The sequence below is a fragment of the Enterobacter sp. HNDS-6 genome, from assembly GCF_039850505.1.
Taxonomy (GTDB): Bacteria; Pseudomonadota; Gammaproteobacteria; order Enterobacterales; family Enterobacteriaceae; genus Enterobacter; species Enterobacter kobei.
Genome location: NZ_CP156673.1, coordinates 3745879 through 3803549 on the forward strand (window position 1 = coordinate 3745879; position 57671 = coordinate 3803549).

At 54.3% G+C, this 57671-nt stretch carries 56 protein-coding genes (2 of these 56 only partly in view); 31 read left to right on the top strand and 25 right to left on the bottom strand.

The window, feature by feature from the left end:
* Window positions 1-723: the 3' portion of a 23S rRNA pseudouridine(955/2504/2580) synthase RluC gene (gene rluC / locus ABFI50_RS17495; RefSeq protein ID WP_014883373.1), read on the top strand. Its footprint begins 225 nt before the window's first position; 723 of the gene's 948 nt are visible here — the last part of the coding sequence; the start codon falls outside the window, past its left edge; it ends in the stop codon at window positions 721-723.
* A gap of 79 nt (window positions 724-802) precedes the next feature.
* Here the strand turns inward: rluC and ABFI50_RS17500 are convergent, their stop codons facing one another.
* Window positions 803-1387: a nucleoside triphosphate pyrophosphatase gene (locus ABFI50_RS17500; RefSeq protein ID WP_023332694.1), complete on the bottom strand. Its 585-nt coding sequence runs from the start codon at window positions 1385-1387 to the stop codon at window positions 803-805.
* 140 nt (window positions 1388-1527) lie between these two features.
* On the opposite strand from ABFI50_RS17500, the gene yceD reads away from it, so the two are divergent.
* From yceD to fabF, 8 genes are all read left to right on the top strand, one after another.
* Window positions 1528-2049: a 23S rRNA accumulation protein YceD gene (gene yceD / locus ABFI50_RS17505; RefSeq protein WP_014883375.1), complete on the top strand. Its 522-nt coding sequence runs from the start codon at window positions 1528-1530 to the stop codon at window positions 2047-2049.
* Window positions 2050-2065: 16 nt separating this feature from the next.
* Window positions 2066-2239, top strand: a complete 174-nt coding sequence (rpmF, locus tag ABFI50_RS17510; protein WP_003857964.1) for a 50S ribosomal protein L32 — start codon at window positions 2066-2068, stop codon at window positions 2237-2239.
* An 80-nt stretch (window positions 2240-2319) separates the two neighbouring features.
* Window positions 2320-3354 (top strand): phosphate acyltransferase PlsX, encoded by a 1035-nt coding sequence (plsX, locus tag ABFI50_RS17515; RefSeq protein ID WP_014883376.1) that lies wholly within the window; start codon window positions 2320-2322, stop codon window positions 3352-3354.
* 6 nt (window positions 3355-3360) lie between these two features.
* On the top strand, window positions 3361-4314 hold the full coding sequence (locus ABFI50_RS17520; RefSeq protein ID WP_333109821.1) for a beta-ketoacyl-ACP synthase III: 954 nt from the start codon (window positions 3361-3363) through the stop codon (window positions 4312-4314).
* Window positions 4315-4330: 16 nt separating this feature from the next.
* On the top strand, window positions 4331-5260 hold the full coding sequence (fabD, locus tag ABFI50_RS17525) for an ACP S-malonyltransferase (RefSeq protein WP_014883378.1): 930 nt from the start codon (window positions 4331-4333) through the stop codon (window positions 5258-5260).
* Window positions 5261-5272: 12 nt separating this feature from the next.
* The gene (fabG, locus tag ABFI50_RS17530) at window positions 5273-6007 is read left to right on the top strand and encodes a 3-oxoacyl-ACP reductase FabG (protein WP_008500795.1); all 735 of its coding nucleotides are present in this window, start codon (window positions 5273-5275) and stop codon (window positions 6005-6007) included.
* 154 nt (window positions 6008-6161) lie between these two features.
* Window positions 6162-6398 (top strand): acyl carrier protein, encoded by a 237-nt coding sequence (gene acpP, locus ABFI50_RS17535; RefSeq protein ID WP_003857954.1) that lies wholly within the window; start codon window positions 6162-6164, stop codon window positions 6396-6398.
* Between the two features lie 91 nt (window positions 6399-6489).
* Entirely contained in the window at window positions 6490-7731 is a 1242-nt protein-coding gene (fabF, locus tag ABFI50_RS17540) for a beta-ketoacyl-ACP synthase II (RefSeq protein WP_023332697.1), read from the top strand.
* Window positions 7732-7793: 62 nt separating this feature from the next.
* Here the strand turns inward: fabF and ABFI50_RS17545 are convergent, their stop codons facing one another.
* The 6 genes from ABFI50_RS17545 to ABFI50_RS17570 form a co-directional block, all read right to left on the bottom strand.
* A complete protein-coding gene (locus ABFI50_RS17545; protein ID WP_032636988.1) occupies window positions 7794-8315 on the bottom strand; it encodes a fimbrial protein in 522 nt (173 codons plus the stop codon).
* A gap of 6 nt (window positions 8316-8321) precedes the next feature.
* Window positions 8322-8849: a fimbrial protein gene (locus ABFI50_RS17550; protein WP_347484659.1), complete on the bottom strand. Its 528-nt coding sequence runs from the start codon at window positions 8847-8849 to the stop codon at window positions 8322-8324.
* A gap of 16 nt (window positions 8850-8865) precedes the next feature.
* Entirely contained in the window at window positions 8866-9867 is a 1002-nt protein-coding gene (locus ABFI50_RS17555; protein WP_023338248.1) for a fimbrial protein, read from the bottom strand.
* Window positions 9858-12401, bottom strand: a complete 2544-nt coding sequence (locus ABFI50_RS17560; protein ID WP_347484661.1) for a fimbria/pilus outer membrane usher protein — start codon at window positions 12399-12401, stop codon at window positions 9858-9860. The genes ABFI50_RS17555 and ABFI50_RS17560 overlap by 10 nt, the downstream gene beginning before the upstream one ends.
* A gap of 38 nt (window positions 12402-12439) precedes the next feature.
* Window positions 12440-13111 carry a molecular chaperone gene (locus ABFI50_RS17565; protein ID WP_347484663.1) on the bottom strand — a complete coding sequence of 224 codons (672 nt, stop codon included), beginning with the start codon at window positions 13109-13111 and terminating at the stop codon, window positions 12440-12442.
* 78 nt (window positions 13112-13189) lie between these two features.
* Window positions 13190-13729 (bottom strand): fimbrial protein, encoded by a 540-nt coding sequence (locus tag ABFI50_RS17570; protein ID WP_014883385.1) that lies wholly within the window; start codon window positions 13727-13729, stop codon window positions 13190-13192.
* Between the two features lie 392 nt (window positions 13730-14121).
* Here ABFI50_RS17570 and pabC point away from each other — a divergent pair, with 392 nt between their 5' ends.
* From pabC to ptsG, 6 genes are all read left to right on the top strand, one after another.
* Window positions 14122-14931: an aminodeoxychorismate lyase gene (gene pabC, locus ABFI50_RS17575; RefSeq protein ID WP_023332703.1), complete on the top strand. Its 810-nt coding sequence runs from the start codon at window positions 14122-14124 to the stop codon at window positions 14929-14931.
* A 1-nt stretch (window position 14932) separates the two neighbouring features.
* On the top strand, window positions 14933-15955 hold the full coding sequence (yceG, locus tag ABFI50_RS17580; protein WP_023332704.1) for a cell division protein YceG: 1023 nt from the start codon (window positions 14933-14935) through the stop codon (window positions 15953-15955).
* Complete coding sequence (tmk, locus tag ABFI50_RS17585; RefSeq protein ID WP_045269414.1) at window positions 15945-16586, top strand: dTMP kinase; 642 nt, start codon at window positions 15945-15947, stop codon at window positions 16584-16586. The genes yceG and tmk overlap by 11 nt, the downstream gene beginning before the upstream one ends.
* Entirely contained in the window at window positions 16583-17587 is a 1005-nt protein-coding gene (gene holB / locus ABFI50_RS17590) for a DNA polymerase III subunit delta' (protein ID WP_347484666.1), read from the top strand. Before tmk ends, holB begins: the two co-directional genes overlap by 4 nt.
* A 10-nt stretch (window positions 17588-17597) precedes the next feature.
* A complete protein-coding gene (locus tag ABFI50_RS17595) occupies window positions 17598-18392 on the top strand; it encodes a metal-dependent hydrolase (protein ID WP_023332705.1) in 795 nt (264 codons plus the stop codon).
* A gap of 297 nt (window positions 18393-18689) precedes the next feature.
* Complete coding sequence (ptsG, locus tag ABFI50_RS17600) at window positions 18690-20123, top strand: PTS glucose transporter subunit IIBC (protein WP_014883391.1); 1434 nt, start codon at window positions 18690-18692, stop codon at window positions 20121-20123.
* 98 nt (window positions 20124-20221) lie between these two features.
* On the opposite strand, the gene fhuE is transcribed toward ptsG, so the two are convergent.
* Window positions 20222-22411 (bottom strand): ferric-rhodotorulic acid/ferric-coprogen receptor FhuE, encoded by a 2190-nt coding sequence (gene fhuE, locus ABFI50_RS17605; protein ID WP_058689753.1) that lies wholly within the window; start codon window positions 22409-22411, stop codon window positions 20222-20224.
* Between the two features lie 350 nt (window positions 22412-22761).
* On the opposite strand from fhuE, the gene hinT reads away from it, so the two are divergent.
* The 8 genes from hinT to ABFI50_RS17645 all read left to right on the top strand — a co-directional run bounded on the left by hinT (window position 22762) and on the right by ABFI50_RS17645 (window position 28849).
* Window positions 22762-23121: a purine nucleoside phosphoramidase gene (gene hinT, locus ABFI50_RS17610; protein ID WP_008500786.1), complete on the top strand. Its 360-nt coding sequence runs from the start codon at window positions 22762-22764 to the stop codon at window positions 23119-23121.
* Window position 23122: 1 nt separating this feature from the next.
* Window positions 23123-23497 (top strand): YcfL family protein, encoded by a 375-nt coding sequence (locus ABFI50_RS17615; RefSeq protein WP_023332707.1) that lies wholly within the window; start codon window positions 23123-23125, stop codon window positions 23495-23497.
* Window positions 23498-23507: 10 nt separating this feature from the next.
* Entirely contained in the window at window positions 23508-24155 is a 648-nt protein-coding gene (gene lpoB, locus ABFI50_RS17620) for a penicillin-binding protein activator LpoB (protein WP_014883395.1), read from the top strand.
* Window positions 24136-24960, top strand: coding sequence for a thiamine kinase (gene thiK / locus ABFI50_RS17625; RefSeq protein WP_045269417.1), 825 nt, complete (start codon window positions 24136-24138; stop codon window positions 24958-24960). Before lpoB ends, thiK begins: the two co-directional genes overlap by 20 nt.
* A gap of 11 nt (window positions 24961-24971) precedes the next feature.
* Window positions 24972-25997 carry a beta-N-acetylhexosaminidase gene (gene nagZ / locus ABFI50_RS17630; RefSeq protein ID WP_347486129.1) on the top strand — a complete coding sequence of 342 codons (1026 nt, stop codon included), beginning with the start codon at window positions 24972-24974 and terminating at the stop codon, window positions 25995-25997.
* A gap of 34 nt (window positions 25998-26031) precedes the next feature.
* Window positions 26032-26574 (top strand): alpha/beta hydrolase YcfP, encoded by a 543-nt coding sequence (gene ycfP, locus ABFI50_RS17635; RefSeq protein WP_014883398.1) that lies wholly within the window; start codon window positions 26032-26034, stop codon window positions 26572-26574.
* Between the two features lie 237 nt (window positions 26575-26811).
* On the top strand, window positions 26812-28116 hold the full coding sequence (locus ABFI50_RS17640; RefSeq protein WP_014883399.1) for an NAD(P)/FAD-dependent oxidoreductase: 1305 nt from the start codon (window positions 26812-26814) through the stop codon (window positions 28114-28116).
* 193 nt (window positions 28117-28309) lie between these two features.
* Window positions 28310-28849 carry a glycine zipper 2TM domain-containing protein gene (locus tag ABFI50_RS17645; RefSeq protein ID WP_008500779.1) on the top strand — a complete coding sequence of 180 codons (540 nt, stop codon included), beginning with the start codon at window positions 28310-28312 and terminating at the stop codon, window positions 28847-28849.
* A 59-nt stretch (window positions 28850-28908) separates the two neighbouring features.
* On the opposite strand, the gene comR is transcribed toward ABFI50_RS17645, so the two are convergent.
* Window positions 28909-29544 (bottom strand): TetR family copper-responsive transcriptional repressor ComR, encoded by a 636-nt coding sequence (gene comR, locus ABFI50_RS17650; RefSeq protein ID WP_047027478.1) that lies wholly within the window; start codon window positions 29542-29544, stop codon window positions 28909-28911.
* Window positions 29545-29788: 244 nt separating this feature from the next.
* Between comR and bhsA the strand changes: the two genes are divergently transcribed.
* Window positions 29789-30046, top strand: a complete 258-nt coding sequence (bhsA, locus tag ABFI50_RS17655; RefSeq protein ID WP_014883401.1) for a multiple stress resistance protein BhsA — start codon at window positions 29789-29791, stop codon at window positions 30044-30046.
* A gap of 73 nt (window positions 30047-30119) precedes the next feature.
* On the opposite strand, the gene ABFI50_RS17660 is transcribed toward bhsA, so the two are convergent.
* The 3 genes from ABFI50_RS17660 to ABFI50_RS17670 form a co-directional block, all read right to left on the bottom strand.
* Window positions 30120-31085 carry a L,D-transpeptidase family protein gene (locus ABFI50_RS17660; RefSeq protein WP_047027477.1) on the bottom strand — a complete coding sequence of 322 codons (966 nt, stop codon included), beginning with the start codon at window positions 31083-31085 and terminating at the stop codon, window positions 30120-30122.
* Between the two features lie 148 nt (window positions 31086-31233).
* The gene (gene mfd, locus ABFI50_RS17665) at window positions 31234-34680 is read right to left on the bottom strand and encodes a transcription-repair coupling factor (protein ID WP_347484674.1); all 3447 of its coding nucleotides are present in this window, start codon (window positions 34678-34680) and stop codon (window positions 31234-31236) included.
* 149 nt (window positions 34681-34829) lie between these two features.
* The gene (locus ABFI50_RS17670; protein WP_347484676.1) at window positions 34830-35903 is read right to left on the bottom strand and encodes an acyltransferase family protein; all 1074 of its coding nucleotides are present in this window, start codon (window positions 35901-35903) and stop codon (window positions 34830-34832) included.
* A 258-nt stretch (window positions 35904-36161) separates the two neighbouring features.
* Between ABFI50_RS17670 and lolC the strand changes: the two genes are divergently transcribed.
* From lolC to cobB, 5 genes are read left to right on the top strand one after another with little or no spacing between them, the layout of a single operon-like run.
* The gene (gene lolC / locus ABFI50_RS17675) at window positions 36162-37361 is read left to right on the top strand and encodes a lipoprotein-releasing ABC transporter permease subunit LolC (RefSeq protein ID WP_014883405.1); all 1200 of its coding nucleotides are present in this window, start codon (window positions 36162-36164) and stop codon (window positions 37359-37361) included.
* The gene (gene lolD, locus ABFI50_RS17680) at window positions 37354-38055 is read left to right on the top strand and encodes a lipoprotein-releasing ABC transporter ATP-binding protein LolD (RefSeq protein WP_023332716.1); all 702 of its coding nucleotides are present in this window, start codon (window positions 37354-37356) and stop codon (window positions 38053-38055) included. Before lolC ends, lolD begins: the two co-directional genes overlap by 8 nt.
* On the top strand, window positions 38055-39299 hold the full coding sequence (gene lolE / locus ABFI50_RS17685; protein ID WP_045135033.1) for a lipoprotein-releasing ABC transporter permease subunit LolE: 1245 nt from the start codon (window positions 38055-38057) through the stop codon (window positions 39297-39299). The genes lolD and lolE overlap by 1 nt, the downstream gene beginning before the upstream one ends.
* A 53-nt stretch (window positions 39300-39352) precedes the next feature.
* The gene (gene nagK / locus ABFI50_RS17690) at window positions 39353-40264 is read left to right on the top strand and encodes an N-acetylglucosamine kinase (protein ID WP_014883408.1); all 912 of its coding nucleotides are present in this window, start codon (window positions 39353-39355) and stop codon (window positions 40262-40264) included.
* 14 nt (window positions 40265-40278) lie between these two features.
* Complete coding sequence (cobB, locus tag ABFI50_RS17695; RefSeq protein WP_014883409.1) at window positions 40279-41100, top strand: Sir2 family NAD+-dependent deacetylase; 822 nt, start codon at window positions 40279-40281, stop codon at window positions 41098-41100.
* Between the two features lie 45 nt (window positions 41101-41145).
* On the opposite strand, the gene ABFI50_RS17700 is transcribed toward cobB, so the two are convergent.
* Window positions 41146-43077, bottom strand: a complete 1932-nt coding sequence (locus tag ABFI50_RS17700; protein ID WP_121527749.1) for a methyl-accepting chemotaxis protein — start codon at window positions 43075-43077, stop codon at window positions 41146-41148.
* 237 nt (window positions 43078-43314) lie between these two features.
* Here ABFI50_RS17700 and ABFI50_RS17705 point away from each other — a divergent pair, with 237 nt between their 5' ends.
* On the top strand, window positions 43315-44544 hold the full coding sequence (locus tag ABFI50_RS17705; RefSeq protein WP_176260517.1) for an HDOD domain-containing protein: 1230 nt from the start codon (window positions 43315-43317) through the stop codon (window positions 44542-44544).
* A gap of 47 nt (window positions 44545-44591) precedes the next feature.
* Here ABFI50_RS17705 and potD read toward each other — a convergent pair whose 3' ends face one another.
* From potD to potA, 4 genes are read right to left on the bottom strand one after another with little or no spacing between them, the layout of a single operon-like run.
* Window positions 44592-45626 (bottom strand): spermidine/putrescine ABC transporter substrate-binding protein PotD, encoded by a 1035-nt coding sequence (gene potD / locus ABFI50_RS17710; RefSeq protein ID WP_023332720.1) that lies wholly within the window; start codon window positions 45624-45626, stop codon window positions 44592-44594.
* Window positions 45623-46414, bottom strand: a complete 792-nt coding sequence (gene potC, locus ABFI50_RS17715; protein ID WP_014883413.1) for a spermidine/putrescine ABC transporter permease PotC — start codon at window positions 46412-46414, stop codon at window positions 45623-45625. The genes potD and potC overlap by 4 nt, the downstream gene beginning before the upstream one ends.
* Window positions 46411-47268 carry a spermidine/putrescine ABC transporter permease PotB gene (potB, locus tag ABFI50_RS17720; protein ID WP_014883414.1) on the bottom strand — a complete coding sequence of 286 codons (858 nt, stop codon included), beginning with the start codon at window positions 47266-47268 and terminating at the stop codon, window positions 46411-46413. Before potB ends, potC begins: the two co-directional genes overlap by 4 nt.
* On the bottom strand, window positions 47252-48379 hold the full coding sequence (gene potA, locus ABFI50_RS17725; protein WP_169805282.1) for a spermidine/putrescine ABC transporter ATP-binding protein PotA: 1128 nt from the start codon (window positions 48377-48379) through the stop codon (window positions 47252-47254). The genes potB and potA overlap by 17 nt, the downstream gene beginning before the upstream one ends.
* Window positions 48380-48637: 258 nt before the next feature.
* On the opposite strand from potA, the gene pepT reads away from it, so the two are divergent.
* The gene (gene pepT, locus ABFI50_RS17730; protein ID WP_180261848.1) at window positions 48638-49861 is read left to right on the top strand and encodes a peptidase T; all 1224 of its coding nucleotides are present in this window, start codon (window positions 48638-48640) and stop codon (window positions 49859-49861) included.
* A gap of 89 nt (window positions 49862-49950) precedes the next feature.
* Here the strand turns inward: pepT and ABFI50_RS17735 are convergent, their stop codons facing one another.
* The 8 genes from ABFI50_RS17735 to rluE form a co-directional block, all read right to left on the bottom strand.
* A complete protein-coding gene (locus ABFI50_RS17735; RefSeq protein ID WP_047625945.1) occupies window positions 49951-51072 on the bottom strand; it encodes a cupin domain-containing protein in 1122 nt (373 codons plus the stop codon).
* Window positions 51073-51163: 91 nt separating this feature from the next.
* Window positions 51164-52627 (bottom strand): two-component system sensor histidine kinase PhoQ, encoded by a 1464-nt coding sequence (gene phoQ / locus ABFI50_RS17740; RefSeq protein WP_014883419.1) that lies wholly within the window; start codon window positions 52625-52627, stop codon window positions 51164-51166.
* Window positions 52628-53299: a two-component system response regulator PhoP gene (gene phoP, locus ABFI50_RS17745; RefSeq protein ID WP_014883420.1), complete on the bottom strand. Its 672-nt coding sequence runs from the start codon at window positions 53297-53299 to the stop codon at window positions 52628-52630.
* Between the two features lie 123 nt (window positions 53300-53422).
* Entirely contained in the window at window positions 53423-54793 is a 1371-nt protein-coding gene (gene purB / locus ABFI50_RS17750) for an adenylosuccinate lyase (protein ID WP_014883421.1), read from the bottom strand.
* A gap of 19 nt (window positions 54794-54812) precedes the next feature.
* A complete protein-coding gene (hflD, locus tag ABFI50_RS17755; RefSeq protein ID WP_014883422.1) occupies window positions 54813-55442 on the bottom strand; it encodes a high frequency lysogenization protein HflD in 630 nt (209 codons plus the stop codon).
* A gap of 26 nt (window positions 55443-55468) precedes the next feature.
* Window positions 55469-56581 (bottom strand): tRNA 2-thiouridine(34) synthase MnmA, encoded by a 1113-nt coding sequence (gene mnmA, locus ABFI50_RS17760; RefSeq protein WP_025204436.1) that lies wholly within the window; start codon window positions 56579-56581, stop codon window positions 55469-55471.
* A gap of 40 nt (window positions 56582-56621) precedes the next feature.
* On the bottom strand, window positions 56622-57095 hold the full coding sequence (locus ABFI50_RS17765) for an NUDIX hydrolase (RefSeq protein WP_014883424.1): 474 nt from the start codon (window positions 57093-57095) through the stop codon (window positions 56622-56624).
* Between the two features lie 9 nt (window positions 57096-57104).
* On the bottom strand, window positions 57105-57671 hold the 3' portion of the coding sequence (rluE, locus tag ABFI50_RS17770; RefSeq protein ID WP_014883425.1) for a 23S rRNA pseudouridine(2457) synthase RluE. Its footprint extends 87 nt past the window's final position; 567 of the gene's 654 nt are visible here — the last part of the coding sequence; its start codon lies beyond the right edge, outside the window; its stop codon occupies window positions 57105-57107.

Genomic DNA, 57671 nt, shown 5'->3' on the forward strand with positions numbered 1-57671 from the left:
CGTGAAGAAGAGACCGTTTCACCTAAATTACAGAAAGTGGCGGCTCTGAGTGATGTGATCCTGTATGAAGACGACCACATTCTGGTGCTGAACAAGCCGTCAGGGACCGCAGTCCACGGCGGTAGCGGCCTGAGCTTCGGCGTGATTGAAGGGTTACGCGCGCTGCGTCCGGAAGCCCGTTTCCTCGAGCTGGTTCACCGTCTTGACCGTGATACCTCCGGCGTGCTGCTGGTGGCGAAAAAGCGTTCCGCGCTGCGTTCCCTGCATGAGCAACTGCGTGAGAAAGGCATGCAGAAAGATTATCTCGCGCTGGTGCGCGGTCAGTGGCAGTCCCATGTGAAAGTGGTGCAGGCGCCGTTGCTGAAGAACATTCTGCAAAGCGGTGAGCGCATCGTCCGCGTAAACCAGGAAGGGAAACCGTCTGAGACGCGCTTTAAAGTTGAAGAGCGCTATGAATTTGCCACGCTGGTACGCTGCAGCCCGGTGACGGGGCGTACCCATCAGATTCGCGTGCATACCCAGTTTGCGGGCCATCCGATTGCGTTTGATGACCGCTATGGCGATCGCGAATTTGATAAGCAGCTGGCGGGAACCGGCTTGTCTCGTCTGTTCCTGCATGCGGCTGCGCTGAAGTTTACCCATCCGAATACCGGGGAAGTCATTCGTATTGAAGCGCCGCTGGATGAGCAGTTGAAACGCTGCCTGAAGGTTTTGCGCGGCTGATTATGTGCCGGGTGGCGCTGCGCTTACCCGGCCTACGAAACCTGTAGGCCCATGCAAGCGAAGCGCCGCTGGGCAAACGTCACAGGGTCAGCGGATTACACGCTTCTCTGCGTAACATCTGGCACAGCGCTATCAACGGTAACCCCACCAGCGTATTCGGATCGCGTCCGTCCAGCTTGTCGAATAGCGCAATCCCCAATCCTTCACTTTTAAAACTTCCCGCACAGTTCAGCGGACGCTCCCGGCGTACATAATCCATGATCTCCTGCTCGCTGAGATGGCGGAAGTGCACGTCAAAAGGCTCACACTCCGTTTGCAGATGACCAGAGGCGGAGTTATAGAGCGCCAGACCCGTATAAAAGGTCACAATGTTGCCACGCGCCTGCATAAGCTGTTTGAACGCGTTCTCTTCAGTGTGCGGTTTACCTGTTATTTCTCCGTCCAGCACACAAACCTGATCGGAGCCTATAATCAAGTGTGAAGGATAGCGCGCTGCGAGCGACTGCGCCTTCTCCTTAGCGAGACGGCTCACCAGATGTCGTGGTGATTCACCAGGCTGTGGCGTTTCATCAACATCCGGTGCGGCACATTCAAACGGGATCCCTAGCTTTTCCAGCAACATTCGGCGGTAAGGAGAAGTGGAAGCAAGGACGAGATTTGGCATATTTTTATCACCAGATATAGCGTATCGATGCCAGCCATTTTAAACTACAGGCCGCAATGTGTGCGAATAATTGGCAAAAGGCAGCTCTGGTTGCCTTTTTCTTTGACTCTATGACGTTACAAAGTTAATATGCGCGCCCTATGCAAAAGGTAAAATTACCCCTGACTCTTGATCCGGTTCGTACGGCTCAAAAACGCCTCGATTACGAAGGTATTTATACTTCCGATCAGGCTGAGCGTATTGCCGAATCCGTAGTCAGTGTGGACAGTGATGTAGAATGCTCCATGTCGTTCGCTATCGACAACCAGCGTCTCGCCGTTTTAACCGGTGATGCAAAGGTGACGGTAACCCTCGAGTGTCAGCGTTGCGGGAAACCGTTTGTACAGCATGTTCACACAACGTATTGTTTTAGTCCGGTTCGTTCTGACGAACAGGCTGAAGCACTCCCGGAAGCGTATGAGCCGATTGAGGTAAACGAATTCGGTGAAATCGATCTTCTGGCTCTGGTTGAAGATGAAATCATCCTCACCTTGCCAGTGGTTCCGGTGCATGATTCTGAACACTGTGAAGTGTCCGAGGCGGACATGGTCTTTGGGGAATTGCCTGATGAAGCGCAAAAACCAAACCCATTTGCCGTATTAGCCAGCTTAAAGCGTAAGTAATTGAGGAGTAAGGTCCATGGCCGTACAACAGAATAAACCAACCCGTTCCAAACGTGGCATGCGTCGTTCCCATGACGCGCTGACTGCAGTTACCAGCCTGTCTGTAGACAAGACTTCTGGTGAGAAACACCTGCGTCACCACATCACCGCTGACGGTTTCTACCGCGGCCGCAAGGTTATCACTAAGTAATCACGCGTCAGCGTGATTAGGCTTAGTGAGGATTTCCCCGTGCAAACGGGGAAGTTACCGAACCAGGCTGCGACGATACCTTGACACGTCTAACCCTGGCGTTAGATGTCATGGGGGGAGATTTTGGCCCTTCCGTGACAGTGCCTGCAGCATTGCAGGCACTGAATTCTAATTCGCAACTCACACTTCTTTTAGTCGGCAATCCCGACACAATCACGCCATTACTTGCAAAAGCTGACTTTGAACAACGTTCACGTCTGCAGATTATTCCTGCGCAGTCAGTTATTGCCAGTGATGCCCGGCCTTCGCAGGCGATTCGCAACAGCCGTGGGAGCTCAATGCGGATCGCGCTGGAGCTGGTGAAAGAAGGGCGAGCGCAGGCTTGCGTCAGTGCGGGAAATACCGGCGCGCTGATGGGGCTGTCGAAATTATTGCTCAAGCCGATTGAGGGTATTGAGCGCCCGGCGCTGGTGACGGTATTACCGCATCAACAAAAGGGCAAAACGGTGGTACTGGATCTCGGTGCTAACGTGGATTGTGATAGTACCATGCTGGCTCAGTTCGCCGTGATGGGATCGGTGCTGGCAGAAGACGTGGTCGGGATTAAGAATCCCCGCGTGGCGTTATTAAATATTGGTGAAGAAGAGACCAAAGGCCTGGACAGCATTCGCGAAGCTGCTGAAATGCTCAAACAGGTTCCCTCCATCAACTATATTGGTTATCTCGAAGCCAATGAGTTGCTGACGGGGAAAACGGACGTTCTGGTGTGCGATGGCTTCACCGGGAACGTCACGTTGAAGACCATGGAAGGGGTCGTGCGCATGTTCCTTTCTCTGCTGAAATCTCAGGGAGAGGGCAAAAAAAGTGCCTGGTGGCTGATTTTATTGAAGCGTTGGTTACAAAAAAGCCTGACGCGGCGATTCAGTCACCTCAACCCCGACCAGTATAATGGCGCCTGTCTGTTAGGATTGCGCGGCATTGTGATTAAGAGTCACGGAGCCGCCAATCAGCGAGCATTTTCTGTCGCCATTGAACAGGCAGTGCAGGCGGTGCAGCGACAAGTCCCTCAGCGGATTGCCGCTCGCCTGGAATCTGTATTAGCTAAAAGTGACTGAGCGTACATGTATACGAAGATTTTAGGTACCGGCAGCTACCTGCCAAAACAAGTGCGTACCAACGCCGATCTGGAAAAAATGGTAGATACGTCTGACGAGTGGATTGTCACGCGCACAGGTATCCGTGAACGTCGTATCGCCGCGCCAGACGAAACCGTGTCCACCATGGGTTACGAAGCCGCACAGCGTGCTATCGAAATGGCGGGCATTGATAAAGAACAGATTGGCTTGATCGTGGTCGCTACGACGTCTGCCACGCATGCTTTCCCTAGCGCAGCGTGCCAGGTGCAAAACATGCTCGGTATTAAAGGCTGTCCGGCGTTTGACGTTGCCGCCGCGTGTGCAGGCTTTACCTATGCGCTGAGCATTGCCGATCAGTATGTTAAATCGGGTTCCGTCAAATATGCGCTGGTGATCGGTGCTGACGTACTGACGCGTACCTGCGATCCAACCGATCGCGGGACGATCATTATTTTTGGTGATGGTGCAGGCGCGGTGCTGCTGGGGCAGTCCGAAGAGCCGGGTATCATCTCTACGCATTTGCATGCCGATGGTCGCTACGGTGAACTGTTAACGCTGCCTAACGCCGATCGCGTTAATCCGGATAACGCTATTTACCTGACCATGGCGGGTAATGAGGTGTTCAAGGTGGCGGTGACTGAGCTTGCGCACATTGTCGATGAGACGCTGGAAGCGAACAACCTTGAACGTACCGCACTCGACTGGCTGGTACCGCATCAGGCGAACCTGCGTATCATCAGCGCTACCGCTAAAAAGCTGGGCATGTCGATGGATAACGTTGTGGTGACGCTGGACCGTCACGGCAACACCTCTGCGGCGTCAGTACCGTGCGCATTTGATGAAGCGGTACGCGACGGACGAATCAAACGGGGCCAGTTGGTCTTGCTTGAAGCCTTCGGTGGCGGGTTCACCTGGGGTTCCGCGCTGGTTCGTTTCTAGGATAAGGAATAAAAAAATGACGCAATTTGCTTTTGTGTTCCCGGGCCAGGGTTCTCAAACCGTTGGGATGTTGTCTGAAATGGCAGCAAACTACCCGGTCATTGAAGAGACTTTTCGTGAAGCTTCTGACGCGCTGGGTTATGATCTGTGGGCGCTGACTCAACAGGGTCCGGCCGAAGAGCTGAACAAAACCTGGCAGACCCAGCCAGCATTGCTGACCGCCTCCGTTGCACTGTGGCGCGTCTGGCAGCAGCAGGGTGGTAAAGCCCCCGCGCTGCTCGCGGGTCATAGCCTGGGAGAATACTCTGCGCTGGTCTGCGCCGGTGTGATCGCGTTTGCTGACGCGGTGCGTCTGGTGGAACTGCGCGGTAAATTCATGCAGGAAGCGGTGCCGGAAGGCACGGGTGGCATGTCTGCCATTATCGGCCTGGATGATGCCGCGATTGCAAAAGCGTGTGAAGAGTCTGCTGAAGGTCAGGTGGTTTCTCCGGTTAACTTCAACTCGCCAGGCCAGGTTGTTATCGCCGGTCATAAAGAAGCGGTTGAACGTGCCGGTGCTGCCTGTAAAGCTGCAGGCGCGAAACGTGCACTGCCGCTGCCGGTGAGCGTGCCGTCTCACTGTGCACTGATGAAGCCCGCTGCCGAGAAACTGGCGGTTGAGCTGGAAAAAATCACTTTTAACGCACCGACGATTTCCGTTGTGAACAACGTCGATGTGAAATGCGAAACCGCGCCGGAAGCCATCCGCGACGCGCTGGTTCGCCAGCTCTACAGCCCGGTACAGTGGACCAAAACCGTTGAGTTTATGGCCGCTCAGGGCGTTGAGCAACTGTATGAAGTCGGCCCAGGTAAGGTCCTCACCGGTCTGACAAAACGTATTGTTGACACCCTGACAGCGTCCGCGATTAACGAGCCGGAAGCGATGTCAGCGGCACTCTCGCAATAAAAGAGGAATACCATGAGTTTTGAAGGAAAAATTGCCCTGGTCACTGGCGCAAGCCGTGGTATCGGGCGCGCAATTGCTGAAACACTGGTTGCGCGCGGCGCGAAAGTGATTGGTACAGCAACCAGCGAGAATGGCGCTCAGGCCATCAGCGAATATCTGGGGGCAAACGGTAAAGGTCTGGTACTGAATGTGACCGAACCTGCATCTATCGAATCTGTTCTGGAAAATATTCGTGCAGAGTTTGGCGAAGTGGATATTCTGGTAAACAATGCCGGGATCACTCGCGACAACCTTCTGATGCGAATGAAAGATGATGAGTGGAACGATATTATCGAAACCAACCTGTCATCTGTATTCCGTCTGTCAAAAGCGGTAATGCGCGCTATGATGAAAAAGCGTCATGGTCGTATTATCACTGTTGGTTCTGTGGTTGGTACCATGGGAAATGCTGGTCAGGCTAACTACGCTGCGGCGAAAGCGGGTCTGATTGGTTTCAGTAAGTCGCTGGCGCGTGAAGTCGCGTCCCGCGGGATTACTGTAAACGTTGTTGCTCCGGGCTTTATTGAAACGGACATGACGCGTGCGCTGACCGATGAGCAGCGTGCGGGTACACTGGCGGCAGTTCCGGCGGGTCGTCTTGGCGACCCTAAAGAAATCGCCAGTGCGGTTGCATTTTTAGCCTCTGACGAAGCGGGTTACATCACTGGTGAAACCCTCCACGTCAACGGCGGGATGTACATGGTTTAATCACGATCGAAAATATTTGCGTTATTAGGGCAAATGGCCTCAAAATAACGTAAAATCGTGGTAAGACCTGCCGGGATTTAGTTGCAAATTTTTCAACATTTTATACACTACGAAAACCATCGCGAAAGCGAGTTTTGATAGGAAATTTAAGAGTATGAGCACTATCGAAGAACGCGTTAAGAAAATTATCGGCGAACAGCTGGGCGTTAAGCAGGAAGAAGTTGTGAACTCCGCTTCCTTCGTTGAAGACCTGGGCGCAGATTCTCTTGACACCGTTGAGCTGGTAATGGCTCTGGAAGAAGAGTTTGATACTGAGATTCCGGACGAAGAAGCTGAGAAGATCACCACCGTTCAGGCTGCCATTGATTACATCAACGGCCACCAGGCGTAAGTGAACATCTCCAGGCGGTCATTCGACCGCCTGAGTTTTATCTTTTTTAGTCCCACGAATCTCTTTTTTTATCCCTCCCTGGAGGACAAACGTGTCTAAGCGTCGTGTAGTTGTGACCGGACTTGGCATGTTGTCTCCTGTCGGCAATACCGTAGAGTCCACCTGGAAAGCTCTCCTTGCCGGTCAGAGCGGCATCAGCCTAATCGACCATTTCGATACTAGCGCCTATGCAACGAAATTTGCTGGCTTAGTAAAGGATTTTAACTGTGAAGAGATCATCTCGCGCAAAGAACAGCGCAAGATGGATGCCTTCATTCAATATGGAATTGTCGCTGGCGTTCAGGCCATGCAGGATTCTGGCCTTGAAATTACGGAAGAGAACGCAACCCGTATCGGTGCCGCTATCGGCTCCGGGATTGGCGGTCTTGGCCTGATCGAGGAAAACCATACATCCCTGATGAATGGCGGCCCGCGTAAAATCAGCCCGTTCTTCGTTCCGTCCACGATTGTTAATATGGTGGCGGGTCACCTGACCATCATGTTTGGCCTGCGTGGTCCAAGCATTTCAATCGCGACTGCTTGTACGTCTGGCGTACATAACATCGGCCAGGCCGCGCGCATGATTGCGTACGGCGATGCAGATGCTATGGTTGCGGGTGGTGCAGAAAAAGCCAGTACCCCTCTGGGTGTCGGTGGTTTTGGTGCAGCGCGTGCGCTCTCTACCCGTAACGATAATCCTCAGGCGGCAAGCCGTCCGTGGGATAAAGACCGTGACGGTTTCGTACTGGGTGACGGTGCGGGCATGCTCGTGCTGGAAGAGTACGAACACGCGAAAAAACGCGGCGCGAAAATGTATGCTGAAGTCGTTGGCTTTGGTATGAGTAGCGATGCTTATCACATGACGTCTCCTCCGGAGAATGGCGCAGGTGCTGCGCTGGCAATGGAAAACGCGATCCGTGATGCGGGCATTACGCCAGCTCAGATTGGCTACGTTAATGCGCACGGTACCTCTACACCTGCAGGCGACAAAGCGGAAGCTCAGGCTGTTAAGTCTATCTTCGGCGAGTCTGCCAGCCGCGTACTGGTCAGCTCCACAAAATCCATGACCGGTCACCTGTTGGGTGCGGCGGGTGCAGTAGAGTCAATCTACTCTATCCTTGCGCTGCGCGATCAGGCGGTTCCACCAACCATCAACCTGGATAACCCGGATGAAGGTTGCGATCTGGACTTCGTGCCTCACGAAGCGCGTCAGGTTAGCGGTATGGAGTACACCCTGTGTAACTCCTTCGGCTTCGGCGGTACCAATGGCTCGCTGATTTTCAAACGCGTGTAATGGTTTCTTGCCCATAAAAAACGGAGCGCATAGCGCTCCGTTTTTTTTAGTTCACATTTTCGTTACTGATAGGTGAAAGTGAACTGGACGGTGGTGTTAAATTCGCCTGCCGTGACGGTTCCCGTAGGGGTATAGAGGCGGGCCGCGAGAGGAAACTGCGCATTGTGCGTTGTTCTGTCTACATCGACGGTAATCGAGCCCGCGGGTGAGATCTCGGTGAGATGATCGCGGGTCATGATCTGCATCGCCATGCCTGTTGCATCCCCGCTGCTATTAGCAAATTTTGTCTGATCGTCACTGTCTGAATCGCCGGTCAAGGTAGCCTTAACACGTGTCGTTGAGCTGGGGCAGGATGAAAGCGTGAGTGAAAAATCCTGCCATTCTCCGGTTGCCCCAACGCGACTAAAGTTTACCGCTCGTGCTTGATCGAACCTTACTGTCTGATTTTTGGATCCCGCATCCACGGTACAGGCAGACGCCACGACCGTGCCGCTCAGATCGATAGTGGTTGCCTGCGCGGAGCTACAAAGTGCAAACACCAGGCATGCGAGAGTAGATTTTACCCGTTCTATCATCATCCCCATCCTGCATTACTGATAGGTAAAGGTGGCCTGTGCCTGGCCGATAATGGTGCCTGGCATCACGTTGCCGTTGGAAACGGCTCGGGCGCGCATTTTCAAATCATAGGCGTGCGTACTGCTGCTGATGGCGACATTTTGCAACGTGGCGCCACTCTTGTAAGCCGTGTTAGTCGTTTCGTCGGTCAACTCCAGCTTCAGGTTAGTGGCCGTTCCGGTATTTTTATAATAGTTAGTATCGGTATCCGCTGTACCGCCAAAAGTAACGCTAAAGCTGGACGTTGAAGCAGGGCAGTTTGTTAATGCAAGCGTAAAGTTAGTCCAGTTTGTTGCACTTCCGGCAGTGGCCAGACTATAAGCCTGTATATTGTCACCTAATTTTACCGCCAGCGAGGGGCTATCTCCATTGACCACACAGGGTGAGGCAACAACCGTGCCTGTAATGTCAATATTGACCGAGTTGGCTGAACACGCGCCAGAAAACAGACCTCCGCAGAGCGTTGCCAGAATCGCTATTTTTTTTCCATTCGCGATATTCATTTTCATTCCTTATGTATTAGTTGTAGGTTACTTTAAGTTCAATGGCCGATTTCACATTGCCAGCAGTAACGGTTGCAGCGTCATCAATATAATAAGCGACCTTAAAATCGGGCAGGGTGTAGTCGCCTGAGCCGTCATAAAGGCCCAGATTGATCTCACTGTTGATCTTATGTGCAGAACCATCGGCGTTCTGTACCTGAATATAGACATTGCTGGCGTAACCATCGCCAGTGACCGTATTTAATACCCCATTATTGGCATTGTGTGCGCCGTATACCGCGAATAAGTTATAGGTGATCCCATTAATCGCGCCAGGGCAGTTTTTCAACTCAACTTTGGGTACGTCGGTAATGTTTGATGCGCCACTTGCCAGGCTTGCGCCATACAGTGGGGATAATTTTATTTCCTTTGGTGCGTTAATAGTACAGGCAGTTATAATTGGCTGACTGACTACGCCGGACAGAATCAGGCCCGAATCTAACGCAACACCATCACCATCAGGGTTATGTACGTTCATGGTTACGTCGGGGACAGAAATAATAGTACCTGCTGGTATTTTTTCACTTAATCTGACCAGGCGATACCATACATGGTAGTAACCGTCACGCGCGCTACCATCGACAATTGGCAGATTGATGCGGTAATTGGGAGCTGTGGGATTATCTTGCGGTGAATATCCCGGTACAGATGAAACATGGACCTGATATTGAATACCAATACCTGGATTGCTTGTTGCCCAGGTCACATTGTCGGCAAGTAATTGTCCGTTAACAGACAAATCAATATAGGAGTTTTTTCCTTCGCCGGGGATAGTCTCGGTATAAATGGAATCATTATCATACCAGTCTGTCGTGCCGCCCACGACATTCGGTATAGATAATGTAGAAAATCCATGGTGCATGACATGGAAAGATTGAACTTCAATATAATTTGCGTAGGCGCAATTTATGCCTGACAGACCACATGGAATAAAAATAACAGGGGTTAGCCATTTTTTAAGCATTTTATTTAACGACATGATGCGTTGACCTCTACAATTGCGCTTGATGATGTGCTCTCTGGTAATTGCCAGCGGGTATGACACTGCTTATTTGCACCCCATTTAACGGTTGCACTTCCCTGAAGTGACATACCAGCCAGATAAACCTGTCCACCATCACCGACAATCGAGGTGGTTTTTGCGTTCTTGTCGTCAGTCACGATTGCACCAAACGGAACAGGGCGCCCGTCACGACGGGTTAACGTCATCAAAACGCGTTTACCCACACGTGTGTCAAAATGTGCCCGGACAATAGCCCCTCGGGTTGGCGTAACCGTTTTCGCAGAAAGCTCAACGTCGGCATCATCCGGCAGTTGTTCGGTATTCAGCGACAGCGTGTTTTCACGGTATGGGCTGATAAACGGCACAACGGTATAGCCGCGGAAATCGGTGCTGACGCCCGTCTGGTTCGTGATATCAACACCGCTTGCTCCCGGCGCTTCAACCAGAGCGACGGTCTCACCTAATTCCTGACTCAGCGTAATGCCGTTTGCATGCGCAACCACACCGCCGCTGATACCATAATTTACCCGGCGCTGATCGTGGTCGTAACTGTAGGCGCTATTCATTCTGGCATAGGTACCCTGGTAGTCCAGGCTGGCGCTACCGCCGTTACCCCCATCGTGGTTCGTCTCGCTTTCCTGCACGCTCCAGTTGAGGTTCTGATCTTGCAGCGCGGTGCCATTCAGCCCGACCGTATGGCTGGTGCTGCCATGTTTACTGGTATTGAGGTTGTAGGTGGCGCGACTGCTGCTGAGCCAGCGATCCAGCGGCACGCTGATACTCATTGAGAACACCTGGTCCTCGCTGTAAACGGTGTCGCTGTCGCGGGCATCAGTGGTGTTACGGTTAAAGCTGTAGTTCAGGCTCCAGGTGATGCCGTTCCAGCTGTTGCTGTAACCCGCGCCGATTGAGCGCATTGTTCGGTCGCTGTTCCAGTAATCCTCGCTGATGGCGTTTAACGAGATGGACCCCGCGCCTTCCCAGAGATTCTGGTTAAGCAATATCTCGGCACGATTACGCCGGCGTTCGGTATTGTCCTGCCAGTTACTGTCCCGCCAGGTGTCGAGTACTTCCTGCAGGGTGTAATAGCCTGAAGTTGAGTAGCGATAACCCGAAATGGCGATATTGGTCCCCGTTTCGAGAATGTTTTTACTGTAACGAACCCGCATTGACTGGCCGATCGCTTTTTCCTGATCCTGTTGGGTTGACCAGGCCTGCGTGCCATCGACGGATACGGCTCCCAGCCCACCAAAGTTTTTACCGATCCCCACAAGTAGCGACTGATAATGTTGCGATAGCTGTCCGCCGCCGTAGGCGGTAAATCCTTCTGGCAGGCCGTAGATGGCCGAGCCCTGAGTAAAGAATGTTTTATCGACGGCGCTGTCGTAAGGACGGTACTGACCGCTGGTCAGGCTGTACTTTAAACGACCTTCACGCTGTAGAACCGGCAGTGAGGCGAAGGGGACCAACTGGTGCTGTTCGCTGCCGTCAGCTTCTTTAATCGTCACGTCCAGATCGCCGCTACTGCCCGTGGGATACATGTCAGTGATCTCAAATGCCCCCGGCGACACATAGCTTTGGTAAATGGTGTAGCCGTTTTGTTTAATGATGACCTGGGCGTTGGTCCGGGCAATTCCGCGAACCACCGGTGCGTAGCCGCGCAGGCTGTCAGGCAGCATGTCGTCATCGGAGGCCAGTTGCGCACCCCGGAAAGGCACGCTGTCAAACAGATCGGAAGGGGAGTTGCTTTCGCCAAGCGTCAGCTGACTTTTGAGCGCGATAATATTTCGCTGAGCGTAGGTATATGCCGAATCCCAGTTATTCTGGGTATTGTCGCCGCTGGTATTGCGTGACCAGGTGCTGTAGTTACGAACGCGCCATGGGCCGATATTTAGCCCTGGGCGCAGGTTCAGGTAATAGCTGTCTGAATCGGTCATATCAGAGTGACGAGCCTGGGTGTTGCCGCCTGTAAAGCTGTAATTAAGCAGCAGCGCATTGATGCCTTCATCCAGGCGTTCTGGAGCAACATATCCACGCGCCTGGTTATTCATCGCCGCCTGAGGGATGCTCAACAAAAGTTGCTGTTTATTGAAGACGAACTGAGTAGCAGCGTTGGGAATAGCGGCCAGGTTTGCGCAATGGTTCTCTCCGGTCAGTTGCGGAAATTGCTCGGTTCGGACGCCAAAGTCACTTAGCATCTCCACGCTTATGCACGGTTGCAATGATGTCTGGCCGTGACTGTCCTTTTGCATGCTAAATTCAATGTCATGTGTGCCAGTCAATGTCTGATTGACCAGCACGTCAACGCGATAAGTACCCGGCATTTGGCCAACACCTTCTTCAAAGGCACTCAGGTCAGAAATGTCTTTACCTGGACCGTCAATACCCAGTAGCGCGGGGTTAAAATATTCCCGGGCACAGGCAGGGTGCGACAACGAGAATGTACACTGCAATGCGATGAAGCAGGCCAGCCTGGTTGGCGAGATCTTATTTTTTTTAGCTCTGATCATTCCGTGATCCTTTCGGAGTCCGAGTATCTAATGAGTGATTACTGCGTCTGGTGTTCCGCGCCAGCTGCGCCGAAGTCACTGATAATTTTCCAGCGAATATTGCCTTTGGCATTTGCCGGAAGACTGAATGTCGCGCTGGACATGGGCGCAACGTATGTCGCATCCGTAACCGTACTGGCACCGACTTTGACTTCGCTAAAGTTCATGTAATAGGGGGTTGGGTTACTGACCGTAAGCTGTTGATCGCTGCGTTTCCAGCTAAGCTTGCTGGCAAACTTTTCCGGCATTTCAGTAAGCGATGCGGGGCGATAAATGAGTTTGATACGTGTCTTAATCGCAATCTGTAGGGTATTTACGTTGTCTAACTTTTCTGTTGCCGGAATGGTTTTAATGTTCATCCAGAACAGTGACTCACAATCCTGTGGCAGATTCCCGCCCGTATTAATAATACGCAGTTTGTTTTCTTCATTGCCAGCTAAGCGGAACAGGGGCGGCGTGACGATAAACGGTGTTTTACTGGTGTCGTTTTCATCTTTATCAACCCATGACTGAATTAAATAGGAGTATGGGTCTGGGTTTTTGACGTCCAGGGAAGATTCTTTTTTGTCTGCATGGTATATAATGCGAGTGCCTCCAATAATAACACCCGCTTGCGCTGTTGCCATTGAAAAAACAAATGCAGCGGCGATTAATGAATTCACTAATTTCATCTGGTTAACCTCAAAATAGCAATGCCGGGAAGCCCCGGCATTGCTTATAGCCAAAGGCGGAAATTTATCGCGCGATGATTAATTGTATGCCAGCGTAAAGTTAGCGGTACCGTTAGCGGAACCCGCCTCAACGGTAGCGGCAGTTGCGATATACTGTGCGCTGAAATTCATGGTAGCGGTGCCAGCAGTCGCATCGATGGTCGCTGCTTTAGATGCGGTTGCCAGCGGTAACGCGGTGCCGTCGCCGTTCAGCAACTGAATAGCAACGCCTTTGGCAACGCCAGTGGTGCCTGCGCCGGTGACTTCCAGATAGTCATTATTAGTGGCGTCTGGTTTGCCGGTGTATTTCACAACAACAGCTTTGCCTTTCAGGTCTGCCGGGCACTCAGACAGTTTCAGAGTAAAGCGAGTATTCGCGGCAACAGAACCAGCCTCTGGCAGAGCAGTTTTAGCGATATCACCTAACTTGACGGTCTGCGGCGCGGTCATGGTGGTGTCAATTTTACAACCTTGCTCGATGATATTACCGGTGAAATTTACCTGTCCATCATCGGCCTGCGCGGCAGAAACCATTCCGAGTGTAGTGATTAAGGCAACAGCCGCTACTTTTCCTTTCATTGATAATGTCCTTGAAGAGTGTGATTGATATAAAACACAGGTGAGTACTCATGGCACACGATGTGATGATGCTCGATAGTTTTCAGCAAGAAACATTGTCTTGTGTTTTTAAAACCATCTTGTGCACTTGGGTATTCACATGGGGGATTATATCTATGTGCTAAAATATGAACTATAAACTATATCTAATGAGTGTTTTTAATTTAACTTTAATAATCCTCTCCGTGAATAATATTTCATTTATTCATTAATAGATGAATAGCATTTCTCTCATGTATACAGGCGTAGGCGCGCCCAACCTTCCTGTGCTTTTTTACATTTATTCGAAGATAACAGACTTGCGATATCCTCTTTCACCTGCCACCCTAGTCAGGTATTTATATGGAGGGTGAATGTATCTAATTAATGGTGAGTTACAAAAAAAGTTAGATGTGAACGATCGTAGCGTTCAGTTTGGGGATGGTTGTTTTACCACTGCTCGAATTAGCGGCGGCGTTGTTTCACTTTTCAGCCACCATCTGACACGTTTGCAGACGGCCTGCACAAGGTTGGCTATCCCGTTTGATGCATGGGAAACCCTTGCTGCGGAAATGCGGGATATGGCGCAAAAAAAGGGTGACGGCGTGTTAAAGGTCGTTATCACGCGTGGAGCTGGCGGTCGCGGCTATAGCCCCGCAGGCTGTCAGCAACCGGTGCGCATCCTGAGCGTTTCTGAATATCCTACGCATTACGCACGCTGGAAAGAAACCGGCGTAACGCTTGCTCTCAGCCCGATCCCCTTGGGTCGCAACCCTTATCTTGCAGGAATGAAGCACCTCAACCGCCTTGAGCAGGTGCTGATTCGTTCTCATCTTGAGCAGACGGATGCCGATGAAGCCCTTGTCCTTGACAGCGATGGGTGGCTTACGGAATGCTGTGCCGCAAATCTGTTCTGGCGCTGTGGGCAGGATGTCTTTACCCCACGCCTCGATCAGGCGGGCGTAAACGGCATTATGCGGCAGTTTATTATCGCCCAACTGGCACTGACCGCGTATCGCGTTGTCGAAGTGAATGCGCCGCTAACGGCGCTCGCGCAGGCTGATGAAGTGCTTATCTGTAACGCGCTAATGCCGGTTGTCCCCGTACAGCGCTACGCAGAGCGAGAGTGGCCCGCGCGCGAACTTTACCACTATTTAGCCCCAATTTGTGAGTCGTCCGATTAGCATGATGAAACTGTTACGCCTTGTTCTGTTACTGTTGGTTGTCCTCGGCGCTGCCGCCGGCGTCGGTGTATGGAAAGTTTTCCAACTGGCGGACAGTAAGATCCTCATTAAAGACGAGACGATTTTTACCCTTAAAGCCGGTACCGGGCGGATGGCGCTGGGCGAACAGCTTTACAGCGATAAAATCATCAACCGCCCGCGCGTGTTCCAGTGGTTACTGCGTATCGAGCCGGAACTGTCTCACTTCAAGGCCGGTACCTATCGTTTTACGCCCGGCATGACCGTCAGGGAGATGCTGCAGCTGCTGGAAAGTGGCAAAGAAGCGCAGTTCCCGCTGCGTTTTGTCGAAGGGATGCGACTGAGCGATTACCTGAAACAGCTGCGTGATGCGCCCTATATCAAGCACACTCTGAAAGATGATCGTTACGAGACGGTCGCCGGGGTGCTGAAATTTGAGCATCCTGAGTGGGTGGAAGGCTGGTTCTGGCCGGACACCTGGATGTACACCGCGGGCACGACGGATGTCGCAATTCTTAAACGGGCGCACAAAAAGATGGTCGCGGCAGTCGATTCCGCCTGGGAAGGGCGTATGGAAGGGCTGCCCTATAAAGATCAAAACCAGTTCGTGACCATGGCTTCGATCATCGAGAAAGAGACTGCCGTTGCTGCCGAGCGCGATCGGGTCGCGTCGGTATTTATCAACCGTCTTCGCATTGGCATGCGTCTGCAAACCGACCCTACCGTTATTTACGGCATGGGCGAGCGCTACAGCGGAAAGATTTCGAGGAAAGATCTCGAGACGCCAACGGCGTATAATACCTACGTCATTAACGGCCTGCCGCCGGGCCCGATTGCAACGCCGAGCGAGGCGTCGCTTAAAGCCGCCGCGCATCCGGCCAAAACACCGTATCTCTATTTTGTGGCTGACGGAAAAGGGGGGCACACCTTTAACACCAACCTTGTCAGTCATAATCGCTCTGTTCAGGACTATCTGAAGGCACTTAAGGAAAAAAATGCGCAGTAAATACATTGTCATTGAGGGACTCGAAGGCGCGGGGAAAACCACCGCTCGCGACGTAGTGGTGGAAACGCTGAACGCGCTTGGCGTCACTGACATGGTCTTCACCCGAGAGCCAGGCGGCACTCAGCTGGCTGAGAAACTGCGCAGCCTGGTGCTGGATATCAAATCTGTTGGTGACGAAGTTATCACTGACAAAGCCGAAGTGCTGATGTTCTATGCGGCCCGCGTCCAGCTGGTTGAGACGGTGATTAAACCCGCTCTGGCCAATGGCAAGTGGGTGATCGGCGACCGTCACGATCTGTCCACTCAGGCGTATCAGGGCGGGGGACGCGGTATTGACCAGACAATGCTGGCAACGCTGCGTAATGCCGTACTGGGTGATTTTCGCCCGGACCTGACGCTCTATCTGGATGTCACTCCGGAAGTGGGCCTCAAACGCGCCCGCGCGCGCGGCGAGCTGGATCGCATTGAACAAGAGTCCTTTGATTTCTTTAACCGCACCCGCGCACGCTATCTTGAGCTGGCCGCGCAGGACAGCTCAATTCGTACCATCGATGCGACGCAATCGCTGGAAGACGTCACGCAAGACATCCAGCAGACCGTTACGCAGTGGCTACAGGAGCAGCAGGCATGAAATGGTATCCATGGTTGCGCCCGCACTTTGAACAGCTGATCAACAGCTATCAGGCCGGTCGGGGGCATCATGCGTTACTGATTCAGGCATTGCCGGGGATGGGGGATGATGCGCTAATTTACGCCATTACCCGTTTCCTGATGTGCCAGCAGCCTGAAGGGCACAAAAGCTGCGGGAAATGCCGTGGCTGCCAGCTGATGCAGGCGGGCACGCATCCTGACTATTACACGCTGGCGCCTGAGAAGGGCAAAAGCGCGCTCGGTATTGATGCCGTGCGTGAAGTCAGTGAAAAACTGTACGAACATGCGCGACTGGGCGGGGCGAAAGTCGTCTGGCTCAACGACGCTGCATTACTGACCGAGGCGGCGGCTAACGCGCTGCTCAAAACGCTGGAAGAGCCGCCGGAGAAAACATGGTTCTTCCTCTCATGCCGCGATCCGGGCCGATTGCTGGCAACGTTGCGCAGCCGCTGTCGTCTTCATCACCTTGCGGTGCCCCAGGAATCATGGTCCTTGAGCTGGCTAGAACGCGAGGTGACAACGTCACAGGAAAGTGCGCTCTCTGCGCTTCGCCTGAGCAGCGGCGCGCCCGCAGCGGCGCTGGCATTACTGCAACCCGACGTCTGGTCGCAGCGAGAAACGCTCTGTAAGGCCGTCGAGGCTTCGCTCAACAGCCAGGACTGGTTGAGCTTGCTGCCTGCACTGAATAGCGATCGGGCCGTTGAGCGTTTGCACTGGCTGGCGTCCTTACTTTTGGATGCGCTAAAGCTCCAGCAGCGGGCAACGCTACTGACAAACCCGGACGCGTGGCCACTGGTGAACCTGCTGGCGAGCCGCCTTTCAGGAACGTCCTTGCACGCTATCCTTCATGATATCTGCGAAAGCCGGGAACTGCTTTTAACCGTAACGGGTCTTAATCGCGAGCTGTTACTGACCGACCAGTTACTGCGTATTGAACATTACCTGCAACCAGGCGTTACGCCGCCTGTTTCCCATCTCTGAGAGAGACATTATGTTTTTAGTCGACTCACACTGCCATCTTGATGGCCTGGATTATCAATCCCTTCACAATGACGTGGATGACGTGCTGGCAAAAGCCGCTGCCCGCGATGTGAAATTTTGTCTTGCCGTGGCGACAACGTTGCCGGGGTACCGCGCCATGCGTGAGCTGGTGGGCGTTCGCGATAACGTGGTGTTCTCCTGCGGCGTGCATCCGCTGAACCAGGATGAAGCGTACGATGTTGATGAGTTACGCCGACTGGCTGCGGAAGAGGGCGTCGTGGCGATGGGTGAAACCGGGCTGGACTATTTTTACACGCCGGAAACGAAACCGCGCCAGCAGGAATCCTTCCGCAACCATATCCGCATTGGCCGCGAGCTGAACAAACCGGTCATCGTGCATACCCGTGATGCACGCGCCGATACGCTGGCGATCCTCCAGGAAGAAAAGGTGACGGATTGCGGTGGCGTACTACACTGTTTCACAGAAGACAGAGAAACGGCGGGTAAACTGCTTGATCTAGGGTTTTATATTTCGTTTTCCGGGATCGTGACGTTCCGTAATGCAGAGCAGCTGCGTGATGCTGCGCGTTATGTTCCGCTCGACCGCATTCTGGTAGAAACAGACTCTCCGTATCTGGCACCGGTACCGCATCGCGGGAAAGAGAACCAGCCAGCCATGACGCGAGACGTTGCGGAATACATGGCCGTGCTTAAAGGCGTCAGCATCGAAGAGCTGGCCCGCGTCACGACGGAAAACTTCTCTGCGCTGTTCCATATCGACCCCGCCCGCCTGCAATCTGTCTGATACACCTGTTTTTTTTAGGCTCGTAATTAATAAACAAAACGAGTAAAGTTCACCGCCTCATTTGGGGCGGTGAGGATGTATTTAGACACATCCAGACATGCTTTTTGTAAATAACTGCAAGTTTTTCGTCCGTCTTAAGCTGAAACGTGATAGCCGTCAAACAATCCCAGAGGGAATTATTTTACTCTGTGTAATAAATAAAGGGCGCTTAGATGTCCTGTCCACGGCACGGTACTCCCCCCGGGCCAATGCGTGAAAGCGTAAAAAAAGCACAAATACTCAGGAGCACTCTCAATTATGTTTAAGAATGCATTTGCTAACCTGCAAAAGGTCGGTAAATCGCTGATGCTGCCAGTATCCGTACTGCCTATCGCAGGTATCCTGCTGGGTGTCGGTTCTGCAAACTTCAGCTGGCTGCCAGCCGTAGTTTCCCATGTGATGGCCGAAGCAGGCGGTTCCGTCTTTGCTAACATGCCTCTGATCTTCGCGATCGGTGTGGCGCTGGGCTTCACCAATAACGACGGCGTTTCTGCGCTGGCTGCAGTGGTTGCCTACGGCATCATGGTGAAAACCATGGCTGTGGTTGCGCCTCTGGTTCTGCATTTACCGGCAGAAGAGATTGCCGCGAAACACCTGGCAGACACCGGTGTTCTGGGCGGTATCATCTCCGGTGCGATTGCAGCGTATATGTTTAACCGCTTCTATCGCATCAAGCTGCCTGAGTATCTGGGCTTCTTCGCGGGCAAGCGTTTCGTTCCGATCATCTCTGGTCTGGCAGCGATTTTCACTGGCGTGATCCTGTCCTTCATCTGGCCACCAATCGGTTCCGCGATCCAGACCTTCTCTCAGTGGGCTGCTTACCAGAACCCGGTTGTTGCGTTTGGTATCTACGGCTTCATCGAGCGTTGCCTGGTGCCATTCGGTCTGCACCACATCTGGAACGTTCCATTCCAGATGCAGATTGGTGAATTCACCAACGCAGCAGGCCAGGTATTCCACGGTGATATCCCACGTTACATGGCAGGTGATCCAACTGCAGGCAAACTGTCTGGTGGCTTCCTGTTCAAAATGTACGGCCTGCCGGCAGCTGCGATTGCAATCTGGCACTCTGCTAAACCAGAGAACCGTGCAAAAGTGGGCGGTATCATGATCTCCGCAGCGCTGACCTCTTTCCTGACCGGTATCACCGAGCCGATCGAGTTCTCCTTCATGTTCGTTGCGCCGATTCTGTACGTTATCCACGCGATTCTGGCGGGTCTGGCGTTCCCAATCTGTATCCTGCTGGGTATGCGTGACGGTACGTCCTTCTCTCACGGTCTGATCGACTTTATCGTTCTGTCCGGTAACAGCAGCAAACTGTGGCTGTTCCCAATCGTGGGTGCGTGCTATGCCGTTGTCTACTACACCATCTTCCGCGTGCTGATCAAAGCACTGGACCTGAAAACCCCAGGCCGTGAAGATGCAACTGAAGACAGCAAAGCAGGTGTGACCAGCGAAATGGCTCCGGCCCTGGTTGCAGCGTTCGGTGGCAAAGAGAACATCACTAACCTGGACGCGTGTATCACTCGTCTGCGTGTGAGCGTTGCCGATGTTGCGAAAGTAGACCAGCCGGGTCTGAAAAAACTGGGCGCAGCGGGCGTGGTTGTTGCAGGTTCTGGTGTTCAGGCAATCTTCGGTACTAAATCCGATAACCTGAAAACCGAAATGGATGAGTACATCCGCAACAGCTAAGCTGTGAGCAGGGGAGACTAAGGCAGCCGAATGGCTGCCTTTTTTATTGCTGCTGTTTGTTGTGCCGGGTAAGGCGCAGCCGCCACCCGGCTAAACACTCAGAAGTCGTAGCTCGCGCTCACCGAGACGTTCAGCGGTGCGCCATAAACCACATAAGAGCCGACGTAATCGTAATACTCTTTGTCAAACAGGTTGTTGACGTTAGCCTGGACGGCAAACTCTTTGGTGACCTGATAACGGCTGAACAGGTTAACCAGCCCGTAACTGCCTTGCTCTGCGCGGGATTGTCCCGCCGGGCCGCCGTCCACATCCGTCCACACCTTATTCTGCCAGTTTACGCCACCGCCCACGGTCAGTTCTGGCAGCATTGGCAGTTGATAACGGGTAAACAGCTTCATGGTTGTGCGCGGCTGATCGGAGCTGACTGCGTTGCCGTTTTTATCTTCAGCAATGTAGCGGGTTGCGCCGAACGTTAGCTGCCAGTTATCCGTCAGCGCGCCGTTAAGCTCGAACTCAATCCCTTTACTCACCACACCGTCCAGCGATTCATAAATGGATTCACCGCTCGGCATGTAGGTATAAGTGTTGCTCGCCACGTTATCCTGTTCAATGCGGAAAATTGCCAGCGAGGTGGTCAGGCGGGTATTGAACCAGTCCGCTTTCACACCGGCTTCATAGCTTTTACCCGTGGTTGGGTCGAGGTAACGACCACTGGCATTACGCTTGTCCTGAGGCTGGAAGATTGAGGTATAGCTGACGTAAGTCGACCAGTCTTCATTAATGTCGTAGACCAGGCCCGCGTAAGGCGTGACGTCATCTTTGGTACTTTCCAGACGGGTGTCCGGAGAGCCCGCCGGGTTATAGCGAATGTTATAGTTGGTATAGCGCGCCCCGAGGATCAGGTGCAGCGGATCGGCCAGCGAGAAGCGGGCGGAAGTATAGGCCGATGACTGACGGATGTCGTCCTGGCTGTAGAGCTTCCATGGCGTCCACTGAGGATCGGCAATATCCCCGTTCCAGTTTTTGAAATTACCCACGTCGACCATGCCGTATAACGCATCCGGCATCCTATTGTCATAATGGTTGCGCTGGCGGCTGAAGCTGCCGCCAAACATCATTTCGTGCTGACGGCCAAAGAGATCGAATCCACCACGCAGGAAGGCATCAACCGCATCCTGTTTGCGCTCGCCTTTGTTCCAGCCACCATAGCCCACCATGCCTGCACCGGTCGCTTGATCGGGATAGCCGGACATATACATCAGTTTGCTGTCGAAATTCGTATCAGCATGCATGCCGTTGATGTGGGCTTCCCAGCCGTTGTCAAAGCGCTGAGTCAGGTTGGCGAAAATGCGGGTGTTGTCTTTATCCGAATATGCCCACTTTGGCGCTACGGTCTGGCTACGATCGTAATGGGTTTTACTCCCGTCGCTGTTCCAGGTTGGCAATCCGCCCCAGGTCGGATCCTCGGTGTTACTTTCCTGGTATTCATAGCCGACAGAAAGGGTCGTGCTGTCGGTCACATCCGCATCCACCACGCCGTAGAGGAATTTTTTACGGTAGTGGTAGTTATCAACAAAGCTGTCGTTATCCTGATAGCCCGTAATCAGGCGGCCGCGTATCTTGCCGGACTCCACCAGCGGCGCCTGCAGATCCAGCACGTAGCGCTGTTTATCCCAGCTACCGTAGCTGGCACTGACATTACCTTTGAATTCATTGCTGTCTGCATGTTTGCGCACCATATTGACATAGGCCGCCGGGTTTCCCGTCCCGGACATCAGGCCGGTTGCGCCGCGTACCACTTCGATACGGTCATAAATCGCGGTATCGGCGGCAGTATCGCCGAAGTTCCACACTTCGCTGATGGAGGTCGGCAGGTCATCGTACGCATAGTTACTCACGAAGAATCCGCGTGAGTAAAATACGGTACGGTCGCTGTCCTGAACCTGCGCCGTCACGCCAGTGGTATTGGTTAACACCTGACCGATAGACTGCAGGTTTTGATCCGCCATGCGCTGCTGGCTGATGACGCTGACGGACTGCGGAATATCGCGAGGCACGAGGAGCAGTTTGGTCCCGGTGGTGGTGGTCTTGACGCTGTAGTCCCGATCCTGCCCGTCGGACGGGGCTGGCGCGTTATCGAAACCGCCATCAACCACAACGGTATCTTCGTCTGTGGAGGCGGCAAAACTCACGGCTGGCATCAATGCCATAGCAATGCAGGCTGCCAGCAACGAAGGCGTTGCGACAGGCTGACGTTGCCCATCCCTGGTATGATGATTGAAAGACATGATCAAACCCTTAAGAACGGTGAAGGTTGGTAGCATCAGTCCCGCGATCGCGGTCTGACGTCGTTTTCTATGTTAAAAATGCGCATGAAAATGCAAATGCGAAATATACGCATTGTCATTAATGCTGTAAACAGATGTGTCGAGCGGAACTGAAATAATGTTTCAGCCAGTGAATACGCCTGAGCGGTCACTCTTCATTCAGCTGATGAAGATTCAGGAAAGAATTCGGGGGAGAAGGTTGAAAGGACAGGAGAAACTCGCTCATACTCTTGGATTGTGTCACACAGTCTTCCCGAGAGTGTGTTATCAGCGGACGCACCACGCCAGATTTAACAAAAAAGGAAAAGGTCATGGCTGAAGAAACGATTTTCAGTAAAATTATCCGTCGCGAAATCCCCTCGGATATCGTCTATCAGGATGAACTGGTGACGGCTTTCCGGGACATTTCCCCCCAGGCACCGACACACGTCCTTATCATTCCCAATATTCTGATTCCGACCGTAAATGACGTAAAAACCGAGCACGAAGTGGCGTTAGGTCGTATGCTGACGGTGGCGGCGAAAATTGCCGAGCAGGAAGGCATAGCGGAAGACGGTTACCGTCTGATCATGAACTGTAATCGTCATGGCGGCCAGGAAGTTTATCATATTCACATGCATCTGCTGGGTGGACGTCCTCTGGGGCCGATGCTGGCACACAAAGGTCTTTGACATGTTTAAAGGGCGTATTGCAGCGCTGGTAATGACGATGATGATTGTGGGATGCAGCACGCGCCCGGCGATCCCCGTGAGCGATGAACAGACGCTGGTGATGGAGTCCTCCGTGCTGGCGGCGGGTATTACGGCGCAACAGCCCGCGTTAACCGTCAGTGAAATTAAGTCTTCAGCCTCCTCTGCGCTCTTTAACGAACGAAATGAACCCGTGACGGTCCACTACCGTTTTTTCTGGTATGACGTAAGAGGTCTTGAAATGCATCCGCTGGAGGCGCCGCGCAGCGTCACCCTTCCGGCGAGGTCGTCGGTAACGATCTATGACAGCGCCAGCTATTTGGGTGCACATAAGGTAAGACTTTATCTTTATCTGTAAGGGGTGAACTTTGATTAAAAATTTGAGCCGTTATGCGCTCGTGACAGCTTTCGCTCTGTTTCTGGCAGGGTGTGTGACCCGTACTGAACAGCCTGCACCTGTAGAAGAGGCTAAACCGGGTACTGAGCAGCCGACAACGCCAACGGAGCCACAGCCAACCGTGCCGTCTGTACCGTCCATTCCGTCACAGCCTGGTCCAATTGAGCACCCGGACCAGACGTCACAGCCTACGCCGCGCGTGCGCCATTATGACTGGAACGGTGCAATGCAACCGATGGTCGGTAAAATGCTGCAGGCACAGGGCGTGACGGCAGGCGGCGTGCTGCTGGTCGACAGCGTTAACAACCGTACTAACGGTTCGCTGAACGCGGGCGAAGCGACGGAAACCCTGCGCAATGCCCTGGCGAACAACGGCAAGTTTACGCTGGTCTCTGCTCAGCAGCTTGCGGTGGCCAAACAGCAACTCGGCCTGTCGCCGCAGGATAGCCTCGGCACGCGCAGCAAGGCGATTGGGATTGCCCGCAACGTTGGCGCCCAGTATGTGCTGTACTCTAATGCGACCGGCAACGTGAATACCCCAGCCCTGCAGATGCAGCTGATGCTGGTTCAGACAGGCGAAATTATCTGGTCAGGTAAAGGTGCGGTTACGCAACAATGACAGCACGCGTGATGCGATCCTGACGCGCTATTTTCCGCAGTACCGCCTCATCGCGCCGCAGGCCCACTCCGGGCTTGGCGGCGCGAGTTGTATTCTGGAGCAGGGTGCGCACCGTCTGGTCTTACGGCATAATCACGATCCCTTCGCGCCCGCTTTTCATTTTCGTCGTCAGTTTCGTGCCCTCAGACGTCTTCCGTCGGATCTCGTGCCGGAACCCCGTTTTTTCCGACAGGGCTGGATGGCCGTCGACTATCTTGAGGGCGAGGTGAAAAGCGCGCTGCCGGACACCCCGGAGCTCGCGGCGATGCTGTATCATCTGCACCAGCAACAGCGTCTGGGGTGGCGAATCGCGTTACTTCCGCTGCTTGAGCACTACTGGCAGCAAGCCTCCCCGAAAAGACGTACCCCAGTCTGGCTTGCGCATCTCAAACGGCTGCGTAAAGCGGGCGAGCCGCAACCGATTCGGCTCTCACCGTTACATATGGATGTGCACGCCGGGAACATTGTGCATACGTCAGGAGGAGCCAGACTTATTGACTGGGAATATGCCGGAGACGGCGATGTGGCGCTGGAGCTGGCCGCGGTCTGGACGGAAAGTGACGCCGCGCGGCTGACGCTCATCAGAGAGTATGCCAGAGTAGCGCATATTGACGCCGACGCGCTGGCTCGTCAGGTGAGACGCTGGCGACCCTGGGTCATTATGCTGATGGCGGGCTGGTTTGAAATGCGCCTTCAGCAGTCCAGAGATAAACAATTTATTGCGCTGGCAGACGATGCCTGGCGTCAGTTACAAATGAAAGGATAAGAGAGGTGAGTGTGGGTCCAGTCATGTTGAATGTTGAAGGGTTTGAGCTGGATGCGGAGGAGCGTGAAATTCTGGCGCATCCGCTGGTGGGCGGCCTGATCCTGTTTACCCGCAACTATCACGATCCAGCGCAGCTGCGCGAGCTGGTGCGTCAGATCCGCGCCGCGTCGCGTAACCATCTGGTGGTGGCCGTCGATCAGGAAGGCGGGCGCGTGCAGCGTTTTCGCGACGGTTTCACCCATCTGCCGGCTGCCCAGTCTTTCGCCGCGCTGCTCGGGACGGAAGAGGGGGGAAAACTGGCGCAGGACGCTGGCTGGCTGATGGCCAGTGAAATGATTGCTATGGATATCGACATCAGCTTCGCCCCGGTGCTGGACGTGGGCCATATCAGCGCCGCGATTGGCGAGCGCTCATACCATGAAGATCCGCGTATTGCGCTGGCAATGGCGACCCGATTTATCGACGGGATGCACGATGCAGGTATGAAAACCACCGGCAAACACTTCCCGGGCCACGGGGCCGTGATGGCGGATTCCCATAAAGAGACCCCGCGCGATCCGCGCCCGGAAGCGGAAATTCGTGCCAAAGATATGTCGGTGTTCCGTTCACTTATCACCGATAACAAACTTGACGCTATCATGCCTGCCCACGTGATTTACAGCGACGTCGACCCGCGGCCGGCCAGTGGCTCTCCGCACTGGCTTAAAACCGTATTGCGCCAGGAGCTGGGTTTCAATGGCGTGATTTTCTCCGACGATTTGTCGATGGAAGGGGCGGCAATTATGGGCAGCTATGCAGAACGTGGTCAGGCGTCGCTGGACGCAGGTTGCGATATGATCCTGGTCTGCAATAATCGTAAAGGGGCTGTTAGCGTGCTGGATAACCTGTCGCCGATCAATGCAGAGCGTGTTACACAATTGTATCATAAAGGTTCATTTAGCCGTCAGGAGCTGATGGATTCGGCGCGCTGGAAGACGGTCAACGCCCGGCTTGAAGACCTGAATGAGCGCTGGCAGGCGCACAAAGCCAGCCTGTAATCCCTCCCGGAAGGCGTAGCATGGTGAGAAGACAATGATCATCTATTTACACGGTTTTGACTCAAACAGTCCTGGTAATCATGAGAAGGTGTTGCAGCTGCAGTTTATCGATCCCGATGTCCGGTTGATCAGCTACAGCACGCGCCATCCGAAGCATGATATGCAGCATCTGCTCAAAGAAGTGGACAAGATGCTGCAGCTTAATATCGACGATCGCCCGCTGATTTGCGGCGTGGGCCTGGGTGGCTACTGGGCAGAGCGGATTGGTTTTCTGTGCGACATTCGCCAGGTGGTATTTAATCCTAACCTTTTCCCGAATGAAAACATGGAAGGCAAAATTGACCGCCCGGAAGAGTATGTCGATATTGCCACCAAGTGCGTCAGTAATTTTCGCGATAAAAACCGCGACCGGTGTCTGGTGATCCTTTCGCGTAATGATGAGGCGCTCAACAGCCACCGGGCTGCGGAGCTTCTGCATCATTACTATGAGATTGTCTGGGATGAAGAACAGACCCATAAGTTCAAGAACATCTCCCCACATCTGCAGCGCATAAAAGCCTTCAAAACGCTGGGCTAAGCCACAGTCAGTCACCTCCGGAACCCGGTCGCTAATGCGTACCGGGTTTCTTTTTGTCCAGAATTGTCTACTTTTAAGCCATCAAAACTTGATGCATATCAATTTTGGTATGACCAATGCGCCTGACGTGGTATTCTCAATTCACCTGAATGGTTTCAGTGCTGTAACCTGTTGTTAATTAAGGGTTATTTTTATAACTTTTAATTAACAATTGGTTAATAATTTGAGGGGGTCACGTTGACTACGCCATTGAAAAAGATAGTGATTGTAGGCGGTGGTGCTGGCGGGCTGGAGCTGGCCACACAGTTGGGCAAGAAGCTGGGTCGCGGTAAAAAAGCCAAAATCACGCTGGTGGATCGTAACCACAGTCACCTGTGGAAACCGTTGCTGCACGAAGTGGCGACCGGATCGCTGGATGAGGGCGTGGACGCGCTGAGCTATCTGGCGCACGCACGCAATCACCATTTCCAGTTCCAGCTGGGTTCCGTGGTGGATATCAACCGTGAAAGCAAAACCATCACCCTGGCAGAGCTGCGTGATGAAAAAGGCGAGCTGCTGGTTCCTGAACGCAAACTGGCGTATGACACGCTGGTAATGGCGCTGGGCAGTACCTCTAACGATTTCAACACGCCGGGCGTGAAAGAGCACTGTATCTTCCTTGATAACCCGCACCAGGCACGTCGTTTCCATCAGGAGATGCTGAACCTGTTCCTGAAGTACACCAATAACATGGGTGCGAATGGCAAGGTTAACATTGCAATTGTCGGCGGCGGGGCAACGGGGGTAGAGCTCTCTGCTGAGCTGCACAATGCGGTGAAACAGCTGCACAGCTACGGCTATAAAGGGTTAACAAACGACGCGCTGAACGTCACGCTGGTCGAAGCCGGTGAACGCATCCTCCCGGCGCTGCCTCCGCGTATCTCCGGTGCGGCGCACAATGAACTCACCAAACTGGGTGTGCGGGTGCTGACACAGACGATGGTGACCAGCGCCGACGAAGGCGGTCTGCACACCAAAGACGGCGAGTACATCAAAGCGGATCTGATGGTCTGGGCGGCAGGTATCAAAGCGCCTGATTTTATGAAAGATATCGGTGGTCTGGAAACGAACCGCATTAACCAGCTGGTGACGGAGCCAACGCTGCAAACCACGCGCGACCCGGAAATCTTTGCGATTGGCGACTGTGCTTCCTGCGCGCGCCCTGAAGGTGGCTTTGTGCCGCCGCGTGCTCAGGCTGCGCACCAGATGGCAAGCCTGGTGCTGCATAATATTCTGGCGCAGTACAAAGGCAAACCGATGAAGGCGTATGTCTATAAAGACCACGGCTCTCTGGTATCGCTGTCCAACTTCTCTACCGTCGGTAGCCTGATGGGTAACCTGATGCGTGGCTCGATGATGGTAGAAGGGCGCATAGCACGCTTTGTCTATATTTCACTGTACCGTATGCACCAGATCGCACTGCACGGCTACTTCAAAACGGGTCTGATGATGCTGGTGGGCAGAATCAACCGCGTCATCCGTCCGCGTCTTAAACTCCACTAATCTTTCACTCCCTCCGGGCCCTCCGGAGGGAGTTTTTAGCATATCATGCTGCCCGTCATGGATTAGGTGCTTAAGAGTTCTCCTAAACATGATATATCCCTCTCCAGCGTCCACTTTTTGATCCTTTGTCTTATTGGCGAAGCCGTGGCTTCATTGCAAAATTGTTACCAATAGCAACAAAGGAGGAAGTCCCGTGAATAAATCTATGTTGGCGGGTATAGGGATTGGTGTCGCAGCTGCGTTAGGTGTGGCTGCTGTTGCCAGTCTCAACGTATTAGATCGCGGCCCGCAGTATGCGCAGGTGGTTTCTGCTACTCCCATTAAAGAAACCGTAAAAACCCCTCGTCAGGAGTGCCGTAACGTCTCCGTGACCCACCGTCGTCCGGTACAGGATGAAAACCGTATTGCCGGCTCTGTTCTGGGTGCGGTAGCGGGTGGGGTAATTGGTCACCAGTTTGGCGGTGGCCGGGGTAAAGATGTCGCGACCGTCGTTGGTGCGCTGGGTGGCGGCTATGCCGGCAACCAGGTGCAGGGTGCGATGCAGGATAACGATACTTACACCACGACTCAGCAGCGTTGTAAAACCGTCTATGACAAGTCGGAAAAAATGCTGGGTTATGACGTCACGTACAAAATTGGCGATCAGCAGGGCAAAATCCGTATGGATAAAGACCCAGGAACGCAAATCCCACTGGATGGAAATGGCCAGCTGGTACTGAATAACAAAGTGTAAAAAAGATGTTCTCTGAACTTAGCTCCTCAAGCGCTCAGGCTGAGGAGCTTTTTTTTACCTCAAGTTTTGAGGAGTTCAGGCCACAAGCGTAGTGTGGTTTCGGTTATATTCTGCAGTTTTTCCAGCGTCGCGCCTTCACGCGCGCTGATCGACATACCCTGCAAAATACAGCTCAGGTACTGCGCCAGCATCTGCGGCTGACAATGCGCGGGAATTTCACCGCGCTGCTGGCGTTGAGCCAAAAATGCGCTGAGCGTCTCTTCCTGCATGGCATGACGCGATTTCACCGTATTGGCGATCTCTTTCGACGCTGCCGCCAGGGTGGCGGAGGTGTTAATCATAAAGCAGCCCGCGGGCGTATCTTTGCTGGTGAAGCAGGTGGCAACGGCGGTGAAGTAATCCCGTAGCGCCTGTTCAACGCTTTTCTCTTCACAAAACAGCTGGGCTTCGTGTTTCGCTGCAAAGCGCGAAATGTATCTGTCCAGCACTGCCCTGAACAGCCCCTCTTTGTTGGTAAATTCAGCATAGAGCGTCGGTGCTTTGGCGCCGGTGGCTTCTACCAGATCGGAAAGCGAGGTCGCTTCATACCCATGTTGCCAGAAGAGAGTCATGGCCTTATCAAGCGCTGCATCCCTGTCAAACACTTTTGGTCGGCCACGGCTTTTCTTCGCACAACTCGTGACGTCGGTTGTCATTTGCCGTTGGTCCTCTGTTGATTTGTTGAATAACCATTATAAAAATAAACGCAACCCACCACCAGTGCAGAATGCTTAAAAATAAATTAATCATATATGTATGAAAATTAACGACTTTAAAAATTAATTAATGCTCGTTATAAAATTGTGTTGACGCGTGAGCTGGATCACATTTATGATTTACCTATCGATCGTTAACTAAATCGCTAACGACCTCCAAATTCATCTGCCAAAGGTAAACATCATGAAAAACGTAAAAACCCTCATCGCTGCAGCCGTACTGAGTTCACTTTCTTTCGCAAGCGTTGCTGCTGTACAAGTTCAGTCAACGCCAGCCGATCAGCATAAAGTCGGGACGATCTCTGCGTCTGCCGGGACTAACCTGGGTTCACTGGAAGATCAGCTGGCACAAAAAGCGGAAGCAATGGGTGCAAAATCCTACCGCATCACCTCTGTGACCGGTCCTAACACGCTGCACGGCACGGCTGTCATCTACAAATAAGCCGGGCATAAACCCTCATTTATGCCACTGCAATAAAAAACGCCCTGCTAAGCAGGGCGTTTTACGTTCTGTTTTACATCGACTGCTGAACGATATCGTGATGCCGGGTGACATCGGTCGGCATGCCTGACCGGGCCTCCATCGCACGTTCCATCACCTGGCTCTCGGTATTCGCATTCGTTTTAAAGCTCACCATCGCAGCATTCAGGATAATGGGTAACGTCTGCGGATCGTCGCCGATATTTTTTGAGAGCGGCTGGTGAATTTCGACCAGCCGTACGCCGCCCGGCTCCTCAGAGACTTTAATCGGTGTATTGATAATATTCACTTTAGTCCCTGGCGTAACGACATTGAACAGCGTTTTGATATCGTCATCGCGCAGACGAATACAGCCGGAGCTGACGCGCATGCCGATGCCAAAGTCGGCATTCGTTCCGTGCAGCAGGTAAACCCCACCGTATGCCGCCAGGCGGATCGCGTGATGCCCCATAGGGTTATCCGGGCCAGCCGGAACAACAGCGGGAAGATCGATGCCCTGGGCTTTATAACGGGCGCGAATGTTGGCCGTTGGCGTCCAGGTTGGATTCGCCCGTTTATCCGAGACGGTCGTCACCATCGTCGGTGTCAGGGTGTCGCCGCCCAGTTGACCGATACCGATAGGGTAGACGGTCACTTCATTTTTACCCGGCGGATAATAATAGAGACGTAACTCAGCCAGGTTTATGACGATCCCCTCGCGCGGGGCATCCGGCAGGAGAGTTTGTAACGGGATCGTCAGTACGCTGCCCGCTCGCGGGACATACGGATCGACGCCGGGGTTCGCCTGCAGCAGAGCCAGAAAACCGACGTTATATTTTTTGGCAATGGCTTCCAGTGAACCGCCATTATTTTCAACCACATGAAAGCGGTTTTCCCCGACCAGCTTGCTGCCAGGCGGTGGAAGAGGCCAGGTGTTTGCGCGAGCGGGAAGCGCAACCGCGACGGCGGCAGCCAGCGTAAACAGGGTTATCCAGCGGGTAAAACGCGAAGAGGTCATCATCACCATAATCCATATAAATGATAAGGTTATTGTTTTATAAGGTGTTAATGATAATTATGGCGAAAGGGTGTGTCGGGAAGATCGGGTGAAGTGCAAAGAGTTTGTAAATTGTCCCCCCGGCAGCACTGGCTAACGGGGGGAGGTCAGATTACGCGACCGCGTTCTCTTCGAGCTGTCGCATAAAGTTACGCACCCAGTCCATACGGGTTTTGCGATCCGCCAGCTCCTGGGTAAATTTCAGACGGGTTGGCCCATCCAGGCGGAAATACTGCGGCTGTTTTTGCAGCAGGCCAATCAGCCACATCGGGTTGACGTGGTTCTTCTCGGCGAATTCAATGACGCCGCCTTTTTCATTACCTTCAAGTTTGCGGATCCCCAGCTTCTGCGCCTGCTGGCGCAGCCGCGCGATATCCAGCAGATTTCTCGCCGCATCGGGCAGCAGGCCAAAGCGGTCAATCAGTTCCACTTTGATCTCTTCCAGCTCATTTTCATTCTTCGCGCTGGCAATGCGTTTGTAGAATGACAGGCGGGTATTCACATCAGGAATGAAATCATCCGGCAGCAGGGACGGCATACGCAACTCGACCTCGGTCTGCTGGCTGGTGAGATCTTCCAGCGACGGCTCGCGTCCGGCCTTCAGGGCATCAACCGCATTTTCCAGCAGCTCCATATAGAGCGAGAAGCCGATGGTTTCCATGGAGCCGCTCTGATCCTCGCCCAGCAGTTCGCCGGCACCACGGATCTCGAGATCGTGCGTGGCCAGCGCAAAGCCTGCACCGAGGTCTTCCAGCGAGGCGATGGCTTCCAGACGCTTTTGCGCGTCGGTGGTCATCGCTTTCGGATGCGGGGTCAACAGCCAGGCGTAAGCCTGATGATGCGAACGGCCGACGCGACCGCGCAGCTGATGAAGCTGGGCCAGACCAAAGTGATCCGCACGCTCAATAATGATGGTATTCGCCGTCGGGATATCAATGCCGGTTTCAATGATGGTGGTACACACCAGTACGTTAAAGCGCTGGTGGTGGAAGTCGTTCATCACCCGCTCCAGCTCCCGCTCGCGCATCTGCCCGTGGCCGATGGCAATACGCGCTTCCGGTACCAGTTCGGCCAGCCTGTCCGCGGCTTTCTGGATGTTTTCAACGTCGTTATAAAGATAATAAACCTGGCCCCCGCGCAGTACCTCACGCAGGATCGCCTCACGTACCACCAGATTATCGTACTCGCGGACAAAGGTTTTCACCGCCAGACGACGCGCCGGTGGTGTGGCGATAATCGACAGATCGCGCATGCCGCTCATCGCCATGTTCAGCGTACGCGGAATTGGCGTTGCGGTCAGGGTCAGAATATCGACGTCGGCGCGCATCGCTTTGATCCGCTCTTTGTGACGCACCCCGAAGCGGTGCTCTTCGTCGACGATCAGCAGCCCCAGATCTTTCCACTTCACGTCGCTTTGCAGCAGCTTGTGCGTACCGATCAGAATATCGATTTTGCCTTCGCTTGCCTGTTCGAGGATCTGCGTCTGCTCTTTGGCGCTGCGAAAACGTGACAGCATCTCAATGCGCACCGGCCAGTTGGCGAAACGGTCGCGGAAGTTGTCGAAGTGCTGCTGGGCGAGCAGGGTGGTCGGCACCAGCACCGCCACCTGCTTGTTGTTTTCAACCGCCAGGAAGGCGGCGCGCATCGCCACTTCGGTTTTGCCGAAGCCGACGTCGCCGCAGACTAAGCGGTCCATCGCCAGCGGCTGGCACATGTCGCTCAGTACGGCGTTGATGGCCTGGGCCTGGTCCGGCGTGGTTTCAAACGGGAAGCTGTCGCAGAACAGCTGGTACTGTTCTTTATCATGCTTAAAGGCGAAGCCCTCTTTGGCCGCGCGCTGGGCGTAGATATCCAGCAGCTCGGCCGCCACGTCGCGTACTTTCTCCGCCGCTTTCTGGCGCGCGCGAGCCCAGGCATCGCCGCCCAGTTTGTGCAGCGGGGCGTTATCCTCCGCGCCACCCGCGTATCGGCTGATCAGATGCAGGGATGACACCGGAACATACAGTTTGGCGTCGTTGGCGTAGGTCAGCATCAGGTATTCACCTTTGATGCCGCCGGCTTCAAGCGTGGTCATTCCCTGATAGCGCCCAACGCCATGCTCCAGGTGAACAATGGGCTGGCCCGGATGCAGTTCGGCCAGGTTACGGATCAGCGTGTCCGGGTTAATGGTCCGACGGCTGTCCAGACGGCGCCGCGCGACGCGCTCACCCAGCAGATCGCTTTCGCAAATCAGCGCCAGGTTGTTGAGCGTATCAATAAACCCGTGTTCGGCGGCACCAATCATCAGATAACGGCCGTTTCCGGCCGCGTCGCTCAGGCGCTGAATGCGTTTCGGCGCAACTTTTATTCGCCCCAGCAGCTCGCCGAGTGCTTCGCGGCGGCCTTCACTCTCAACGGAGAACACCACCGGGCCGGTAAAGGACTCCAGGAACTTGCGCAGATTATCCAGCGGCGATTTCTGCTGCGCCTGTACGGCCAGGTCCGGCAGCGTCCGGAAGGCGAGGTTGGTGTTGGCGGCCTTATCGGCAAGCGAATCGGTTTTGAGCTGGATCCGCGGCCAGCGCTTCAGCTCCGCATTGAGTTCGTCGGTACGCAGCCACAGCGCTTCCGGCGGCAGCAGCGGACGCATCGGGTCAACGCCCCGGTTTTCGAAGCGGGCGCGGGTTTCGCTTTCGAAACGGCTGGCGCTGGCGTCGATATCGCCGGTGTTCACAATCAGCGTATTTGCCGGGAAGTAGCTGAACAGAGCAGGCAGCGGCTCGTTAAAGAACAACGGCTGCCAGTATTCGATCCCGGCCGGGAGCGTACCTTTGCTGACCTGCTGATAGATGTGCTCGGCATCACGCTTGACGTCGAACTTATCGCGCCACTGGCTGCGGAACAGTTCGACGGCAGTTTTGTCCGTCGGGAATTCATGCGCGGGCAGTAAGTTAATGGACTCTACTTCCTCCAGCGTGCGCTGGGTGTCGGCGTCGAACACGCGCAGGCTGTCAATTTCATCATCGAAGAAATCGAGACGATACGGCTGGTCGCTGCCCATGGGATAAAGGTCAAGCAGTGCGCCGCGGGTTGCGTATTCCCCGTGCTCCATCACCTGATCGACATGGCGATAGCCGGCACCGTCAAGCTGCTCGCGCAGGGCATCACGGGACAGGCGCTGGCCTTTTTTCATCACCAGCGCATGACCATGCAGATAGCTGTGCGGACAGACGCGCTGCATCAGGGTATTTACCGGCACAATCAGCACACCGCGCTGCATGGTCGGCAGTTGGTAGAGCGTCGACAGGCGCGAGGAGATGATCTCCTGATGCGGAGAGAAGCTGTCATACGGCAGCGTTTCCCAGTCGGCCAGGCTGAACACCAGGCTATCGGTGAACTGGCGGATTTCGTCGTGCAGGCGCAGGGCATTTTGCATATCCGGGGCAACAAGCACCACCGGGCCGGGGTGTCGCTCAGCAATTTCTGCCACCAGCGTGGCGCACGCCGCGCCCGTAAGTTCACCCAACTGGCGCTGGTCGCCCGCTTTGACAGGCAAGGAATAACGATAGTGTTCAGGCATGGCTATGTCAGAGTCTCTTATGGATATACCAACAGTATTGGGGCATATCACTGATACGCAATGTCTTTATTATCCTCGATCGTTTTACATAAGCAAATTGTAACCGCACGGGGTGACTTTCCGCCCCCAAAACGGGGGCGGAGAGGGCATTAGCGGGTGGACGGTGACAGGGGGAGCATTGACGGAGGAGAGAAGAAAAGATCGCCAAACAGCGCGGTGGAGAGTTTGCGCACCCCGAGCCCGGCAAGGGTGCAGATAAGCAGGCTGGCAAACGGATAGACCAGAATTAAGCCCAGCTCTGCCCAGACCGGCCAGTATGCGGCATTCATCTCGCCAATCAGGAACAGGCTGAAGGCCTCAATGAGGATGCGGTGGGTGGTATAGATCGCAATGGTGTTGGAGCCAATCACGTTCAGCAGATTGTTGGGATGCACGGCGTAACGCTGCTCAATACTGTAGAAAAGCTTCATGATCAACACAATCGACAGCAGGGAAAGCAGGAGAGGAACGTTAGCAAACCACAGCACCACGGAGACGGCGGCGAACGCGCCTGTCGCCAGCCACGTGCGGCGCAGGTTGAAACTTTTCATCCACGCCATCAGCTCTGCGCCATACCACGCTCCGAGGCTGTAGTAGATCATGTTGCGTACTACGCTGTTCATTCCCCACCACGGCAACGGCAGGAAGTTGATCGCGACGCTCGCCAGTGCCAGCAGCCCGAGCACCGGTAGCTTCCAGCGGCTCAGTAGTTTACACAGCGTGAAGTAGACGACCAGAGCATACAGATACCACAGGCTGGTGCTGGCGGTGAGCATACCGCGTACAAATCCTGAGAGGGAATCGGCGTAGGCCGCGTTCGAGGAGGTGGCAAGCTCACGATCGGGCGCCAGCCAGGCATTCAGGTGGGTCAATGCCTGCCATTGCAGAATCCCCCACAGGACCAGAACCCAGACAATGCTCCAGATCCGTTTGTCGAGACTGGTTCGCCAGTTCACCTCATCGATATAACGACGGATCAGATAGCCGGAGATAAAGAAGAATACCGGCATGCGGAATGGGGCGAGGTAGAGATTAAAATAGACCCAACATTTCGCGAGAAGGCCGGATAGCGGGTGTTGCAGCCCGCTCAGGTGCGGATAAAAGGTGATGACCGAATGATAGATAACCACCAGGCAGATACACAGCCCTTTTATCTGGTTAATCCATAATGCTTTTTGCTTCATTGTTCGCGACTACCTTAAATTGCCATAAACGAACGAGCAATTGTTCTGAAATGAAACCGGGATGTAACGGGTAACAGTCTGTATCAGGAGGTTTTTCGGAAAAGGTGGAGGTTGCGAGGCGACAATTCAGACAATAGCACGCTGATTTATCTGAATTTTTCAGAAAAATGATTACCAAAGCTTACGGTTTCAGTCATTTACGCTTAACGGATTCGCTTATATACTCGTGGGTCTGCTATCAGCAAACAGACGGATTTCATGTATCAACCTGTCGCACTCTTCATAGGCTTACGTTACATGCGTGGGCGCGCCGCGGACCGCTTCGGTCGCTTTGTCTCCTGGCTTTCGACTATTGGCATTACGCTCGGCGTGATGGCACTGGTGACGGTCCTTTCCGTCATGAATGGCTTCGAGCGCGAGCTGCAAAACAACATCCTGGGGCTGATGCCGCAGGCCGTTCTCTCCTCCACCAACGGTTCGCTGAACCCGCAACAGCTGCCGGAAAGCGCGGCGAAGTTACAGGGTGTCACGCGCGTTGCGCCGTTAACAACTGGCGACGTGGTGCTGCAAAGCGCCCGCAGCGTGGCGGTCGGCGTCATGCTGGGTATTGACCCTGCACAAAACGATCCGCTGACGCCGTACCTGGTTAACGTGAAGCAGACCGATCTGGCCGCCGGAAAATACAACGTTATTCTGGGTGAGCAGCTTGCCGGCCAGCTTGGCGTCAACCGTGGCGACCAGCTGCGTGTGATGGTGCCCTCTGCCAGTCAGTTTACGCCGATGGGGCGCCTGCCAAGCCAGCGCCTGTTTAACGTAATTGGTACCTTTGCCGCCAACAGCGAAGTCGATGGTTATCAGATGCTGGTTAACATTCAGGATGCTTCGCGCCTGATGCGTTACCCGGCAGGGAACATCACGGGCTGGCGCCTGTGGCTCGACGCGCCGCTGAAGGTTGATACCCTCAGCCAGCAAAAACTGCCGGACGGCACCAAATGGCAGGACTGGCGCGAACGTAAAGGCGAACTGTTCCAGGCCGTGCGTATGGAAAAAAACATGATGGGGCTGCTGTTGAGCCTGATCGTGGCCGTGGCCGCTTTTAACATCATCACCTCGCTGGGTCTGATGGTGATGGAAAAGCAGGGCGAGGTCGCCATCCTGCAAACCCAGGGGCTCACGCCGCGCCAGATCATGGCGGTCTTTATGGTGCAGGGTGCCAGCGCCGGCATTATCGGCGCGCTGCTGGGGGCGGGGCTCGGCGCTCTGCTTGCCAGCCAGCTTAATAATTTAATGCCGATCATCGGCGCGCTGCTTGATGGCGCGGCGCTGCCGGTGGCTATCGAGCCGCTGCAGGTTATCGGTATTGCGCTGGCCGCGATGGCCATTGCGCTGCTTTCGACGCTTTATCCTTCCTGGCGCGCTGCCGCCACTCAACCCGCTGAGGCTTTACGTTATGAATAAGATCCTGTTGCAATGCGACAACCTGTCCAAACGCTATCAGGAAGGCGCTGTGCAGACCGACGTGCTGCACAATGTGAGCTTCAGCGTGGGCGAAGGCGAGATGATGGCGATTGTCGGCAGCTCCGGCTCGGGCAAAAGTACGCTGCTGCACCTGCTGGGCGGGCTGGATACCCCAACCAGCGGCGACGTGATTTTTTCCGGCCAGCCGATGAGCAAAATGTCCTCAGCGGCGAAGGCCGAGCTGCGTAATCGCGAGCTGGGCTTTATCTACCAGTTCCACCACCTGCTGCCGGACTTCACGGCGCTGGAAAACGTGGCGATGCCGTTGCTGATTGGCAAAAAGAAACCGGCAGAAATTAACGCCCGCGCCAGCGACATGCTGAACGCAGTAGGGCTGGGTCACCGTGGCAATCACCGTCCATCGGAGCTTTCCGGCGGCGAACGTCAGCGCGTGGCCATTGCCCGTGCGTTGGTCAACAACCCGCGTCTGGTGCTGGCGGATGAACCGACCGGTAACCTGGATGCGCGTAATGCGGACAGTATTTTCCAGCTTTTGGGTGAACTTAACGCCTCGCAGGGCACCGCGTTTCTGGTGGTCACCCACGATCTGCAGCTGGCAAAACGCATGGGGCGCCAGCTTGAAATGCGCGACGGTCATCTGAATGCAGAACTGACCCTGATGGGAGCGGAGTAATGGCTTCACCGTTATCGTTACTCATCGGGTTACGCTTTAGCCGCGGTCGCCGTCGCGGCGGCATGGTGTCGCTCATCTCCGTCATCTCGACCATCGGTATTGCGCTGGGCGTGGCGGTGTTGATTGTCGGCCTGAGCGCCATGAACGGCTTCGAGCGCGAACTGAATAACCGCATTCTGGCGGTGGTACCGCACGGGGAAATCGAGCCGGTTAACCAGCCCTGGACCAACTGGAGCGATGCGCTCAACAAAGTAGAGAAAGTCCCGGGCATCGCTGCTGCCGCGCCCTATATCAACTTTACCGGGCTGGTGGAGAGCGGGGTAAACCTGCGTGCCATCCAGGTGAAAGGGGTGAACCCCGCCCAGGAAGAACGCCTGAGCGCGTTGCCGAAATATGTGCAGAACGGCGCGTGGGCAAACTTTAAGGCCGGCGAGCAGCAGATCATCATGGGCAAAGGCGTTGCAGATGCCCTGAAGGTGAAGCAGGGCGACTGGGTGTCGATCATGATCCCGAACGCCAGCGCCGATCACAAATTGCAGCAGCCGAAACGCGTGCGCCTGCACGTCACCGGTATTCTTCAGCTGAGCGGTCAGCTTGACCATAGCTTTGCGATGGTGCCGATGGAAGATGCGCGGCAGTATCTCGACATGGGCGACAGCGTGACGGGCATTGCCATTAAGGTGAACGACGTCTTTAATGCCAACAAACTGGTACGCGACGCGGGCAGCGTGACCAATAACTATGTTTACATCAAAAGCTGGATCGGCACTTACGGGTATATGTACCGTGATATCCAGATGATCCGCGCGATTATGTATCTGGCGATGGTGCTGGTGATCGGTGTGGCGTGCTTTAACATCGTCTCGACGCTGGTGATGGCAGTCAAGGACAAGAGCGGTGACATTGCCGTGCTGAGAACGCTTGGGGCGAAAGACGGTCTTATTCGCGCCATCTTCGTCTGGTACGGTTTGCTGGCAGGATTGTTCGGCAGCCTGTGTGGCGTGGTGATTGGCGTGGTGGTTTCCCTGCAGTTGACGCCAATTATTAACGGCATTGAAAAGCTTATTGGTCACCAGTTCCTGTCGGGTGATATCTATTTTATTGACTTCCTGCCGTCTGAATTGCACTGGCTGGACGTTTTTTATGTGCTGGTTACAGCACTTTTACTGAGTCTGCTGGCAAGCTGGTATCCGGCGCGTCGCGCAAGCCGAATTGATCCGGCGAGGGTATTAAGTGGCCAGTAATTACGTCATGATCTAGCGGCTTTTGGGCCGCCAGGTCAAAAGAGGAATGCACTATGTATTATGGATTTGATATTGGCGGCACCAAGATTGCGCTCGGCGTATTTGATAAAGACCTCAGGCTGCAGTGGGAAACGCGCGTTCCCACGCCGCGCGAGAGCTACGACGAATTTTTAACCGCCATTGCCGCGCTGGTGGCGCAAGCAGATGAACGCTTTGGCGTCAAAGGCAGCGTCGGCATTGGTATTCCGGGCATGCCCGAAACCGACGACGGCACGCTGTATGCCGCCAACGTACCTGCTGCCAGCGGCAAAGCGCTGCGCGCCGATCTCTCTGCCCGCCTTGAACGCGACGTGCGTTTAGATAACGATGCCAACTGTTTTGCGCTCTCTGAAGCCTGGGATGATGAATTCCGTCAGTATCCATTGGTCATGGGACTGATCCTCGGCACGGGCGTCGGCGGAGGGATCGTGATCAACGGTAAGCCCATCACCGGGCGTAGCTATATCACCGGTGAGTTCGGCCATATCCGCTTGCCGGTGGATGCCCTGGACATTGTCGGGCGTGAGTTTCCGCTGACCCGCTGCGGCTGCGGTCAGCACGGCTGTATTGAGAACTACCTCTCCGGCCGCGGGTTTGCATGGCTTTACGAACACTTCTATCATCAGAAACTTGAGGCCCCTCAAATCATTACCTTGTGGGAGCAAGGGGATGCGCAGGCGCGTGAGCACGTTGAGCGCTATCTGGATCTGCTGGCGGTATGTCTGGGAAATATTCTCACTATCGTCGACCCGGATCTGCTGGTGATTGGGGGAGGGTTGTCAAACTTCACTGCGATTACGGAACAGTTGTCCGGGCGTTTGCCCCGACATTTATTGCCGGTTGCACGCGTGCCGCGTATTGAACGTGCGCGACACGGGGACGCAGGAGGCATGCGCGGAGCCGCATTCCTTCATCTCACCGATTAGTTTACGAGGTTTCTATGCTGTCGCGTCGCCAGGGTCGACTCAGCCGTTTTCGCAAAAACAAACGCCGCTTACGTGAGCGCTTGCGTCAGCGGATCTTTTTCAGAGACAGAATGATGCCAGAAGCGATGGATAAACCCAGAGTGGTGGTGCTGACCGGGGCGGGGATCTCCGCTGAGTCAGGAATTCGAACCTTCCGCGCGGCGGACGGACTGTGGGAAGAACACCGCGTGGAGGATGTCGCCACGCCGGAAGGTTTTGCCCGCGATCCGGATCTCGTGCAGGCGTTTTACAACGCCCGCCGTCGCCAGCTGCAGCAGCCTGAGATTGCGCCCAATCCGGCGCATCTGGCGCTGGCGAAGCTGGAAGAGGCGCTGGGGGATCGTTTCCTGCTGGTGACGCAGAATATCGACAACCTGCATGAGCGAGCCGGTAACAAAAACATCATCCACATGCACGGTGAGTTGCTCAAAGTTCGCTGTGCCTGGAGCGGCCAGGTGCTGGACTGGAAAGAGGACGTGCTGCCAGAAGACAAATGTCACTGCTGTCAGTTCCCCGCACGCCTGCGCCCGCACGTGGTGTGGTTCGGCGAGATGCCCCTGGGGATGGATGATATTTACAGCGCGCTGGCGATGGCGGACGTGTTTATCGCCATTGGTACATCCGGCCATGTTTACCCGGCGGCGGGGTTTGTTCACGAAGCGCGACTGCACGGCGCCCATACGGTTGAGCTCAATCTGGAGCCAAGCCAGGTGGGCAGCGAGTTTGAAGAGAAACACTACGGTCTGGCAAGCGCGGTCGTCCCGGAATTTGTCGACAAGCTGCTGAAAGGGCTGTAGCGGCAATGGTGTAAAAAGGCACCCGTCCTGCGGGTGCCTGACGATTTACGAATGAAAGAACGCCAGCGTCTTCTCCAGCGATTTAGCCTGCTCGTCCAGTGAGAGCGCCGCGGCTGAGATCTGCTGCACCAGAGCGGCGTTCTGCTGGGTTGTGCTGTCCATCTGATTCACGGCGGTGCTGACCTGGCTAATCCCCCGATTTTGCTCGTCCAGCGCCTGAACGATATCGTTTATCACCAGATGCACATGCGACACCGCCTCGATAACCTGTTTCATCATCACGCCGGTTTCATTGACCAGCTCAACGCCTTTGTTGACGCGGCCAGACGATTCGGCAATGAGCTGAGAAATCTCTTTTGCTGCGTTAGCGCTCCGCTGGGCCAGGTTACGGACTTCACCGGCCACCACCGCAAAACCGCGTCCCTGCTCACCCGCCCGTGCGGCTTCTACGGCCGCGTTTAGCGCCAGGATATTGGTCTGGAAGGCAATGCCATCGACAATGCTGTTGATCTCACCGATCTTACGCGCGCTGTCATCAATCTCGCCGATCACCGTGACGACGTCGTTCACCAGCGTTTCGCCATGTCCGGCGAGGCTGGCGGCGCGGTCGGTCAGCGTGGTCGCTTTGTGCGCATTGTCGGCATTATTCTTCACCGTGGCCGAAATCTCTTCCATGCTGGCCGCGGTTTCCACAATCGCTGCTGCCTGCTCCTCGGTTCGCGAGGCAAGGTCAAGGTTACCTGCCGAAATCTCGCTGGTGCCACCCCGCACGGAATGGCTGGCATCGCTGATGTTGTCGACGATGCGTTTGAGCTGCATCTGCATGGTGTGCAGGGCGTAAAAAATACTGCGAGTATCTCCCGCGCGCACCGGAATTGTATTGTTCAGCTCCCCGCGGGCGACGGCCAGGGCAATTCCGGCGGCGTCAGAAGGTTCGCCACCCACCGGTCGGTCAACTTTACGCGTAAAGATTTGCGCCATGACCAGGCTCACCACTACGATACTGAGCACCATAAGGACAATGGCTTTCAGCAAAAATGCACGCGCCTCGGCCATCACCTCACTGACCGGAGTGACGATGGCCAGCTTCCACGGCGTCTGGCTGTTACCAATTGCAATATCCTGCCAGATAATAAATGCCTCCTCCTTCAGCAGTGGATCGTTTTCCCGGATGACATCATGGCCCGTTATCTTCCCCGCGTAAGGCTTTCCGGTGGCCTGTTTGTCCGGGCTGAATACCACTTTATTTTCCGCTGAGAGGAGCAGGGCATAGCCAGTCCCGTTCCACGGTTTTATTGCCCCAGTCATGGCTTGCAGCGTGGCGAGTGAAAAGTCAGAGGTGACCGATCCCAGAAACTTGCCGTCAGCCATAATGGGGGCGGCAATGGAGGTAAGCATGACGTCTACGCCATTGTACGGGTAGATATAGGGTTCGATGATCACCTCTTTTTGCCGTTGCTTCGGCAGCAGGTAATAATCGCCGCTGCCGGGTGTTTCCAGGTCCGTCAGCAGGTGCAGTGCGGGTTTGCCAGAGGCATCGCGGTCGACATAGCGGGCAAAGCGTCCGGCAGGATCCTCTCCGCTCTGTCCGGCAAAGGCGGCATCCTGATGGTCAAACGCGTTGGGCTCAAAAGCCATCGACATGGAGAGAAACTGCGGGTGGGCCGCAAGATAATGGATCAGCAGCTGGTTGAGACTTTGGCGATCGGAGATGCCCGCATCCCGCAGCGCCAGGGCACTGTTGCCCATATCCCTGGCGGCAGCCAGCGCGGAATCCATCTCCTTACTGACCTGCAAAGACTGCACCTCAGCAATCTGGCGGATATGTTTTTTGGCCAGACTGTCCTGCTGCGCCATCCACTGCCACATCATAAAACCAATCGTGGCGGTAAAGCCCACCGTCACGGTGAGAAAAATGGACAATAGCATTAACGTTTTGACGCTCATTTTTGATCTTCGGACCTTGGCGTTTTGCATTCTTATCTCCCGTAATCGTGTGCGTGTCGGTCAGGCACATATTACTTATCGGATATATCACTCTCTTTCTGTAGAGTACCGGGAGTATTTAATTTAAATTCTGAGAATATAAACCCTGTTAATTAGTGTGGATGCTTTTATTTTGTGCATTCAATCAAAATAGTGCTCGATAATGCTCGTTATCGTCGTGTAGAAAGAGGATGCTAATAAATATTAAGTGGTAGAGGAGGATGGGATATGTACGGATTTATCGCCAGACAACCCATTTTTAACCCGGAGATGAAGACGGTCGCCTATGAACTGCTCTTCAGAGAGGGAATGACAAACCGTTTTCCGGATGTCTCGGCGGAATATGCGACATCCAGAATGATATCAGATCAGTTTTTATGTGTACCCGCGCAACGGATCGCCGGGGAGCACACGTCGTTTATTAATTTTCCCTCCCGGATGGTCATCGACCGGAGCGGAGAAGCGCTCGATAAAGAGAGCGTGGTCATTGAGATACTGGAAGATGCGGTTCCGGGGGCTGAGCTGTTGCAGGCCGTCAGAGAGATGAATGCGCACGGCTACCACTTCGCGCTCGATGATTTCACCCTCGCTCCGGAATGGGATGCGTTTTTACCTTATATTTCGGTTCTGAAATTCGATATCAGAAATTATACCTTAGCGCAAATTAAACAGTATCTGGCATCGCGTAAAAAAGAGACCGCACATATAAAATATCTCGCTGAAAAAATTGAGACTAAAGAGGAATTTATTCGATTCAGAGATGAAGGATTTTCTCTGTTTCAGGGTTATTTTTTCTGCCGTCCGGAGATGATTAAATATAAACGCTTATCGCAAAATCAGCTTGCGATTTTCCGCCTGCAAATGGAAATCGGACGTAATAAACCTGATTATCGCATTATCGAATCGCTGATAAAAAGTGATCTCACCCTCTCCTGGAAAATTATGCGCTACATGAAGCACACGGCATTTAAACATGTTGGTGCCTGTAATTTCAGCAAGTTAACCCTGAGTGAGGTACTCCGCTATCTTGGGGAGAATCAGCTGAGACGGTTCGTTGCCGTCGTGGTCCTGGCGAGTGCGGACAATGACACCGTCAGCGAGCTTTATCCGTTGAGCATGATGCGTGGGAAATTCTGCGAATTGATCGCAGAGGCGATAAACGAACCGACGCTGGCTGAAAATGCTTTTCTGTGCGGCCTGTTCTCGCTGCTGGATACTCTCCTTGAACTGCCGATGACCGAGTTGATGAAGCAGATTGCGGTGCCGCAGAGCGTGAGCAACGCACTGTGCCATCAGGAGGGGCAGCTAGCTGATATGATCGCACTCTGTCGTTACTACGAGCAGCAGCAGTGGGAGGAGGCGACAAGACTGAGTCACGCACTGGGGCTGTCGGATGATGATGTGGTCGAGGCGATGAGAAGGGCGACGATTTGGGCTGGCGAGAATGCGGCCAGTTAATGCTTCCTCACGCCGTTCGCACGGCGTGAGGAATCGCGCGATGCCGTTTATCGGCCCGCTTTTAGTTTCTGGTAATACTCTTCGTAGAGGCGGCTGGCGTCACCAACGTCGTTCTGCCATTCCCCTTTGCTGATGGTGTCGGCATCCGGATAGAGTGACTTATCGTTAGCCACTTCAGGCTTCAGCAGCTTGCGTGCCGCGAGGTTCGGTGTCGGGTAGCCAATCGTTTCGGCAACCTGCTTCGCCACGTCCGGGCGTAGCAGGAAGTTAATCAGCTTCAGCGCACCCTCCACGTTTTTGGCATTGGCAGGGATCGCGAGGCTATCCATCCAGAAGATCCCGCCTTCTTTCGGCCACACTACCTCCAGCGGCGTACCGGCCTGACGGGCAACATACGCGGAGCCGTTCCACACCATGCCCAGATTCACTTCGCCTTCCATATACGGGTTTGCCGGGTTATCAGAGTTAAATGCCGCCACGTTAGGCATCAGCTTTTTCAGCTCGTTATAGGCCGCTTCAATCTCTTTTGTGTCCGTTGTATTGCCGGAGTAGCCGAGCTTACGCAGCGCTACCTGGAACACTTCGCGCGCGTCGTCGGTTAACAGCAGGCTGCCTTTGTATTCCGGTTTCCACAGATCGGCCCAGCTTGTAACGGTTTTCGGATCGATAGCCTCGCTGTTGACACCAATTGCGGTTGCGCCCCAGATGTAAGGAATGGAGTAGTCGTTATTCGGGTCAAACGGCTTGTTGAGCATCTCCGGATCGAGATTGTTGAAGTGAGTGAGCTTCGTTTTATCGATCTTCTGAATCATGCCCTCTTTGCGCATTTTGTCGACAAAGTAGGTAGACGGCACCACCAGATCATATGCGCCGTCTTTGTAGGTTTTGAGCTTGGCATACATGGTTTCATTCGACTCGTAGGTCGAGTAGATGACCTTGATGCCCGTCTCTTTCGTAAACTGTTCCAGCAGGCCCGGTGGCACATACTCGGTCCAGTTATAGAAGTAGAGCGTTTTACCGTCATCAGCGTGCGCGGCACCCATGCCAAGTACCAGTGCCGCAGCGGCGAGCATTTTTTTCATTTCATTGTCCCCTGAGATTTTGTTTTATCACGAGCAATAATCTGGCTGGCAATCACCAGAACCAGCGAAAACACCAACAGAATGGTCGCCAGCGCGTTCACTTCAGGTGAGACGCCGACTTTGACCATCGAATAGATCTTCAGTGGCAGGATTTCGTAACTCGGCCCGGTCACGAACGAAGAAACAACCACGTCATCCATCGACAGCGTAAAGCTGAGTAGCCATCCTGCGGCTACCGCGGGCATCGCAAGCGGCAGAATGATTTTGCGCAGGATGGTCATCTCGCTGGCCCCCAGATCTTTCGCCGCCTCAAGCATACGCACGTCAAACCCTTTCAGACGTGCAAAGACGGTAACCACCACAAACGGCAGGCAGAAGGTGATGTGGGAAAACAGCAGCGACCAGAAGCCAAGCTGAATGCCCAGCAGCATAAACAGCACCAGCAGCGAAATCGCCATCACGATATCCGGCGACATCATTACCACAAACAGCATGCCGCTGACGAACGGCTTACCGCGAAAGCGATAGCGGTACAATGCCACCGCGGTGAGGGAACCGATCAGCGTGGCGAAGGTGGCGGAGAAAATCGCCATCGTCAGCGAGTGCTGAGCGGCCTGCAACAGACTGTCATTATTCATCAGCAGGCTGTACCAGTTGGTGGTAAAGCCCTGCCAGTTGATGCCGAAGCGTGAACTGTTAAACGAATTCACGATCAAAATGATAATCGGAATATAAAGGTAAGCGTAAATGGCGGTCATAAAACCGCCGCGAAGCAGTCGACCGATCATTCGAGTTCCACCTTTTTATTCAGCAATCGTGAGGCCCGCCAGTAGACCAGCAGCATCAGCCCCATTACCACCGTCAGCGTAATGCTGGTCGCGGATCCGAACGGCCAGTCGCGGATGTTCAGGAACTGGCTCTTGATCACGTTACCAATCAGCAGGTTTTTTGCCCCGCCCATGAGATCTGACACGTAGAACAGCCCCATTGCCGGGAGCATCACCAGCAGACAACCGGCGATAATGCCGGGCATGGTCAGTGGAATGATAATGCGGATAAAGGTTTGCAGCTTGTTAGCACCCAGATCTTTTGCCGCTTCCAGCAGCGGTTTATCGAGCTTCTCGATGCTGGAGTAGAGCGGCATCACCATAAACGGCAGCAGAATATAGACAAGGCCAATAATCACCGCACCCGGAGTAAACATGATGCGTACAGGGGTATCGATCACCCCCAGCCACAGCAGAAACGCGTTGAGGTAGCCTTTGGTGCTCAGGAAGATTTTTAACCCGTAGATGCGAATCAGCGAGTTGGTCCAGAACGGCACAATCAACAGAAACAGCAACAGCGGGCGCACCTTTTGTGGCAGCCCGGCCAGGAACCATGCGAAAGGATACCCCAGTAGCAGGCAGGCTACGGTAGCAATCAGCGCCATATTCAGCGAGTGCAGAAGCACGTCAAAATAGAGCGGGTCGAGCAGGCGCGCGTAGTTGTCCAGCGTAAAGACCAGCTTAACGAAGTGGGCATCGTCGCGGGTCAGAAAGCTGGTGGCGATGATCATCAGGTTGGGTAAAAAGACAAATAACACAAGCCAACCGACGATAGTGGTAATCACCACCTTCTGGAATTTACTTGTGTTCTTCATCAGCCAGTACAACCTCCCAGCTTTCTACCCAGTTGATAACCATTTTCTGGTCGAGAGAGTGGTCGAAGTCAGGATCGTCCTCGTTAAAGAATTCGCTGACCATTACCATTTTGCCATTTTCCAGTTCGACGACGGACTCCAGCGTCATCCCTTTGTAATTGCGCTCGCGGATATAGCCGATAAGCCCTTCGGCTTCGGTATTACCGTGAATTTCATCGACACGCAGATCTTCAGGACGCAGCAGGACGTTGAGTTTTTGTCCCTTCTCGACGGCGAAGTTCACGGTGATATTGCATTCACGTCCTTCCACGTTCGCGCGCACGCGCCGATCGTCCAGACGTTCAATCACCGTGGCATTAAAGATATTGATTTCGCCAATGAAGCTGGCGACAAACAGGTTTTTCGGCTCTTCGTAAATTTCACGCGGCGTGCCGTCCTGCTCTATTTTGCCATCGCGCATCACCACAATACGGTCTGACATGGTCAGCGCCTCTTCCTGGTCGTGGGTGACGAAGACAAAGGTGATGCCAAGCTTACGCTGTAGCGCCTTCAGCTCGTTCTGCATCTGCTTGCGCAGTTTGTAGTCCAGCGCGGAAAGCGACTCATCTAACAGAAGCAGGCGCGGTTTATTGACCACGGCACGGGCAATGGCCACGCGCTGCTGCTGACCGCCGGAGAGCTGGTGGGGTTTTCGCTGAGCAAACTCGTCCAGCTGCACCATCCGCAGGGCTTCCGTGACGCGCGGGGGGATCTCGCTGGCCGGCGTTTTTTGCATCCGCAGGCCAAACGCCACGTTCTCAAACACGGTCATGTGAGGGAACAGGGCATAGCTCTGAAAGACGGTATTGACGTGGCGATCTTCGGCAGGAACCTGGGTTATGTCCTGGTTCTCAAGATGGATGTGGCCATTATCGACGCTTTCCAGCCCGGCGATAAGGCGCAGTACGGTTGTCTTGCCGCAGCCGGAGGGGCCAAGCAGCGTAAGAAACTCGCCGTCATTGATGGTCAGATTGAGGTCGGAAATGACCTCTTTGCCATCAAAACTTTTACGAATTCGTTCAAGTTGCACCAGCGGTGAACGAGAACGGGGTTGTGTATTCAATTTTTGCACTGTCCCATATAGACGCCTCAGGCAGCAGGCCGAAGCGGGGTTTGTGTGTAACCACCTTGGTGACTCGTAATGAGGGCGGACATTCTACGGCAAACCTCGGGAATCGCCAATCCTTGTCACTGATTCATAAGCTACATTTACTAACGCAGAACGATATAAACGGAAAATATTCTCGTTTGCGGGATAAAAGTGACCTGACGCAATATTTGCGTTTTGATGCTTATTGATAATGTTGTCACAAAAAGTGAGGGTGACTGCATGGATAAATTACTTGAGCGTTTTTTACAGTACGTTTCGCTGGATACCCAATCTAAACCGGGTGTCCGCCAGGTGCCAAGCACCGAAGGCCAGTGGAAGTTATTAAACCTGCTTAAAGAGCAGCTCGACGCCATGGGGCTGGTTAACGTCACGTTAAGCGAAAAGGGCACTGTGATGGGCACGCTGCCGGCGAATGTCCCGGGTGATATCCCGGCGATTGGCTTTATCTCCCATGTCGACACCTCTCCGGATTTTAGCGGTAAACATGTGAACCCGCAGATTGTTGAAAACTACCGCGGCGGTGATATTGCGCTGGGCATTGGCGACGAAGTGCTCTCTCCCGTGATGTTCCCGGTCCTGCACCAGCTGCTCGGTCAGACGCTCATCACCACCGACGGGAAAACGCTGCTGGGCGCAGATGATAAGGCGGGGATCGCGGAGATCATGACGGCGCTGGCGGTGCTGAAAGGCAAAAACATTCCGCACGGGGATATCCGGGTTGCTTTCACGCCGGACGAAGAGGTGGGGAAAGGCGCGAAACATTTCGATGTGGAGGCTTTTAACGCGCAGTGGGCCTACACCGTCGATGGCGGTGGCGTGGGCGAGCTGGAGTATGAAAACTTTAACGCCGCTTCGGTGACCATTAAAATTGTCGGGAACAACGTTCACCCCGGCTCAGCCAAAGGGGTGATGGTGAATGCGCTGTCGCTGGCGTCGCGTATTCATGCTGAAGTCCCGGCGCAAGAGAGCCCGGAGATGACAGACGGGTATGAAGGTTTCTATCACCTGACCAGCATTAAGGGCACCGCGGATAGCGCCCAGATGCACTACATCGTGCGCGATTTTGACCGTAAAGCCTTTGAAGCGCGCAAGCGTAAGATGATGGAGATCGCCAAAAAGGTAGGCAAAGGGCTGCATCCTGACTGCTACATTGAACTCATCATCGAAGACAGCTATTACAATATGCGTGAGAAGGTGATGGCGCATCCGCACATAATTGATATCGCCCGGCAGGCAATGCGCGACTGCGATATTGAACCGATCTTAAAACCGATTCGTGGCGGTACCGATGGTTCGCAGCTGTCATTTATGGGATTGCCGTGCCCGAACCTGTTTACCGGTGGCTACAACTACCACGGCAAGCATGAGTTTGTGACGCTGGAAGGAATGGAAAAAGCGGTGAAGGTGATTGTGCGCATAGCGGAGTTAACCGCGAAGCGGTGAGACATTGCCCGGTGGCGCTGCGCTTACCGGGCCTACGATCGGAATGTAGGCCGGGTAAGGCGAAGCCGCCACCCGGCACATCTCAAGACTCAATCCTCAAAAAACCAATACCCGCTGTTAACGAGCGCGGCCAGCATGGCGAGGAATGAGGGATCTTCCAGCGCATTGCCAAAGGTTTCAGCAGTCAGAACCATATGGCTGGCAATCGCTTCCAGTGCAGGACGATGCGGGGAATCCAGCTTCTCGCCATTGACGAAGACCTCTTCACCGATCCGGAGCACGCGCAACCCGCCCAGACGAACCAGCTTGTCGCCCTGCTGAAGGGCATCATAAATCTCGTCAGCCTGATAAGGCGGCTCCGGAGGCGCCACGTCCAGCTCGTGGCGGGACTGGCTAATAAACTCGCCAAACCACTGTCTGAAATGTTCCGGCTCGTTGATCAGATCCAGCATCATACCGCGCAGCTTGTCCAGCTCTGCTGGCAGAATATCTGCCGGATGCTCGCGCGCAGGCACATCCGGATCGCTGTAGCGATAGCTGCCCAGCTCGCGTTGCAGAACATAGTCGGCAAAGCCGCTGATCATCTCGCGACCGCTTGGTGCGCGGAACCCAACCGAGTAGTTGAGCGAGTTTTCCAGGGAGTAACCCTCATGCGGGAACCCAGGCGGAATGTAGAGAATATCGCCTGGCTCCAGCTCTTCATCAATAATCCCTTCAAACGGATCCACCTGAAGCAGGTCCGGATGCGGACAGTGCTGTTTCATCGGCACTTTCTCGCCCACGCGCCAGCGGCGGCGACCCGTACCCTGAATAATAAACACGTCGTACTGGTCAAGGTGCGGACCCACGCCGCCACCCGGAACGGAGAAGGAGATCATCAGATCGTCCATCCGCCAGTCGGGCAGGGCGCGGAACGGGCGCATTAGCGCGGCAGTGGGTTCGTGCCAGTGGTTGACGGCCTGCACCAGCAGCGACCAGTTGTTTTCACCGAGATGATCATAGCTTTCGAAAGGACCGTGACTGACCTGCCATTTCCCGTCCTGGTGACTGACCAGGCGGCTGTCGACTTCGTTTTCCATGGCCAGACCGGCCAGTTCGTCAGGCGAGATAGGGTCGACAAAGTTGCTGAACCCACGTTTCAGAACCACCGGGCGTTTTTGCCAGTAACGTTCAATAAACTCGGGCCAGTTAAGCGTTAAGTGATAATCCATATTTTTTTATTCCGCAGGTTCTTACTGACACGGATTATAACGGAAGCTCAGCCCCCCGGCTGCGAGATCCTCGCATTTTTCACATAACGGGTTAACTATCGTTCGATGTGGGCTGCTGGCGACCAAAAATCACTTCCATTCTGGCGCCGCCCAGCAAACTTTCGCTGGTTTCAATTTTTCCATCGTACTGGTCGACAATTTCACGTGCGACGGCTAACCCCACCCCCTGGCCGGGGCGCAGCGTATCGGCGCGCTGGCCGCGATCGAACACCACATCACGTTTATTGCGCGGGATCCCCGGGCCATCATCTTCAACGATAATATGTAACTCGTTATCCGTCTGACGCGCAGACACTTCCACAAACTCCAGGCAGTATTTACAGGCGTTATCCAGCAGGTTGCCCATGACTTCCATGAAGTCATTCTTTTCGCCGACAAAGCTTATCTCAGGCGAGATATCGAGGCTGATGTTCACCCCTTTACGCTGGTACACCTTGTTGAGGGCGGACGTAAGATTATCCAGCAGCGGTGCCACCGGGTGCAGCTCGCGGCTCAGAAGCGCGCTGCCGGAACGCATACTGGCGCGGTGCAGGTAATAGCCAATTTGCTGTGAGATTCGACTGATCTGCTCCAGCATCACCGGCTCGGCATCATCAACGCTCAGCTTTGAACTGCGCATTGAACGCAGGGTACTTTGCATCACGGCCAGCGGTGTTTTCAGGCTGTGAGTGAGGTCAGTCAGAGTTGTACGGTACTTATCATAGCGTTCACGTTCACTTTTCAGCAGGCGATTGAGATTACGTACCAGACTTGTCAGCTCACGGGTGGTTTCCGGATTGAGTTTTTCGCGATGGTGTTCCTCAAGCTCGCGCACCTCTCGCGCCAGGGATTCAATGGGGCGCAAGCTCCACCACGCCGCCACCCAAAGCAGCGGGATTACCAGCAGCAGGTTAGCGGCCAGAACATAAACGAACCAGCTCCAGACCCTGTAGGAGCGCTTGAGCTCGACAGGAATGGTGTCGATCACCACAATGGTCAGCTGCGGCATGTTCATCGTCGCCGGGTAGATATTAATCGCCACGGAGTGCGTCATCTCCGTTTCGGCATCATCCTCGCGGATTTCATTGAGTTTCTGCTGCATAGAGCGATCTTCGCGAATCAGCGAGCTGGTGGTGTTAAGATCGGCTTCTATCTCATGAAAACCATTGGTTTTAAGCCACTCCGGACGAATGCTTTTAACCAGCCACGGGATATCTCTTTGCGCCCACAGCAACTTCCCTTTTTCGTTGTAAATCAGGGCTAAAGTAGGGCTCTGTTGATTCAGGTTCTCGGGCATTTCAACGCTGATACGGTTGTTTTCCCATTTCGCCAGAGTGTAAAACAGATTACTTTCGCCACGTAACAGTCGAAAAGTCGTTTTATCGAAGCTGACGCTGTAACCCACCAGGGCGACCATACCGTAGGAGAGCGACAGCACCAGCACCACTGCGGCCGTTGCCAGCAAAAAACGAACCCGCAGTGAGAGGGGCAGTATATGGCGCAAAATCTGTCTCATTTAGCGTAATTCAAACAGGTAGCCCTGGCCGCGGACGGTCGTGATCACATCCTGCGGGTACTGCGCCTGAATTTTCTTACGCAAACGCCCCATCAGCACATCAATAGTATGGCTCTCGCGCAGCTCCGCGTCCGGGTAGAGCTGGAGCATTAAGGAGTCTTTGCTCACAACCTTGCCACTGTTACGGATCAGCGTTTCCATGATGGTGTATTCGAATGCGGTCAGCTTGATCACTTCATTGTTAATCGAGAGCTCGCGTCGGGAGAGATCCACCTGGAAAGGCGGGATGGAGATAACCTGTGAAGCCAGCCCGCTGTTGCGGCGTAATAGCGCCTGCATTCGCGCAGCCACTTCTTCAATATGGAACGGCTTGGTGACGTAATCATCCGCACCGGCGCTGAGCACTTCAACTTTGTCCTGCCAGCCTTCGCGGGCGGTCAGAACCAGCACCGGGAGAGAAACATCATGGCTGCGCCAGCGACGAATTAACGACAGACCGTCTTCATCAGGCAAGCCTAAATCGACAATGGCGATATCCGGCAGATGTTCATTGAGATAATAATCGGCTTCTTTTGCATCTTCAGCATCGTCCACCTGATGTCCCATCTCCTGAAGCTGAACCTTCAGGTGGTGGCGTAGCAATGCGTTATCCTCAACAACCAGTACGCGCATCATCTTTTCTCCCAGAATATGTAGTACGAATAGTTTAACGCTGATTATGTTGCCGTGGGGATAAACATTCAGTAAACCGGGGAAAAGCAACCCCCTTTCCGGGCGGAAAGGGGGGAAGGGGTGTTACTTCAGCTCGTCGACCATGGTAATGGCGCGGCCAATGTAGTTCGCCGGCGTCATGGCTTTCAGGCGCGTTTTCTCTTCTTCTGGCAGTGCCAGACCGTCAATAAACTGTTTCATGCCTTCAGCATCTACACGCTTGCCGCGAGTCAGCTCTTTCAGTTTTTCATACGGCTTTTCGATGCCGTAGCGACGCATCACGGTCTGAATCGGCTCCGCCAGCACTTCCCAGTTGTGATCCAGTTCGTCCAGCAGACGATCGCGATTCACTTCCAGTTTGCTCACGCCTTTCAGGGTGGACTGGTAAGCGATCAGCGCGTAGCCAATGCCCACGCCCAGGTTACGCAGCACGGTGGAATCGGTCAGGTCACGCTGCCAGCGGGATACCGGCAGTTTGCTCGCCATATGCTGCAGCACCGCATTCGCCAGGCCCAGGTTGCCTTCGGAGTTTTCGAAGTCGATTGGGTTCACTTTATGCGGCATGGTGGAAGAACCAATTTCACCGGCGATGGTTTTCTGCTTGAAGTGGTTAAGCGCAATGTAGCCCCACACGTCACGATCGAAGTCGATCAGGATGGTGTTAAAGCGCGCGATGCAGTCAAACAGTTCGGCGATATAGTCGTGCGGCTCAATCTGGGTGGTGTACGGGTTCCACTGAATACCCAGAGAGGTCACGAACTCTTCGCTGAACTGGTGCCAGTCCACTTCCGGGTAAGCGGCGATGTGGGCATTGTAGTTACCGACCGCGCCGTTGATTTTGCCCAGAATTTCAACCTGCTCAAGCTGACGGTACTGGCGCTCCATGCGGTACGCCACGTTTGCCATCTCTTTACCCATGGTGGAAGGGGTGGCTGGCTGGCCGTGAGTACGGGAAAGCAGCGGAATGTCGCGGTATTCCACGGAGAGCGCTTTCACCGCGTCGATGATCTTACGCCAGTAAGGCAGCACAACCTCTTTACGCGCGGTAGAGAGCATCAGCGCGTGAGACAGGTTGTTGATATCTTCAGAGGTACAGGCGAAGTGAATGAACTCTGACACCGCGTGCAGGGCAGGGACGCTTTCCACTTTCTCTTTCAGGAAGTACTCAACCGCTTTCACGTCGTGGTTGGTGGTGCGTTCAATGGTCTTAATGCGCGCGGCATCTTCTTCGCTAAACTCAGCAACGATTTTATCAAGGTAATCGTTTGCCTTTTCGTCAAAAGCAGGAACTTCCTTGATTGCTGCCTGGGCGGCCAGCTTCTGCAGCCAGCGTACTTCAACCTGAACACGGAACTTCAGCAAACCATATTCGCTGAAGATCCCGCGCAGCGCGCTGACTTTATCGCCGTAGCGTCCATCGACAGGGGATACGGCGGTCAGTGAGGATAATTCCATAATTCGCAACTCCGGGAGGTTAACAATGAGCAAGAATTTGTTTTGCCTGAGTGGTCAGGCGATTACGAGAAAACATTAACTGCAGACGGCCACCGCCAACCTGATGCCACAGCACGGCGGCGCGGATCCCTGCCAGCAGGGACGCACGTACTTTTGCCTGCACCTGCGGGCTTTGCAGCACGGCAGGGGATCCGGTGACCTGAATACGTGGGCCCAGCGGGCTGATGACATCAACGTAAATACCGGCCATCGCGCTCAGCAGCGTTTCGGATTGCAGATCAAAATGGTCGAGTTGACGCTGGAGCCCGCCGATACGATCGCCCAGGGTATTGAGCGCGCCTTTCGCCGCGCTCAACTTACGCTCAAGTACCATCAGGCTTAAGGTGTAACGGGTCAGTTCTGCGTTTAACCCTTGACGACTACTGGCGTTAAGCACGCCAAGCAGGGTTTCAAGACCGAGACGAAGATTGGTTTCACTCCCACCAAATACACCCAGAGTTGAACCGGGGTTAAGGTCGATAACGCTGTTGAGTGAAACGTGCAGGGCATCGGCATCGCAATGACCCTGATGCGCCAGCTGTTGCACCAGACGGGCAGACTGGCAAATTCCTGCCAGCGCCAGGGTGATGTCGTAGTAGTTCTTCGCCACATGGTCTCCTTTATGTGTGCACTCTGTTAAACAGCGGGCAGCGGCAGGCGCTGTTCAATGATCCCGCCGCCCAGGCAGATTTCGCCGCTGTAGAAGACAGCAGACTGACCCGGGGTGACGGCGGCAACCGGCTCGTCAAAACGCACGTCAATGCGTTCGTCATCGAGCGCGGTAACGGTGCAAGGAATATCGGTCTGACGGTAGCGCGTTTTCACCGTGCAGCGCAGCGTGCCTTTCAGCGGCTCGCGATCGACCCAGTGCAGCTGTTGCGCGATAAGGCCAACGGACATCAGACGCGGATGGTCGTGCCCCTGGGCGACAACCAGAATATTGTTTTCGACATCTTTGTCGACCACATACCACGGATCTTCGCTGCCATCTTTGGTTCCACCGATACCCAGACCTTTGCGCTGGCCTAAAGTATGGTACATCAGCCCCTGGTGCTGGCCGATCTCATCGCCATCAACGGTGACAATTTTACCCGGCTGTGCAGGCAGGTAGCGGCCAAGGAAATCACGGAATTTGCGCTCACCGATGAAGCAGATGCCGGTAGAGTCCTTTTTCTTCGCGGTGATCAGGTCCAGCTCTTCCGCGATTTTACGTACCTGCGGCTTTTCCAGCTCGCCAACCGGGAACAGGCTCTGGGCGATCTGTTCGTGGCTCAGGGTATAAAGGAAGTAGCTCTGATCTTTGTTGCCGTCCAGGCCGCGCAGCAGCTGGCTTTTGCCATTCACATCTGCACGACGCACGTAGTGGCCGGTCGCAATGTAGTCTGCGCCCAGATCTTCCGCAGCGAATTCCAGGAAGGCTTTAAATTTGATCTCTTTGTTGCACAGAATATCCGGGTTCGGGGTGCGCCCCGCTTTGTACTCTTCCAGGAACAGTTCAAAGACGTTATCCCAGTATTCTGCAGCAAAGTTAACGGTGTGCAGTTCAATGCCGAGCTTATCGCACACGGCCTGCGCATCGGCGAGATCCGCAGCGGCAGTGCAGTATTCCTCGCCATCATCTTCCTCCCAGTTCTTCATGAACAGGCCCTCCACCTTATAGCCCTGTTGCTGTAACAGGTAGGCGGAAACGGAGGAATCGACACCGCCGGACATGCCGACGATCACTTTTTTCTGGCTGTTATCTGACATGGAATACTCACGACATTGAACTTCAAGGCGGCGTATTCTATCACGCCCCCCCACCATTGGCACCCTCTGTAAACGGCCAGTTAAATGCGCCGATGACTTCCAGCGGTAAGCGGCCAGCAGACTGCCAGCAGCGAATGCTTTCCGCAACCAGCGGCGAGCGCAGGTTTGGCGCGTTAAGGATCTCCTCGGCAGTCACCCAAAGGCAGCGGTCGATATCGTCATCCTGCGGCTCTGTGGCGCACATTTCGCTAAGCTCGACGGCAAACAAGAAGCGCAGGAACGGGGTGCTATCGGGCGCAATCCACTGATGCAGTCGGATAAAGTGCTGGGGTTCAGCGTGTATGCCGGTCTCTTCCCACAGCTCGCGTTTTGCTGCCTGCAGTAAGGTCTCATTGGCTTCAAGGTGCCCGGCTGGCTGGTTCCACAGCGCTTTACCGTTAATGCTCTCTTCGACCACAAGGAATTTACCCTGGGCGTGGACCACGCAGGCGACCGTAACATGAGGTTTAAACATAGTGACTCCTTAAGCGGTAACGTCTCGCCATTCACCGTTTGCCAGCGTTTCCAGGGTATAGCTGCCCATGGCGTAGCGAATCAGACGCAGAGTAGGGAAGCCGACGTGAGCGGTCATGCGCCGAACCTGACGGTTGCGGCCTTCATAAAGGGTGATTTTGAGCCAGCTTGTCGGAATGGATTTGCGTTCGCGGATGGGCGGATTGCGCGGCCATAGCCACTCCGGTTCATTCACGCGTTCAATACCTGCAGGCAGGGTTGGGCCATCGTTCAGCGTTACGCCACGGCGTAATTTCTCCAGCGTTTCTTCGTCCGGTTCGCCTTCGACCTGCACGAAGTAAATTTTGCCCGTGCGTTTTCCCGGCTGTGTGAGCTTTGCCTGCAGAGCGCCGTCGTTGGTTAAAACTAAAAGTCCTTCGCTGTCCCGGTCCAGACGCCCGGCGGCGTACACGCCCTGAACGGGAATGTAATCCTTCAGCGTGCTGCGTCCGGCCTCATCGGTGAACTGCGGCAAAACATCGTAGGGTTTATTGAACAAAATAACCCGCTTCGGCTGGGTTTCTTGCGGTCTTCTGGC

Coding starts and splice junctions, on each gene's coding strand:
- ABFI50_RS17500 (WP_023332694.1), bottom strand. CDS start 1,387: ATGCCAAATCTCGTCCTTGCTTCCACTTCTCCTTACCGCCGAATGTTG.
- yceD (WP_014883375.1), top strand. CDS start 1,528: ATGCAAAAGGTAAAATTACCCCTGACTCTTGATCCGGTTCGTACGGCT.
- rpmF (WP_003857964.1), top strand. CDS start 2,066: ATGGCCGTACAACAGAATAAACCAACCCGTTCCAAACGTGGCATGCGT.
- ABFI50_RS17520 (WP_333109821.1), top strand. CDS start 3,361: ATGTATACGAAGATTTTAGGTACCGGCAGCTACCTGCCAAAACAAGTG.
- fabD (WP_014883378.1), top strand. CDS start 4,331: ATGACGCAATTTGCTTTTGTGTTCCCGGGCCAGGGTTCTCAAACCGTT.
- fabG (WP_008500795.1), top strand. CDS start 5,273: ATGAGTTTTGAAGGAAAAATTGCCCTGGTCACTGGCGCAAGCCGTGGT.
- acpP (WP_003857954.1), top strand. CDS start 6,162: ATGAGCACTATCGAAGAACGCGTTAAGAAAATTATCGGCGAACAGCTG.
- ABFI50_RS17545 (WP_032636988.1), bottom strand. CDS start 8,315: ATGGGGATGATGATAGAACGGGTAAAATCTACTCTCGCATGCCTGGTG.
- ABFI50_RS17550 (WP_347484659.1), bottom strand. CDS start 8,849: ATGAATATCGCGAATGGAAAAAAAATAGCGATTCTGGCAACGCTCTGC.
- ABFI50_RS17555 (WP_023338248.1), bottom strand. CDS start 9,867: ATGTCGTTAAATAAAATGCTTAAAAAATGGCTAACCCCTGTTATTTTT.
- ABFI50_RS17560 (WP_347484661.1), bottom strand. CDS start 12,401: ATGATCAGAGCTAAAAAAAATAAGATCTCGCCAACCAGGCTGGCCTGC.
- ABFI50_RS17565 (WP_347484663.1), bottom strand. CDS start 13,111: ATGAAATTAGTGAATTCATTAATCGCCGCTGCATTTGTTTTTTCAATG.
- ABFI50_RS17570 (WP_014883385.1), bottom strand. CDS start 13,729: ATGAAAGGAAAAGTAGCGGCTGTTGCCTTAATCACTACACTCGGAATG.
- pabC (WP_023332703.1), top strand. CDS start 14,122: ATGTATCTAATTAATGGTGAGTTACAAAAAAAGTTAGATGTGAACGAT.
- yceG (WP_023332704.1), top strand. CDS start 14,933: ATGATGAAACTGTTACGCCTTGTTCTGTTACTGTTGGTTGTCCTCGGC.
- tmk (WP_045269414.1), top strand. CDS start 15,945: ATGCGCAGTAAATACATTGTCATTGAGGGACTCGAAGGCGCGGGGAAA.
- holB (WP_347484666.1), top strand. CDS start 16,583: ATGAAATGGTATCCATGGTTGCGCCCGCACTTTGAACAGCTGATCAAC.
- ABFI50_RS17595 (WP_023332705.1), top strand. CDS start 17,598: ATGTTTTTAGTCGACTCACACTGCCATCTTGATGGCCTGGATTATCAA.
- ptsG (WP_014883391.1), top strand. CDS start 18,690: ATGTTTAAGAATGCATTTGCTAACCTGCAAAAGGTCGGTAAATCGCTG.
- fhuE (WP_058689753.1), bottom strand. CDS start 22,411: ATGTCTTTCAATCATCATACCAGGGATGGGCAACGTCAGCCTGTCGCA.
- hinT (WP_008500786.1), top strand. CDS start 22,762: ATGGCTGAAGAAACGATTTTCAGTAAAATTATCCGTCGCGAAATCCCC.
- ABFI50_RS17615 (WP_023332707.1), top strand. CDS start 23,123: ATGTTTAAAGGGCGTATTGCAGCGCTGGTAATGACGATGATGATTGTG.
- ycfP (WP_014883398.1), top strand. CDS start 26,032: ATGATCATCTATTTACACGGTTTTGACTCAAACAGTCCTGGTAATCAT.
- comR (WP_047027478.1), bottom strand. CDS start 29,544: ATGACAACCGACGTCACGAGTTGTGCGAAGAAAAGCCGTGGCCGACCA.
- bhsA (WP_014883401.1), top strand. CDS start 29,789: ATGAAAAACGTAAAAACCCTCATCGCTGCAGCCGTACTGAGTTCACTT.
- ABFI50_RS17660 (WP_047027477.1), bottom strand. CDS start 31,085: ATGATGACCTCTTCGCGTTTTACCCGCTGGATAACCCTGTTTACGCTG.
- mfd (WP_347484674.1), bottom strand. CDS start 34,680: ATGCCTGAACACTATCGTTATTCCTTGCCTGTCAAAGCGGGCGACCAG.
- ABFI50_RS17670 (WP_347484676.1), bottom strand. CDS start 35,903: ATGAAGCAAAAAGCATTATGGATTAACCAGATAAAAGGGCTGTGTATC.
- lolC (WP_014883405.1), top strand. CDS start 36,162: ATGTATCAACCTGTCGCACTCTTCATAGGCTTACGTTACATGCGTGGG.
- lolD (WP_023332716.1), top strand. CDS start 37,354: ATGAATAAGATCCTGTTGCAATGCGACAACCTGTCCAAACGCTATCAG.
- lolE (WP_045135033.1), top strand. CDS start 38,055: ATGGCTTCACCGTTATCGTTACTCATCGGGTTACGCTTTAGCCGCGGT.
- nagK (WP_014883408.1), top strand. CDS start 39,353: ATGTATTATGGATTTGATATTGGCGGCACCAAGATTGCGCTCGGCGTA.
- cobB (WP_014883409.1), top strand. CDS start 40,279: ATGCTGTCGCGTCGCCAGGGTCGACTCAGCCGTTTTCGCAAAAACAAA.
- ABFI50_RS17700 (WP_121527749.1), bottom strand. CDS start 43,077: ATGCAAAACGCCAAGGTCCGAAGATCAAAAATGAGCGTCAAAACGTTA.
- ABFI50_RS17705 (WP_176260517.1), top strand. CDS start 43,315: ATGTACGGATTTATCGCCAGACAACCCATTTTTAACCCGGAGATGAAG.
- potD (WP_023332720.1), bottom strand. CDS start 45,626: ATGAAAAAAATGCTCGCCGCTGCGGCACTGGTACTTGGCATGGGTGCC.
- potC (WP_014883413.1), bottom strand. CDS start 46,414: ATGATCGGTCGACTGCTTCGCGGCGGTTTTATGACCGCCATTTACGCT.
- potB (WP_014883414.1), bottom strand. CDS start 47,268: ATGAAGAACACAAGTAAATTCCAGAAGGTGGTGATTACCACTATCGTC.
- pepT (WP_180261848.1), top strand. CDS start 48,638: ATGGATAAATTACTTGAGCGTTTTTTACAGTACGTTTCGCTGGATACC.
- ABFI50_RS17735 (WP_047625945.1), bottom strand. CDS start 51,072: ATGGATTATCACTTAACGCTTAACTGGCCCGAGTTTATTGAACGTTAC.
- phoQ (WP_014883419.1), bottom strand. CDS start 52,627: ATGAGACAGATTTTGCGCCATATACTGCCCCTCTCACTGCGGGTTCGT.
- phoP (WP_014883420.1), bottom strand. CDS start 53,299: ATGCGCGTACTGGTTGTTGAGGATAACGCATTGCTACGCCACCACCTG.
- purB (WP_014883421.1), bottom strand. CDS start 54,793: ATGGAATTATCCTCACTGACCGCCGTATCCCCTGTCGATGGACGCTAC.
- mnmA (WP_025204436.1), bottom strand. CDS start 56,581: ATGTCAGATAACAGCCAGAAAAAAGTGATCGTCGGCATGTCCGGCGGT.
- ABFI50_RS17765 (WP_014883424.1), bottom strand. CDS start 57,095: ATGTTTAAACCTCATGTTACGGTCGCCTGCGTGGTCCACGCCCAGGGT.